Raw genomic sequence first — 48593 nt, 5'->3', positions numbered from 1 at the left:
GTGGGCTTACAGTGTTCTTTCTGGCGAAGCAGTGGTCACAGGCGCAGTACTGGAATAAAGCGCACAACCTTGTTCGCTGGTGGCCATCTATCATGGAGCAAGCAGAGCGGATGACGGGTGGTTCTGCTTTTAAGGTTAAGTTGAGTCATGGTGCGAAGGCGAAGTTTGAACAGGTAAAACTGTGAGAGGTTACCAGCCTCTGGTTCAGAGGCTGGTTAAGAGTCTAAGTAGAAGACCTTGGCAAATAACCGCATAGAGTTTTCGCCAGAATGGGTAAGACAATCTATCGTGTATTTAACAGTCTAAGCAGCAGGAGGGACCACTTAATCGAGTCATAGGCCAGCGCATTGAGAACTGGCTTGGTGCCATGAACATCACCCATATCAGATCTTAATTTCTGCATTACATAGGCTGCCTGGTTGAGCGAGCCTTCAAGATTTTTCAAGAAAGGCTTATAAGCTGGTTCTTCCCAGCTAAGGGATTCTAACTCTGTTTGTAGTTTATCTTTTGCTGCTATGGCATTCAGAGATTTTGTTATCCTTGTTTGAAATGAGTCATCGTTAGGGTTTCCAAGGCTAAACTCTCTATATATTGAGCTGGTCACTGAATCTAAGGCTCCACATGCCGCTGATAAAGAGCCACTCAGGTCGCCGTCCCTTAAACGGGCTGCAGCTTTTGTAATATCATCGTGAGCCTTTTCGGGCATATCCATTAACTCACTGGCATCAAATACATCTATTGGTAATAGTGTTGAACCAGAGTACTTCCATCCTATCCTTGAGAAAATTTGATCTAGTCTGTCAGTTAACTCTGGCTTTTTGGATAGCATTTCTTCACAGCAAATAGTCGCAATCCGAGCTTGGCGCTTGTGATCAAGGAGACTGATTTGCTTATCAATCGCTGTCAATAACTGGGATTTGCTAGCGCTACCTGTCCCGGATTTTTGTTCCATATGCGCCAGACTTGAGATATCAAGATCTGCATAACCGGTGATTTCCTTAATTTCTGCAAAAGTAAAATTGGTTAACAAGGATCTAACTGGTCCCCAGGGTATTGGCTTCACGTTGGACTGTCCTGTATGTATTACTACTTCCGACCACTGCTTTCAAAAAACAGGTCTATGAAAATACTGAATGAAATCATGGTATTCATTAATGCCCCAAATGCGTCAACACCACCTCAATATGAGCAGGCTTAAACATCTGCCCTTTCCGTTTTGACCAGTTCTGGATTTTTGCCAATACGTCGTCGGGTCTTAACCGGCCTTCATGCTGATTAACCCAGAAAACCGGGGTCAGGTCTTTCTTTGTGCATTATGTCAACCAAAGTTTCCCCAGTTAAGCAAAAAGCACGCTACCGCCCGTAGATTTTACCGCCGTCTTTTATTGACGTTGGGGAGCATGGTTCCAGGTAGCTCAGCAATGGTGATTTTGTAAGTTGGAAGATTGTACTAACTCTTGCCGGTAGGCGGCCAGTAGTAAAACCACGGTAGTACTATAAGTAGTATTCTCTGGTGGGTTTTTCCGGTGCTGGTGGGCGTGGGCTAGGGGATTAGCGTGGTAGATGAGACTGAAAATCGACCAATTAAGGTGATACCGATAGGCGAGATTTAGGAGAAACTTTAATATGTCGATGTCGTGTAAAAACTGCCGTAACCGATTGTTCTATAAGGAAAAGAAAATAACCCACCAAAAACACAAAAGTGGGAAACTTTTTAGAGAAGAAACCAGAGTGTGGGGCGTTTGTCGGCAAATGTCGGCGTTTATGTGGTTGCGGTAAAAAGCAATAGGTGGGTTTTTACAGGGGGTAACTTGCTGAAATAGCGAAAGAAAACGAAATAAAGAGAATTTTGATAGAGTAGGGGTGTAATCACAAAAGTGGCGGAGGGACAGGGATTCGAACCCTGGGTAGGCTATTAACCTACGCTGGTTTTCAAGACCAGTGCATTCAACCGCTCTGCCATCCCTCCACAGGACTTTATTCTGCTGCTGGCTGTGTAAGCCGCGTAAGAATAGAAGCAGAAGTGGCGGAGGGACAGGGATTCGAACCCTGGGTGGGCTATAAACCCACGTCGGTTTTCAAGACCGGTGCATTCAACCGCTCTGCCATCCCTCCGCGACGTGGCAAATAGTACCTGAAATCAGAATTCTGTCAACGGCTTGATTATCAGTAATTCTTTTCTATGATGCCAGTAGGCGGAGGGGTATATATGACCGATGGTTTGAATATTGGTGAAATGTCAGTAAATGTTAAAACTATAGCCCCAGTAAATGGGTCTGATATACTCCTTTGTATTACATCTATATAGAGGAATGATAATAATGGATCGCAAACCCGTCATGACTGCTGCTGCTTCTACCGGCCTGGGTGCTGGCATTGAAATCAACAAGGTTTTACGTAACACCTACATGCTGTTGGGGATGACTTTACTGTTCAGTGCTCTGACTGCAAGTGTTGCAATGGCATTGCAGATCAGCCAGATGACTGCGTTGGTTCTCTCTCTGGTGGGTTTTGGCCTGTTGTTTGTTGTTAATAAGACTGCTGATTCTGCCAAGGGTATTGTGGCTGTATTTGCCTTTACCGGTGTGCTGGGTGCTGCTTTGGGCCCAATGCTGAATCATTATCTGGGTATGGCCAATGGCCCATCCCTGATTATGCAGGCTCTGGGTGGAACGGCTCTGGTGTTCTTTTCCCTGTCTGCCTATGTATTGACTACCCGCAAAGACTTCTCCTTTATGGGTGGTTTTTTGATGGTTGGCCTGATTGTCGCTGTGGTTGGCAGTATCGCGCTGATGTTCTTCAACGTCCCGGCTGCCAGCATGGCTCTCTCTGCGTTGATCGTGCTGCTGATGTCCGGATTTATTCTGTTTGATACCAGCCGCATTATCCATGGTGGCGAGACTAACTATATTCGTGCCACTGTGTCGCTGTACCTGGATATCTATAACCTGTTCACTGCATTGCTTCATCTTCTGGGCATGAGTGACGATTAATTCCGGGCTGTCTGGTCTGGTTTCGGCCCTGCCCATTGTGGTGGGGCTTTTTTATGGGCTCCACATTCCTTTTTTAATGTCTGTCACTATAAAGCAGTGATTTATTCTGCCCACCGAGAGTTGATGATATGAAGTTTACACTGGCCGTATATGGCGCTCCGGCCAACAGTCAGGCTCCCCAGAGTGGACTGCATTTTGCCCGGGCTGTGATGGCCCAGGGGCATGAGATTGTGCGGCTGTTTTTTTATCAGGATGGTGTGAATACCGCGACGGCGATCGCCCAGCCGCCCCAGGATGAGGCCAATCTGCCCAATGAGTGGCAGGCTTTTATACAAGAGCACAAGTTGGATGCGGTCGTTTGTATCGCAGCGGCATTGCGAAGGGGGGTGGTTGATCAGGCAGAAGCCGGGCGCTACCAGCTGCCGGGGCATAATCTTCGCCCGGGTTATGAACTCTCTGGCCTTGGTCAGCTACTGGACGGTGCTCTTGTGGCGGATCGAATTATTACCTTTGGAGCCTGATATGAGCCAGACGGTCTGCATTATTTCTACCCGTGCACCCTACAGTGGTCAGGCTGCCAGAGAGGCGCTGGATGCTGCATTGGTTTGTGCTTCTTATGATATTCCCACCAGCCTTCTGCTGATGGGCGATGGGGTTTTTCAGTTACTGAAAGGGCAGGAGGCCAGCGATATTCCCCGTAAGAACCTTTCAGCCATGCTGCAGGTACTGCCTCTGTATGGCATAGAGACCATCCATGTGGATCAGGCTTCACTGGATGAGCGTGGTCTTAATATCGACGACCTTCATGATGCCATCACCATTCTGAGTCAGGGGGAGTTGCCTCTGTTTATCCAGCAACATTCAAGGGCTCTTAATTTCTGATGAAAACACTGCATACCGTAAATAAGCCCGGGCAGCCTATGGCGCTTTGTATTCGAGCTGTTGCCGATGGGGATTCTGTACTGCTGATTGAAGACGGCGTTTATGAGTTGCTGTCATCGGGCAAGACGATCGATACGCTACCGGATAACTGTTCGTTGTTGGTACTGGATGTAGATGCCAGGGCTCGAGGTGTTTCTGTGCCAGAGCACATTAAAGCCATTGGTTATGATGATTTTGTGACTCTGTCTGTTGATCATGACAAAGTGTTGTCTTGGTTCTAAGTGATATTATCCAATCATATATTATGAAGTAAATGACCTCATTATAGATCTGAAATAAATGTTAATCAGTTGGATGGGGGAAATTCCGGCTTCATTAGCCAATGCCGGCAGGCTGGCCCAACTACTGAACTTTTTTCAGTAAACAGTTTATTATCTTTACGGATGATCTCTTCGATGTTGACAGTTTCTGAGGTACACCGTTTGAAAGCACCTGTTGCTCCCAAAATTCCACACTCCATTGTCCAACATGGCCTGACTCGTATTGATGAGTATCACTGGTTGAGAGATGAACACTGGCAGAAAATAGTGGCCGGGAATCTGGATTTTAAAAATCCGGGTATTCTGGAGTATCTGAAAGCAGAAAGTGCCTATAAAGATGCCCAAATGAAGGATAGTAAGGCCGTTCAGGAGCGTCTTTATCAGGAGATTTTGTCTCGCATTAAGGAAGACTATCAATCCTGGCCGGTTAAAAAAGGTGATTTTCTTTATTACTACCGGGAAGAGAAGGGCAAAAACTATCCGATTCTCTGCCGTCGAAAGGCCTCTATGGATGCACCTGAAGAGGTTTATATAGATGTTAACCGGGAGGCAGATGGTAAGGATCTTTATATGTTTGGTCCTTCCGTCACCAACCGAGCCAACACTTTTCTGGCTTATGGCTATAACCTGACCGGTTCCATGGAGCGAACCATTCGAGTCAGAAACCTGCAGACCGGACTGGATAGTGATTGGTCCTACCATAACAGTACCGGCTCTATACTCTGGATCGATGATGAACACCTGCTGGTGGTTGAGCGTGATGAGCAGGCCCGGGGAAAAAATGTTTACCAGATTAATATTCACCAGGGGCCTGAACAGAAAGTTCTGGTTTTCTCCAAGCCGGATGAGTTTGACGGGATGTTCCTGTCCCTGGCTGAAACCACAGACCATGAATATGCCATGGTTTACCTGAACAGCGGCTCCAGTCAGGTTGTTTATGTTTCCCCCCGGTCATTGGTAGATTTCCGCCTTTTCGCCCAGGGTACTGATGATGTGGTTTTTAACCTGGATCACTTCAGAAATGACTTTTATATTCTCACCAACCTTGAAGGTGCCAATAATTTCCAGCTGTTTAAAACGCCGGTGAGTCAGTGGGATCAGCAACAGTGGCAATTGATTCAGGCCGAGAGTGACAGCATCAGCCTTACCGATATTCATTTCTACAACCATTATCTGATTATCGAGCAGAAAAATAACGAGAGAGCCCTTGATGAGCTGGTGGTTCAGGATATGGACTCAGGGCAAAGGAAAGGCGTATCCATGCCTGATGAAGCCTATGAGCTGGATTTTTCCGGTGACTGGGATCATAACGCTACCAATGTTCGCCTGGATTATTCCTCCCCGATAAGACCCAGTACCGTTCTTGAACTTGATCTGGCAACAGTTCAAACGACAGCGGTATATACCCGTGAGACGCCCAACTTTGACCCGGAGAAATACCAGGTCAAACGTGAGTATGCCAATGCCCGGGATGGTGAACGGATACCGGTCACCATCATTCATCGAAAAGGCCTTGTGCCGGATGGTTCTCACCGTGCCCTGATATACGGCTATGGTTCATACGGCTATGGTATGACAGCGGGTTTTTCTTCAAAGCTGTTCAGCCTGGTGGATCGTGGTTTTGTTTACGCCACCGCCCATATTCGAGGTGGTGATGAAAAGGGATACCAGTGGTATCTCGATGGCAAAATGCGCCATAAAATGAATACGTTTACTGATTTTATTGATGCTACGGAATATCTGGTCGGGCAGGGTTATACCAGCAAAGGGCAAGTGACCATCAATGGTGGCAGTGCCGGTGGACTGCTAATGGGGGCTGTGACCAACCTGCGTCCAGACCTGTTTGGTTGTGTGATTTCCGATGTCCCTTTTGTGGATGTCATTAACACCATCAGTGATGCCTCTCTGCCACTGACTCCGCCAGAATGGGAAGAGTGGGGGAATCCGGTTGCCAGTGCCGATGATTTTTCCTATATCATGCAGTACTCACCTTACGACAATGTTCAGGCTATTGATTATCCGCCAATGCTGTTTAATTCCGGTATATCGGATGAGCAGGTGACTTACTGGGAACCCGCCAAGATGGTAGCCCGGTTAAGAGCATTGAAAACCGATGATAATCTGCTGCTATTGAATATGAATATGCATGCAGGTCATGCGGGCGCCAGTAAGCGCTATGAGTGGATTGATGAAGAGGCGTTTAACTATGCCTTTATTTTGAAATGTTTTGTTTTGCAATAGTCATAACACTGACAGGTTCTGGTGAATGGCATAAGGGAAGTGGCATTTAAAAAGATACCAGCCTTTGATTGCCACGGAGGCACAAAGACACGGAGAAGAGCTTTTTATTTAAAAGCTTCGCTTTCTCTGTGTCTCCGTGCCTCCGTGGCAAAAACGGTATCTTTTGGTTTGCTGCTTCCCTAAGATCAGGTTTTTTCTTGATGATATAAATTACGGGGCTGTTTTCTGAGCAGTCCTTCCTGATAAAAAACTGAATAATGGGAGCCTCCTTATGGGTATGGAAATCACGGCAATCGCCTTTGTGGTACTGATTGCCGTTCTTATTACGACCGGTGTGCGTATGGTGCCACAGGGTTATAACTACACGGTGGAACGTTTTGGTAAATACACCAAGACGCTGACCCCCGGCTTGCACGTCATTGTTCCCGTTATTGATGCTGTCGGGAAAAAAATAAATATGATGGAGCAGGTGCTGGATATTCCACCCCAGGAAATCATCAGTTCAGACAATGCCCAGGTAACCACGGATGCGGTTTGTTTTTATCTGGTTCAGGATGCCGTGAAAGCATCTTACGAAGTGAATGATCTGGACAGAGCCATGAAAAATCTGGTGATGACCAATATTCGTGCGGTATTGGGATCCATGGAGCTGGATGAAATGCTGTCCAACCGTGACCGGATTAACAGCCAGTTACTCATCAAAGTTGATGAAGCTACTGACCCCTGGGGGCTGAAAGTCACCCGGATTGAGTTGCTGGATATTGCGCCCCGGGCTGATCTTGTGGAGGCAATGGCCAGACAGATGAAGGCTGAGCGGGAAAAACGGGCTCAGATTCTCGAGGCGGAAGGTGCCCGTGAAGCGGCTATTAAGGTAGCGGAAGGGGAAAAACAGGCACAGATTCTTAAAGCCGAGGGTGGGTTGGAAGCGGCTAAACGGGAAGCAGAGGCGAGAGAACGATTAGCGGAAGCGGAAGCGAAAGCCACCGAGTCGGTCTCCAAAGCGATTGCTGAAGGCGATCATCGTGCCATTAACTATTTTGTTGCCCAGAAGTATATTGAAGCATTAAAAGGCGTTGCTTCTGCAGAAAACAGCAAAGTCATCATGATGCCTCTGGAAGCGAGCAGTGTTATTGGCTCGCTGGCGGGCATTAAGGAACTGATGGGCGAAGCAACCGGGAAGAAGGGAAGCTAATGGATATAGCGTTTACACTTCAGCCATGGCACTGGCTGATTCTTTTTTTCCTGCTTCTGGGTGCTGAAGCACTGGGGGCAGGGGGCTTTCTGTTGGGCAGTGCCATTGCAGCTGGCTCGGTATCGCTGATCCTCTGGTTCTTCCCGGAAATGACATGGCCGGTTCAACTGGTTGTTTTCGGTGTGGGCAGTCTGATTTTTACTCTGGCCTACTGGAAATTATTCCGCAAGGTGAATGATGAAAATGACAGTCCGGAGTTGAATAACAGAGCACGCCAGCTGATCGGTCGAACCATTTCTCTGGATCAGGATTTACCCTCAGGCCAGAGTAGACTGCAGATCGGCGATACCCTGTGGCGGGTAGAGGTTGATCGCAGTGTGAGTCAGGGAGGTAAGGTTGTTGTCACTGATTGTTGCGGCATGGTACTGCTGGTCAGGGAGCAGGTGTAGGTATTCGGCCTGAGTTTTCTCAGGTCTGTTTTATCTTAACCGCTTACTTTTGAATATTTTTTTCCGGAAAATTCCAGGGGGTTAAATACAGTATTGATAATCCAGGATTATGTACCATAATCTCGCACTATGGATAAGAGAATATTCAAGATTGGTGAAGCAGCTTGCTTATTAGGTACTGGAAATAATCACTGTCTTTAGTGCCAGACTATACGGAAGCCCCAGTAAAAATCATAAGAAAATGCTTGAGACTCTTAATGATGTTGTTGGCACACAAAATTGAATTGCGGCCAACCGCCAGTCAAGCCGAGTATCTTGATCGAGCTTGTGGTTCCCGTCGTCATGCGTTTAACCAGCTTCTGGCTCATTTCAGCCAGAAGGATGTTAAGTGGTCAAAGAAAGCGGCAAATGAGAGATACAAAGCGCTAAGAATCGAGTTCCCCTGGTATGCAGAAGTCAGTCAGCGTGTTACCCGTAATACAGTGGATGATTTGCACAATGCCTTCACGCACTTCTTTCGACGATTGAAAAAGGGGGAGACGTCGGGATACCCAACATTTAAAAAACGAGGGTTGAACGACCGTTTTTCCTTACGGGAAAAACCGAAGTTTGACGTAGAAGGCAGAACGCTCCGTATTGAAAAGCTGAAAACAAAAATTAAAATGCGTGAAAAGCTGCGCTTCTCTGGTACCCCATGCCAGGTCACTATCAGCAAGCGTGCTGGAAAATACTTCGCCTCCCTATTGGTTGATACTCAGGATTACGATCCAAAACATCAGGAAGAGGAATCCGTAGGTGTAGACTTTGGCATCAAGGATTTAGCTGTAGGCTCTAATGGCAAGACCTTTGCCGCTAACCAGAAGTTGAAGCTCTCCCTGGAACTTCTGGCTCGCAAGCAGCGAAGGCTAAGTCGAAAAACGAAGGGCAGTAACCGCTGTGCGAAAGCCAAGCAAGCGGTTGCCAAACTTCACTACCGTATCAGTAATCAGCGGTTAGCTGTTTTACACGAAGTCAGTGACTACCTGACATCCCGTTTCAAAGTCATCACTATCGAAGACCTGAATGTAAAAGGTATGACGACGAATCATAAACTGGCCAGAGCCGTGAGCGACGCTGGTTTTGGAATGCTGCGTCAGTTTATCGAATACAAGGCTGAGTTGAGGGGCTGTACCGTTGTTGTTGCTGATCGATGGTTGCCATCCACCAAGGAATGCTCCTATTGTGGTTTCAAAAATAATGAGGTAGTCCTTGGCGTTGAGTGGTGGGTGTGTCCTGTGTGTAAAACACTTCATAACCGTGATTTCAACGCGAGCGTAAATTTGGATAACTATGGTCGAGACACGTTACAGCTCGACCCAAAACCCTACACAAGAGTGGCGTCAGACATACCTCGGTGTGCAGCCGTGTTGACGGTGTAGATAAACTAAGATAATCCTGATTCTCTTGGTTTTTTAGTAGCGGTGACATCTTGCTGAAGCATTAGTCTTATTGAGATGAAACTATTTAAAAAGAAGGTTAAGAGAGGAGTCCTTCCATTGTTTGCCCTTTTTAACAGTACTACAGTTTCTGCATGCAAAAAACCAATTCAGAAAATAGCGGCATCCAACGGGAAAGAGAATCGTCTTTCGCCACCAAACACAGGGAGTGATGGATCTGATCCCAAAAAACCAGGGTTTGATTTTTATAAACAAGGCATCTTTTTTGAACGAGCTTCAAAATCAAGTGTGATATTAGGTCTTACTGTTCCATTTCTTGCTGCAAGTGGCTATTGCGATACCATTAGAGTTTCCCGTCTTTCTTATAGAACCGTAGCAAAGATAACCATAAGGCAATTCCCGATACAATTTTTGGTCAAAGCTGGGCAGGTATGGATTTCTCAAGCATCAAACGACGTTGTCAGTAGTTGGAGCCCGAGGACTACAACAATGAATCAGACCATCACACTAGGAGTTTCGGGGATGTTATGCCAGACCTTATTATATAATAACATCATTCGTTCAGTTGAAGAGGCAGTACAGGAACGAAGTGGGATCTTTCAGGAACGAAAAAAAAGCGTTGTGAGTTGGGATTCAATTAAAAACAATTTACGGCGGAGTTATGCTGGTGGTACAGCCAGTCTGCTAAGAGAGTGTGGCAGTATCGGCGCCGGGACTGTTGTTCTTGCGCCATTATTAAGAGCTAAATATGAAAATCTTGGGATGAATGGACGGATATCTAAACCGGTTGCGGGTATCTCTGCAGGGATTTGTGCGGCTGCATTAACGCAACCCTTGCATGTTATTGCCTGGTTAAAATCGCAGTCTTTTCTTCAGACTGAAGCCGCAAGTCTAAAGACGGAAAAAACGTTAGCTCCGAAATCTTATAGAAAGATTATCAGGGAGGTTAAGTTTAGAGAGATGTTTTCAGGTTTAACTTCAAGGGTAAAAATTATTCCCGCTGTCGTCGTCGTATTATATATAAACGAGGTAAACCAACCTCTTCCCAAGCGGTATGAGTGAATTATTGTTCCAGAACTTTCAACGTATCGGTATTGACGAGGCGCTGGCTCACCAAGTCAGTGTCTCCCTTGGTACGGACTACAATGCGAACAAAAAGATGAACTATACCTTCGGTGGTTTTCTGGTGACCATTTTCACGGTGTTGGGCATCAATCCCACTTACATTGAGCCAGCCACTGCTACTATACTGGCAGCCTCCAGAGCGGCAACGATTATCAGGGGGAACGGAATTCATTGAGGGACTGGCTCCTGGTCAGGGGTTTATATCCAAATAAAATAGATTCTGTAATGGCGACAGACTTGAGACTCCTTTACAGTTTCTTTATGCTTGCCTCCCTTAAATGGGACGATTGTAATTTGTCGTCTGTTTACCTTACTCGATGTTGTAATTTCCTGTGCTCCCTGATAGGGCTGTCACCGGATCGTTGTTTTTCTCACCTTGCAGGATGTTTCAATGCAACCCAGTAATACAGGCGAGTCGACACAATCAAAAAATATGATTGTTCAGTGGCTTTTTGTGACACTGATGATCTACCTACTGCTGGTCGCGGTGGGAATGATAGGGTCTGGCTTTAAGTGGGCTTCCGGTGGTGCTGAAGGTGCACGTCAGTTATTTGCTTTTGCTACTAATCCAGTCATGGGCCTGGTGGCGGGTGCACTGGCAACAGCGGTTGTGCAATCATCCAGTACCGTGACTACTGTTATTGTCGGACTTGTTGCTGGTGGGCTGCCAGTTGCTACCGCCATTCCCATGATTATGGGTGCCAATATTGGCACGACTGTTACCAATACGTTGGTCAGTATGGGGCATATCGGTAAGAAAAAAGAGTTCCGTCGTGCATTTTCGGCGGCGACGGTTCATGATTTTTTCAACCTGATGGCCGTCATGATCTTTCTTCCCCTTGAAATTATGACGGGCTTTCTGGCCAGCACTTCCGAGTATCTGGCCAATTTTCTGGTGGGTGGTGATTCGCTCAGTATCAAGGGATTGAACTTTGTAAAAGTGATGACCGCCCCGGTTGTGGATCTGTTTAAAGGGGTATTTGGTTCTCTGCCTGACCTCTGGGGCGGTATCTGTCTGGCACTGACAGGTCTTGCCTTTATTTTTATTTCCATTATTTTCCTGGGAAAACTGCTGAAGCATCTGATGGTTGGTAGAGCTAAACAGCTCTTGCACAAGGCTATTGGCCGGGGGCCAGCAACCGGTATTTTTTCCGGTATGATGATGACCGTTGCGGTCCAGTCTTCTTCGACCTGTACCAGTTTGATTGTTCCCCTGGCTGGTAATGGTATTTTCAAATTAAGGGAGATTTATCCATTTACCCTGGGCTCGAATATCGGTACTACGATTACCGCGTTACTGGCGGCTACTGCCGTTCAAGGCTCCATGGGGTTCTTTGCCCTGCAGATCGCTCTGGTGCATTTATTGTTTAATGTTTCAGCGGTGCTTTTGATTTACAATATTTCTTTCCTTCGCGTTATACCACCAACACTGGCCCGTCGTTTTGCCCAGGTGGCGAGTCGGAATAAATGGATGGTGCTGGTCTATGTGGTGGGGGTCTTTTTTGTTATACCCGCTATTCTGATCGCTATTACTGCCTGAAGAGTGCCTGAGGAGGACATTATGACGACGCTTAAGGAATATAAGGTACATCGCAAGGAACTCAAGGCCCAGATCAAAGAGGTTAAGGCAACACTTAAACGTCTTGAGAAGGAGTTGGAAGAAGAGCGGCAGGATATGCAGCATGAAGAAGTGGATCATCTTGATGAATACTTCGATCAGGCGGAGCCCCATCTGGTCGACGTCAAAAAGCTGGGTGTATCTGCCATCGACGATTTCAAAAAATCAGTATCGAAGCTGATGAACTCGATTACAGGCTCCCATAAGGAGTGACCCACTTTATCTCTGGCCCGGTTGTGCAACTGCTGTCAGCAGCTGACTGCCAGTGGCCGGGGGAGGATGCTGTCTTGTGATGTTTCCTTTCATATTGTTTATAAAACAGCTGCCCGGTCATTATTCGTGCTTTGGAAATCAATAATTAACCGGGAAAGTCTTCACCATAAGGAAGATCATTATGAGCAGGATTCGCCAGCTGGCCGGGATAGCCTGCGTTGGATGGTAGACCATTGCTCAATAATTCGTCATAGTTAAGTCCTATTATATCTAATCTATCTAATGTCGTCCTGAACTCAGACTCCTTACATTCCCTGGTATGGAGATCGAAAACATAATTTAATGGGATTACGTGTGTCTCGTCTCGAACAGAAATGAAAAGACAATTATTGGGGACATCGTACTGTTTAATGTACACGTCTGTTGATTCATCAAATGCGTTAGGCCGATCGATTGAGAACTGTCTTACTGCTATGTCAGCATTTAACTGCTTCAGCAAAATTTTGAAGCACTCTCTAGTATTCTCACCTGACACAATGGTTTTGGCCTTATAAAAATATGATGAGGTTTTTTTGTAGCAACCAATTCCCGGATCCTTGGCTACGACCCTTATCATACAGTCGTTATTTTTATTCGAATGAGTTGTTGCGACTTCACTGTAACCGGCATTTTCAAACTCGGTTTTGAGCCAGCTAGAAAGAGTCTTTGCTTTTATTGTAATAGACTGCTCGCAGTCCATTTGACTGAGAGGGTAGGGGCAGTCGGCTCTTTTGGATAATTCTTGAAATGAGCCACTGGTTCTACACAGATCGTTAGAACACCATGACTGCAAAGAGTTTATTTTATCTGTTAAGGAATCTATGTCTAAATAATGTGTAGTGTTACGTGCCAACTCTAATTGTTCCTGGCTTGCTCCGGATGGTGTGTTCAGGCACTTTTCCAGGCAACCTGTGTGGTATATCGTGTTTACATTTACGACACTGATGCTTGTGTTTTTTGATTTATCGGAAAGAGGAACGTGACAATATGGGCAACAGTTCCGGGCTGTTGCCATAACGGTTTCACCCCCTTCCTTCGTTTTGATCTGATGACCGGAAAAAGTTGCACTACCCCCGGCTCGAATCGCTTGTGTGCCTGTATTGTCGGTAGCCAGCGTGCTCCAGCCAGCACTTGACATACCTGATGACCGTTCCATGATTTCTCCAATGTACTGTCAGAAGCTACTGCATTGTAGGTCTGAAACGGAAAAAGAACAGGGTAAGATGGTTGGCTATTCTGCCGGTAATGATACTTTCTGGATTCTGATGGTGGTTTAACGAATGATTACCTTGTGCTCGTACTTTAAGCGGATTGAAAAAGCCAGCAACTATTTGCTGGCTTTGTTTTTTACGGCATCGATCATGCCCGGCAGCCCCTGACGCTTGCCCAGAGTCACTTCAAACCAGTTTTCTTTGGTGTGGCGTGGGAATTCGTAGCGCAGATAATAACCATCCTTGTATACCGACAGGTCAAAACTTCTTGCCATAACGCCGGCGGCAAGAAGGATAAGGAAAATAGCAGAGAGTAATTTATACATGAGCATGCCCCCGAAAAAATATCATCCATGAAATAATTCACGTTCAGTCTAGCATGCTGCAGGACTCATTGTACTCTGCTGAGGCCGGGGCAGCATGACTTCCTGTCATTCAGATCACATGTTTTAAAACCAGGAATGACAGCATACCCAGGATAACAGTCATTAATGTGTTTCTTGTGATCAGTGCAAGAATGACCACGATAATGCCGGCAATCAGGTATTGGTTATCCATGGACAGGCTGAACTGGTTATCTCTGATAAACACAATCGGTGTGGCAATTGCCGTCAATACCGCCGGTGCAGAGAAACTCAAAAACTGCTGTACATTCTGACTGAGTTTTAGTGGCAGCCAGGGTTCCATCAGGAAGAAACGACTCCCAAAAACCAGTGCAGCTACGGTTAACAGGATGACCCAGATATCCATCAATGTTCTCCTTTGCCGGTTGCCCTGGTATAGGCAAATCCTGCCAGCATGGCCAGAGGTGCAGAAATCAGCAGTCCGGCCTGGATATGCATGACTTCACATATCACCGAAGCGACCATTGCCGTGAGCACACAGACCAGTACAGAGGCATTCCTGACGGTGGGGATCACAAGGGCGATAAAGGTGGCGGCAATGGCGAAATCAAGCCCCAGGGCATCCAGGTTCTCAATGCTCTCACCGGCGATAATGCCGCCCAGTGTGGCCAGGTTCCAGCCAAAATAGAAGCAGAGCCCGCCACCCAGTGCGTACCAGCGGTCAAAGCGCTTTAGCTGGCCCGGATTGGCAATGGCAAACAGCTCATCGGTTAACAGAAAACCCAGTGCCAGACGCCATCTGAGGGGCAGGGGGCTAATGTTATTGCGCATGACCATGGAATACAGGAAATGGCGGGAGGTGATCAGCAGGACAGAAATAAGGATGCTGCCGAATCCGACCCCGGCCTGAATCATACCCATAATGGCCAGCTGAACAGCACCGGCAAATATGATGGCTGACAAGCCCTGGCTTTGCAGAGGGTCAAAACCAGCCTCAATGGCCAGGGAACCGGTGAGAAGCCCCCAGGGCAGCACCGCGACCGTTAATGGAATGCTCGCAGCAGCGCCTTTGAAAAAGGCCCGCACCTTTTCATTACTATTGGAATACTGAACAACTTCAGCCTGACACATAACAATACATATCCTTTACGATTCATCTCCTTCTGGAAGATGCAGATATAAAATCGCTCTGACTGCTGTTTAGACAGGCGGCAAACAGAATAGTTTATGAAGGATGAAAATAGACTATTTTGATGGGCTTATATCGTGATACAGCGACCACTTTTTTATTTTTGTTCACCGGAGCAGTAGGATTGTACAAATAATATTGCCCAATATACCAGCTAATAGGCGACCCGTTGCGATTATTGATTCAGGTGCCAGCCACTTCCAGACAAAAAGACCGGGAAGTCTTGCCATACAGGGCAGGTAGAAATTGAGCTTAGGGAGACTGGGATAAAACAGTGCAACGAAACAGGGGAGGCAGCAAGGTTGATCCTCAGGCCTCGAAAGCTCCCGGCAGCACATCCAGAATCTGGGCAATAACAACAGAAGGGGTACCAGAGGAAGCAATAGGAAAAACCTGTGTCATCACTTGTGACAAAGGCCGCTCCGTCTGTTTTAAAGACCCATCTAATGATAAAAAGTTTATTGTAAATCGATTTGAATAAGCTTTACTGCTTGAATAATTATCGGCTTAATTATTGAGGCTCTAATTATTATGATAATTAGATCTATCGTCCTTTTTATGGTTTTGGCAACGGCCTTCACGATGACCCGTGCAAACGAAAATCTATTAAAAATGCATAGCAAAACGTACGTCGTATCACCCGATGATATGCCCACCCGATCCTGCCATGCTGCAACCTTGACAGAAATTGCTCCGGGGCGGCTCATGGCTGCCTGGTTTGGAGGTAGTCAGGAAGGACAGAATGATGTACGAATCTGGGGGGCGCAATATCAGCAGGGACAGTGGAGCACACCTGTTCTATTAACTGACCTATCGTCTGGTAGCGGTGAGGAAGCGCACTGGAATCCTGTGCTTTTTAATACCGGAAAAGAGCTTCAGCTGCATTTTAAAGTGGGCAAGTCACCCAGGTTGTGGCATGGGTTTTATATGACTTCTTCTGATGAGGGCAGGCACTGGTCGTCTGTTCAGCCTCATCACGAAGGTTTTCTTGGGCCTGTCCGAAACAAACCTGTGATCTTGCCTGATGAGCGCATAATTTATCCTTCCAGCACTGAGCATCAAGGGTGGAGGGTACATTTTGAGTTACAGCAGTCTCAGGGGCCTCTGCGTGTTGATGTTGATGACCCGCAAATGCTTGGAGCCATCCAGCCGGCGATTCTGACGCACCCGGATGGCAGGATTCAGGCGCTCTGCCGAACGCACTCTGGTCTTATTGCAGAGACCTGGTCTGTGGATAATGGCCTTAGCTGGTCAGAGATGGAGCCAACCGGATTGCCTAACCCGAACTCGGGTATCGATGCCATTACACTTCGCAGTGGTAAACACCTGTTAGTCTACAATCCGGTGATTGCCGGACGCACACCTCTGGCGGTAGCCCTGAGTGATGATGGTATTGACTGGCGTCAGGTTATGATACTTGAAGATGGTGATGGCGAATTCTCTTACCCGGCTGCGATAGAGGATTCAGAAGGCACTATTCATATTGTTTATACATGGCAGAGAAAAGCCATTCGCCACGTGCAGATTATCGTTATTGCTGAATAGGAGCTACTTTGATAAATGAGGTATCAATGATTGATACTCAAAACAAGAATCCGTTGATTAAGGAAGTGTTATGACCAGTCGCCCGGAGTTACTATCTGCACCGTCCTATATTGCTCATGGTGAGCTTGTTTATCAGAGCTTTGCCACATTAACGGGCAAAGCTCTGCTGCCGCAAGTACCTGGTCAGGAGATTATCAGTGCTATTGATCAGGCACCTTTTGCACTGGTGTCCCATGGTATTGGCGATGATCCGATATTTAATTATGGTAATCAGGTTGCATTGACGTTGTTTGAAATGGAGTGGGAGGACTTTATCGCCTTACCTTCCAGAAAGTCTGCAGAACCATTGAAACGGGATGAACGCCAGAGATTGTTACAGGAAGTCTCTGCAAAGGGTTATATCGATCATTACTCAGGAGTCCGTATTTCCTCAACGGGGCAACGTTTCACCATTAACAATGCCATTGTCTGGAACCTTATTGATAAGGATGGGAGCCTCCATGGACAGGCTGCCATGTTTCCTCGTTGGACTTTTTTATAGTAGACAGATCTCCGGTCTTAAGTCTGGTCACAGTCATTGGCGAAAAGTTAAATCTGTACTTACACTTAGTAGCTCGTTTTGTCTGGAGTTTATCTTGTGAAAAAGTTGTTTCTGACCGTGGGTATTTTTCTTTTCTCTGCCTCTGCATTTTCTGCCCTTGCTCCTGAGTTCCAGAATATCCGTGATATTGAAGATATGCTCAGATTCCTCAAAGAGGGCCAGAATATAGAGGTTGCTGCGACAATAAATAGTATTGATCTGGACCTTAATGTTATCCATTACGGTGAAAGCTGCAAAGTATTCTTTGTCAGAAAAGAGTCCGAGCACCCGAAGGGTTGGGCAGGTCCTGCTGAACCACTGGTTAAATGCCATATTGAGTGTGATCCTCAGAACCCCTGATAATACTCAGGCTGACCGATATTTTGGTTGTGTTTCGCAAATAGTTTTTATGCTATTTCATGAGGATTTGTCATATTCAGACTAAGCTCTTAGGGAATTATCTGACCGGTATTTCCTGAGGTTTTTCCATGGATCTGAATGAGATACGTTCCCGCCTGACAAATTTAACAACAGCCCACCTTGCCGATGCTGATAAAAAATTGAGAGTCGTCAGCCCGGCAATTCGACCAGTTCAGTCTGGCCTGAAGCTGGTAGGCTGTGCTTTTACTGTTAACTGTCACAATGATTTTCTCACGGTTATCAAATCGATTCATGATGCCAAAGCGGGTGATGTCATTGTTATTGAAACACAGGGCAGTCGACTGGCTGTTGCCGGAGAGTTATTTGTAGCTGAGGCCATGCGTAAGGGGATTGCTGGCTTTGTCATTGATGGTGCTTTTCGTGACACTGCAGCGGTAAGGAAAACAAAATTTCCGGTTTATGCGCACACGATTACTCCCATGTCTGGAACCGCAAAAAGAGCATTTCATACCCAGGTGGCTATTGAGTGTGGTGGCATAACCGTCCATCCCGGTGACCTTGTTTTTGGTGATGATGACGGTCTTCTGGTTTTATCACTGGAAGAAGCGGCACACCTCATGCCTGTTGCTGAAGATATCAAAGCCAAAGAAGAGCTTGTCCTTGCCAGAGTTCAGGCGGGTGAAGGGTTGCATAATCTGACAAATTTTGAAGAGCACTGGCAGAAAATTGAGGCGGGTGAAAAAAGTGAGCTGACCTTTTTGGTGGATTAGCAAAACAGTCGTAAACCCTCGCCTTTATGCCTTTAGGCTTTTAGGCCCTCGGGTCCTCGGGTCCTCGGGTATGATAAGGCGGGGAGTGTCACATTCTGTTCATATAAGCAGACGCAGGGAATTACTGGTTAAATGTTGCTCAAAACCTTGCCGGATATTATATTGGTTTTCTTTATTTATCAGTTCTTCCCGGGCAGCGTCGCTTTTTCTTCTTTATTTTTGACGATTGCTTTGATTTCAACGGGAAGAAATATTGCGCACAGGGATATGCACAATCGATATGCACTGACAATAAAAACAGCGTCAGCTTCTCGATTTTATCGTTCTTCTACTTATTCTATGTCCTCTTTATTGAGCCTGTCAGGGGTACTGGGGATATCTCTTGTTTTGACCGGGTGCGGTAAAAGTAAGCCCGGGATAATGCCGGGAGAAATCCCCGTAATGTCTGAAAACGAAGTTGTCCAGAAAGCTTATGAGCGTTGCGTGCAGGATACTCAGGAGGCGTTGTTCAAAGATAACTCCGTCACTTCTGATGAAATTCTTGCCATCATGTATTCTGGTGCATTGCAGACCTGCGAGTCTGCGGTAGTGATTACCTGTGACAAAGGCCTGAAAACTGATTCCTGCAAGATTATTCTGGATATCTACAAGTCATAACCATCACTGGAAACAACGCTGCTCAGAACGTTTTATACCTGAATCTTGCTCCAGCGCCTTGAATGCCAGACGGCAAGGAAGCTTATCGAGGTAATCATTCGCTGTAACGTTGGCACGGCCCATACTGCCGTCAATCCAAGACCAAGAATGGGGCCTATAAGCCAGCACAGCGGTAACAGAATGAGCCATTGGGCGACAAATCGGATGCACAGCACCGTCCGGTTTGCCCCGGCACCCAACAGTGCCTGAACAAATACCAGTGAGGGGGCATCCAGAACCAGGCCAATACCGGTTAGCTGCAGTGGTATGGCTCCCATGGCCAGCAGTGATGGGTCATGTAGAAACAGTGAAAGCACAGTCTTGGGGAAAAAGATCAAAGGTATGCTGAGTACCAGCAAAACCGCACTGGCGCTATACATAACTTCCTGCCCCCAGCGCCAGGCGACCTCAGGCTCCCGTGCCCCCAGACTCTGACTGACCAGAGTGTTAGCCGCCATGCCCAGGCCTACCCCCGGTAATATCAGCATCAGTGAGATATTCAGCAAAACGTGAGCAATGGCCATTTCACGGATGCCCAGTTGGGCGACAATGGCAAAGAGTATCATCATGCCCAGGGCAAACAACGTTTGTTGCAGGGAGTCGGGAATAGCAAGAAACACCAGACGCTTTAACGCAGCCCCGTTTTTCCAGCGGGTCAGGAAACCATATTTCCTGGCTCTTTTATTCAAAATCCAGAGATTGAGAAAAGCCCCGAGGTACATGGAAATGAATGTACCAAGAGCAGCACCCTTCACACCAAGAGCAGGCAACCCCAGTTTTCCGTAAATTAACAGATAGCTGAGAATGACGTTGCAGAGATGAGTGAAGACCAGCAGTTTAAGAAAGCCCTTGGGCTCACCTATGCCATTCCAGAAACCGCGAAATGACAGATTCATCGCTGCAGCTGTCAACGCCATAACCCGAATCTGGAAGTAACTGGTGGCTTCACCTTTAAAATTCGGGGAGTTCTGGCTAAAGAGTTCCAGTAACAAAGGGGCGGCAAACATCAACATAAGACTGAGTGGCAAAGCGAAGCAAAAAGCAATGATTAACCCATGGTTGGTGGGCATTGCGCATTCATCCAAACGGCCAGCGCCAACACGACGGGCCACCTGTGCCTGGATGGCGGCAGAAAGTCCGGTCATCATGGAGAGGGCAACAAAATTGGCATAGCTTCCAACGCCTACGGCCGCCAGAGCACTTTCGCCCAGGGGGCCCACCAGAGCGGCATCCACCAGATTGATCATGCTCTGGGAAAGCATGGCCAGCATGATGGGGAAGCCGAGCTGAAAAATTGTGGCAAGCCTTTGCTTCAAACTGACTCCGTTATTCTAAACAGTTGTGAACCGGATAAATCGTCATGAGTCAGAAATGCCCTGTCCCCGGAACCTTGTTCATGGTTGGTTTATGGCAGGATATTTCTCTAATAAATAGCAGGAAACTATCTCGATTGTATGCACTTTTATAAGGGATGTCTGTTGCTTTGTATGCAATGTTAGAAAAAATAAGGCCTATGATCTAAGTGCTAATTTGGTACATGGATTTTACGGAAAAGGAAAAATTATTGACTAGAATGTTATGTAAACAGATACAGCATGAATTTTCTCTGAAGTGACAGGGGGATTGATAATCGGTTTTTTTAGAGAGCTAAAATCAGGAATAATGCGATGAGTTATCCAGCTGGGTTTAGTTTAAATGGTTCTGTTCATGACCGTAATGTGACGTCTTCTATTAAAATGCCTACATCAACGGGTGATCAGGGTCTTTTCCAGGGAAGGCCAACAAAAAAACGATCAGAGTATCGGAATATTGAGGGTGACGCAGTAAATCTTCTTAATGGTGATAAAAAACAAAGCACTGGGGATGGTGATGCAGAACGTCTGAGAAGGGGGAAAATACAAGAGAAGAATGTAACTCTGGTTGAGGGAAGTTCAAAGAAGGATTGTCAGGTGCACTTTGATCAGCAGCCAACTTCTATCATGAATAAAGTTACAGTACTGGAAAGTTCTATAAAGGAGTGCGAGATTTTTTTTGGTGATCTGAATGAAAAAGGAAAAGAAAGGTTCGACGCTAGTGGAAATGTCAGGCGAACAATAAGTCAAATTCGTTCATTTGTCGGAAGGTTTAAAGAAGATAAACTGCCAGATGTGTTTCCAATTTTTATCCCTGAGCGAATTGTGGGTAAAGAATTGTTAGATAAGTTACAAGCCCTGGAGATAAAGTTTTATGATGTTTATCAAAAAAAGTCATCTGTTTCTTTAGACTGCAGGTTTGTAGAGTCTTTAGCCAGATTCATAGGCAAAGAGGAATGCATAGAAGTTTATGCAGGGAATGGCTGGCTTTCCCATGAATTAAAAGGCAAAGGGGTGGCTATTGAGGCATCTGATAATTTTAGTGTGGGATATTATAAGGATGGAACCGATGCCTCTTTTTACAGGAGAGAGGTGGTAGTTTCTTGTGCAATTGATTCTGTGGAAAGATTCTCAATAAAATTATCCAAAGGACAAAAAGGTATTGTTTTACTGGGTTTTCCTGAGGGAAAGTTTAAATCACTACATCATGTATTGACGACCCCTCTTCGTCATCGAAATATCAGAGTTATTGGGATTGGCATCGGTTATAACATTAATAATCCTGAATGGAAAAAAACTCCAGAAGGATTAAACGTAAGAAATATAACAAACGAAGTGTGTTATACCTCCTGTACTCGTAATGAGCCTGTTCTTGAGTACACTGCCGCCGACAATAGTTGCGTATGATTGTGTTTAAAAAACAGGTGGTCGAAATATGGAGGAGACCAAAAAAAAAGGGCCTTTATAGCCCCTTAAAAAATCAGCTTGTAAGGTTTGGGCGAAGCCAGCGTTCAGCTTCCTCCATTGACCAGTCTTTACGCTCGGCGTAAGAGGCCAGCTGATCTTTATCGATTTTACCAAGGCCAAAATACTTTGCCTCCGGATGAGCGAAGTACCAGCCACTGACACTGGCTGCGGGCATCATGGCAAAATGCTCGGTGAGTGAGACTCCAGAATTTTCTTCACCTTGCAGCAGGGTAAACAGTGCGGATTTCTCAGTGTGATCAGGGCAGGCAGGGTAGCCGGGTGCCGGACGAATACCGGTGTATTTCTCTTTGATCAGCTCTTCATTGGAGAGTTGCTCATTACCCGCATAACCCCAGTACTCTTTCCTGACTTTCTTATGCATGCATTCGGCAAAAGCTTCTGCCAGACGGTCAGCCAGTGCTTTCACCATAATGCTGTTGTAGTCATCACCGGCAGCTTCGTAACTTTTAGCCAGTTCATCAGCACCAATGCCTGCAGTCACTATAAAGCCACCGATGTAATCAGCCAGACCCGATGATTCCGGTGCGACGAAATCAGAAAGGCTGTAGTTAGGCTTATCTTCCGGTTTGGGTGCCTGCTGACGGAGATGGTGCAGCTGTACTTTGACTTCAGTTCGAGCCTCATCGGTGTATATCACGAGATCATCATGATTCACCTGATTGGCAGGCCAGAAACCTATCGTCGCCCGGGCGCTGATCAGTTTCTCATTAATCAGCTTATCAAGCATTTGTCGTGCATCGTCATAGAGGCTGGTGGCTGCTTCACCCACTACATTATCCGACAAAATAGCAGGGAATTTACCCGCCAGATCCCAGGTGATAAAGAATGGTGTCCAGTCGATATAGTCAGCCAGCTCTGTCAGTGGGTAATCTTCAAAAACTTTTACACCGGTAAAAGCCGGTTTCGGTGGCTCGTAGCTTTTCCAGTTGGGTTTGAAGGCATTATCCACGGCTTCGTCATAGGTCAACAGTGCCCGCTTATTGCTCCGTTTTTCATGACGTATGCGAATTTTTTCATACTCTGAGCGAGTTTCTTCTACCAGCGCTGGCTTGAGGGTGTCACTCATCAGACGAGTCGAGATACCCACACTGCGAGAAGCATCCGTGACGTAAATGGCAACATCATTCTGGAACCTGGGCTCAATTTTAACCGCCGTATGGGCTCTGGAAGTGGTCGCGCCGCCAATCATTAACGGTAAGTTGATCCCCTGACGCTGCATCTCACTGGCCACATGCACCATTTCATCCAGAGAAGGGGTGATCAGGCCGCTGAGGCCGATAATATCCACCTGTTCTTCAATGGCCGTTTTCAGGATTTTCTCACAGGGCACCATAACGCCCAGGTCAATGATTTCAAAGTTATTACAGGCTAATACGACACCGACAATGTTTTTACCGATGTCGTGTACATCACCTTTGACAGTGGCCATCAGGATTTTGCCATTGGATCGGGCTTTTCCGCCTTTTTCTTCATCGATAAACGGCACCAGATGGGCAACGGCCTGTTTCATCACCCGGGCGCTTTTCACCACCTGGGGAAGAAACATTTTACCGGCACTGAACAGGTCGCCCACCACGTTCATGCCGTCCATCAGGGGACCTTCAATGACTTCAATAGGACGACTGGCTTCCAGGCGTGCCGTTTCGGCATCGTCCACGATGTAGGTGGTAATCCCTTTCACCAGCGCGTGTTCCAACCGTTTATTGACGGGCCATTCCCGCCAGGCAAGATCCTCGACTTTTTTCTCGCCGGTGGCTGCGCCACGAAACTGATCGGCAACGGCCAGCAGGGCTTCTGTCCCTTCACTGGTGCGATTAAGAATGACATCTTCAACCTTGTTTCTCAGGTCTTTGGGGATTTCTTCATAGATTTCCAGCTGACCGGCATTAACAATTCCCATGGTCAGCCCGGCCTTGATGGCGTGGTAAAGGAAGACCGCGTGGATCGCTTCCCGAACCGGGTTATTCCCCCGGAAAGAGAAGGAGACATTACTGACACCACCAGAAGTTATGGCATGAGGCAGGTTTTCCCGAATGTACGTCACCGCATTGATAAAATCGACAGCGTAGTTATTGTGCTCATCAATACCAGTAGCCACGGCAAAAATATTGGGGTCAAAAATAATATCCTGAGGTGGAAATCCAAGGTCGTTGACCAGGATGTCGTAAGAACGCTGACAGATTTCAATCTTACGGGCTTCGGTATCGGCCTGACCCTCCTCATCAAAGGCCATCACCACCACAGCGGCACCGTAATTTCTACAGAGCTTTGCCTGCTGGCGGAAGTTAGCTTCACCTTCTTTCAGGCTGATGGAGTTGACGATGCCTTTGCCCTGTATGCATTTCAGGCCTGCCTCAATCACCTCCCATTTGGAAGAGTCCACCATCACCGGCACTCTGGAAATATCCGGTTCTGAAGCCACCAGCTTCAAAAAGGTGGTCATGGCGCTTTTGGCATCGAGCATGCCTTCGTCCATATTGATGTCGATGACCTGAGCGCCATTTTCCACCTGGTCCCGGGCCACATCCAGGGCGGTATCGTAATCCCCATCGATAACCAGGCGCTTGAATCGGGCAGAACCGGTGACATTACAGCGTTCACCCACATTCACAAACAGGGAGTTCTTATCAATGTTAAAAGGTTCAAGACCACTCAGGCGACAGGCAACGGGTATCTGGGGAATCGAGCGTCGCGTGATGCTGGCAACCCGTTCAGCAATGGCTTTGATGTGAGCAGGGGAGGTTCCGCAGCAGCCTCCGATGATATTGATCAGACCTGACTGGGCAAATTCTGCCACAATTTCGGCCATCTCTTCCGGTGTTTGGTCGTACTCACCAAAAGCATTGGGAAGTCCGGCATTGGGGTGAGCACTGATCCAGGTGCCAGCGCAATTGGAGAGTTCTTCAAGCCAGGGCCTTAGTTCAGTCGCACCCAGGGCACAGTTCAAACCCACCGAAAGTGGTTCCGCATGTTCGATAGCATTCCAGAAGGCTTCCGTCGTCTGTCCAGATAATGTCCGCCCAGAGGCATCGGTAATGGTGCCGGAAATCATGATGGGCAGAGAGAAGCCCAGCTGATCGAACAGATCCTTGACGGCATAGATAGCCGCTTTGGCATTCAGCGTATCAAAGATGGTTTCAATCAACAGGATATCGCAACCTCCTTCGATCAGCGCCAGGGCTGCCTGCTGATAAGCCGTCACCAGTTCATTAAAACTGGTATTGCGATAGCCGGGGTTGTTCACATCCGGTGAGATAGAGGCGGTACGGTTGGTTGGGCCGATCACACCGGCAACAAAGCGTGGTTTGTCCGGATTGGCCCTGGTGAATTCATCAGCCACTTCCCGGGCCAGCCGGGCAGCTTCCCGGTTGATTTCCGGCACCAGATCTTCCATCTGGTAATCGGCCATGGCAATGGTGGTGGCATTAAAGGTGTTGGTTTCCAGGATATCGGCACCCGCTGCCAGGTAATCCCGGTGAATCTGCTGGATAATATCCGGACGGGTCAGTACCAGCAGGTCGTTGTTGCCTTTAACATCACAGCTATGGTTGGCAAAGCGTTCGCCACGATAATCCTGTTCGCCCAGTTTATAGCCCTGGATCATAGTGCCCATGGCACCATCAAGAATCAGAATTTGTTTTTTCAGCAGTTGTTGCAGCTGTTCTTTTAGAGATCGGGACAGGGTTTTTTGTTGTTTTGGCGTAGCTTGCAGCATGGATAGCGTACCAGTAATTATTAGTTCTGGTGGGGAATGGTATCAGAAAGGCTGAGGGTTGTACCCCGGACAATACTGCTGGATTCAAGTATTTAGAAGTGGCTGATTTTAAAATGAAACCTATTAATCATTAAGTGGTCTAACTATCAATATATAGTTTCATGACATGAGGTAAAGGCGTGCACACAGTAGATTATCTTCAATCGACGGTGCCCGGTGGTTCTGAAAAAAAGGCAGCTTCAGAAAAAGCTGCTTCAGGTGGAGTGGTTAGACAAATCTCTGGTAGATGTGAGACGGAATGGGTAACACCTCATAATGGTGTAGCAAGTTCTGTAATTGCTGTGCGAGATGTGGGGAAGTCCGATCCGGTTAGAAATCTGTCGAGATCTGCAGGCACGGTATCAGAGAGTCCTGAGGAAAGTTATTATTCGAGCGGTCAAAATAGAGTTCTTTATGGCTCTGTCAATCAGGCTGCGGAAATGCCGATTGTTGCAAATAGTGATAATTACAAAAAATCTTTGAATAAGGTAAGACAACAAATAATTAATTTTATCAAGTATTATAATGGCGAGCCCATTGATCAACATGGGAAGAGAAAGTTTGCCGTACTGATTCTTTATAAACATTTATTAGATGGGATTGTAGAAGGTGTAGCATCCAGGAAAAATACTAAAGTGGAAGAGACTATTGATGAGCTGTTATCTCATTGTAAAAAAAGAAAATCATTTGATGATTTGTTTTCTATATGGAAATTGTCAGGTAAGAGTAAGCTGGGATGGTATAGTTGTGCTCGGAGTGTTAAAACAAATGATATTGATGGTCTTATTGAAAAGTTGCTTCCTGCTATTGAAGAACTAGAGGAAAAAAATAAATCCATTATTTCCCCGTATTGTAAAATTTTAAGTAATAAAGGGTTTGGTGTGTTTTCAGATGAATTGTTGAAGGATGATAGTATATATATTTCTATCAGAAGTGTTGTGGTTGCCAGGAATAAAGTAGATGAGATTATTCGAGACTATCAGCTATTAAAATCTCAAAAAAGAAATGTGAGAAAAGTTCTCTTGTATGAAAAATTAATATCTGACACTAAAGCTACTTTTATTGATGATCTTGATTATTTTCTTTCGCATTTTTATCTAGTGTTTTCGTTAGATGATATTTCTGTTAGTGGGTCTTTGGCGCATAATAGTCAACTGTTCGATCATGAAGTTCAATATGATTTGTCTCCGTTAGAATGTAGGATGCTGGTTGCTTATCAATTGTACAGAGAGGATGAATGTGGCTTGGTAGATGTAAAAACCTTTGAGATTATCGAGTTATACAACAAGCAGCTTAAGGAAGATCTTGCAAATCATCTTATTAATAATAATGACTTTAGAATGGTTTCAGTGTTTTTGATAAAAAATTTAAGCAGGTATATTAGTAATAAAAATAATCAAATGACTGCATATGATGTGTTTGGGAAGGGGGTATCAAAAAGAAGGGGGAGGCAGGCACCCGTTACTAAGGCTAATAGTTTGTCAGATCGGCCATTGGACATGCTCATGAGTATGATTGATAACGAACAACATTGTTTAGTTGACTTCATTGGCATGGGTTTGGTCGGTGGCGCGTTTTTGCAGAATTATAAAAAAGGTAATAGAAATCATCATAAAATACTTAACAAGATTGGCGATGCAATGCTTGCCAGTGCTAAACAAGATAATGATATTCATGTTGCTAATTACAACGCAATCTGTATTTCGGAGATAAATGAAGATTCTGCTGACTTTGATAATAAAATTAAAGATTCATCGAAGTATTCATTGGTTGCCTTGTTGATTTTGATTGCAAATAATCTTGGTTTATCCAAATGGCCCTTTGAAACGATTAATCCAGATCAGGCGGTGGAATATCTGTCTTTTCTTGTTGGCAGTAAAAGTGAGCTTGATTTGATCAGGCCGATTATGGAGGGGCATTATGAGGCGTCAATATTTGTTGGGGGGAGAACTCAATTTTCGAAAGTTTGGGCAGCACGGTCAGCACTGTATTTTTTCCTTGTTGGTGAGGTTTCAAAAGGGGACGAACTTTTGAAATGCTGTGAAATTGATAAGCCCAATCTATACTTGGCTCTGGCAATGATAGCAAAGAACCAGTATGAAGCTGCAATCCGTATATTGGAAAGTGATAGCAAATGTTCCAGTATTAAATTGCTTGATGCACGTATAAAAGCATTACTGGCTGTTCTGCATGAGAAATTGGCAGATTCTACTGTGCAAGGGGATGAAAATGCACAACGGCTTGAAAATTCGATAACCTACTTAAAAAAGGTGGTCTCCTCCCGTCCAGAATTACAAAAGAACCTGGCGAGAGTTTTGGGGAAAAAAGGTGAAGATGAGCAAGCGTTAAAGGCGTGGTTGAAATATAAGGGTTTTCTGGAAAAAAGTGTTCAGAAAGGTAGCATGCAACGAGCAACTGCTTTTACTTATGCTACTGAAATAATTCTTGTAAATGAAAAGATTGATTTTTTACAAAATAGGATAGAGTCTTCTTCTGATAAACCATCAGTACCTACGGACGAGTTATTCCTCGACGGTAATACAAAACTTAAAGGAACGATACAAGGTTCGAAAAAAAATGGAAGTCAATCTTCTGTGGCGACACCATTGAAAACTTTTGAAAATGCTTCAGAATTGTCAATTCTGGTTGAAGATACGTTATCTGGCACTTCAGCCAGGGGATTTCCTGTTAAATATTCGGCAGGGTTCAAGAAAACCGGATGTGTCGATTCAGATTCAGAATCTGGCAGTTTTCCGTTGGGTCAGGCAGAGTCCGAGCTGGTTTATAGCAAAGAGGTTCCTTATCTTGATAATGATGGTGCGGATACCGACGGGGATGATCAATCTCCATGGCGAGTGGTCAACAAGAAAGGTCGGCCCCACCATGAATATTCAACAAAAGTAAAAAACAGCAGTATTCCTCACATACTTTCAGATGAGGTAGTTGATGAGTATATGATGAAGACAAGTATGATCAGGTTTGATCTGAATGATAGATTTCTGAATCTTGGTCTTGGATATAGAGAAGATGACTTTCATAATTTAATGATATTTATTGATCAGCAAATACAGTCGTGCGAAAACCCTGTAGTTCAATCTCATTTTATTCAAAACAAAGAATGGCTTCTTCGGATGAAAGTTTTTGATAATGGAATGATGATTATTGAGTCGAGAAATACAGGTTATCCGGTTATTGAACTTAAAGTAAAAGCAAGCCTTGAAATTCTTGAAATTACCGAAAAGCAAATAGCAAACTTATATGGCAGGTTGTTGGGTGTAAAACTACCAGATGGCTGGTTTAGTGAGCCGGATAAATTGAAAACTGAACATTTTATAGCTCTTATCAATCACGCACCACTCCGATTCAGGGTTCAGCTCGGCGCCCAATTTTCAATGGCTGCTCATGTTATGGAAGATTTCTATGATTGGCATAATTTAGAAGGCTACAGTGCTGACCTGATGGATCGACTTTGTGGGATGAGACCGAAACGGTTTCATGAGCAGTCCAAAAAATTTTATTATTTCAGAAATTTTGTAAACCCAGAACATAATTCCGATATTATCTGACTGCTCACACTGAATACGTCCCTTTTCAGGAAACGGTCGTTTTTATTATTGAAACCTGCTCTATAGCAACCCCATTCTCCCGGCAGAACTGCGACAACTCTTCCTGCGGATTACGGTCATACTGAACGTCATAAACAATACGATGAATGCCAGCGGCCAGCAGGTTCTTGGTGCATTGGTCGCAGGGGCTGTGGGTGACATAGGCGGTAGCCCCTTCAATAGGCGTTCCCAGTCTGGCAGCCCAGATTACGGCATTTAGCTCCGCATGAATTTCATGCCTCAGTGACCATTGATGGTGATCTTCATAGTCAGCTTCATTGCAGTTGATATAGCCGGAAGGAGTGCCATTCACACCAGTAGAAAGCACCCGCCCACCTTTAACTAGCAGGCAACCTACCTGTAGGCGCACACATTTTGATAATTTGGCCAGAGAGTGGGCCATCTCCATGTAAATGGTATCGCTCATATATATCAGGCACCTGAAGCAATTTCAAAACGTAAGAAGCCTGGTTCAGTAGCGAGCCAGACCGTTTTGATAGTAACAGATTCAGGCAGCCTGTGGAGCCGGAGTTGTTGCATTACTGGTTTTCATCAGGCACAGACCGGAAATGGCCACAGCCACCAGAGTAATGACCGACAGAGACAGCGTACCGGCTTCTGGCAATAAGCCAATCAGTGCGCTGATCAGTGTGGCCAGCAACATTTCAATAAAGAATATAAGACCAGAGGCAGTACCAATATTCTCTTTCATGTGCTCAGTAGCTCTGGCCTGACACAGTGGCATGAACAAACCCAGACCCAACTCATAAATAGCAATGCCGGCCACGTAGCCAGTGATGGATTGACCTTCGCTTAATAAACCACTGCCCAGGGAAACCATGGATCCAATCAGTAACAAAGTGCCAGCTATTAGGGTACTTTGACTGCGACTCATCTTTGCCGTCAGCCTTGGACCCAGAGAAGCACTGAGCAGGTAGCTGGCGATGGCCACTGCAAAGAGATAGCCATAGGTGGCAGGGGATAAGCCCAGTTGTCCGATAATGACAAATGAACCACCCGCAACAAAAACAAAGGCGCCGGCAAAGGCTGAGCCTGCGGCAACGGTGAAGCGCAGGTAGCGAATATCAGACAGTACGGCTTTATAGCCGGCGATAACCGATCCTTGAGTGGTGGCTTCTGACGTGGTTTTTTTATGTTTTTCAGGCAGGAAGACCAGTGCCAGCATGGCCACTATCGCCATAACCGCCATGGCGATAAAGCTATACTTCCAGCCGGCGTACTCCTGAAGATAGCCACCGACAATGGGAGCAGCCATTGGTGCAATAGTTAAGCAGCCACCAATGTAGGCCAGCATTTTGACCTCCATTTGATCCTGATAATAATCTCTGGCGAGCATACGGGCAACGGCGGTACCGAAACAGCCAAAGATGGCCTGGGCAAACCGGGCCGCAATAAACACATGAATGCTGTCGGTTAACAGCGTGACGCCTGTGGCCGCCAGATAGAGCGAGTAGCCAATGATCAGGGTTTTTTTGCGCCCCAGACGGTCAGCCAGAGGGCCAACAATTAGCATGGACAGGGAAAAGCCCAGCATGAACAGGCCAACGCTCCACTGAGCGATGGCCGATGTTGTTCCGAAATAATCGGTAATGGCCGGGAGCGATGGCGTGAAAATATCAATGGACACAGGTCCTACCACCGCAAATAGCGTCAGGATAATCAATACAAAAGCGGGGTATTTATCAGGATTCAGGTGCCGCATGGTGATCCATTCTTAAGGAAAAGAGTGAAGTGAAAAGTGCGATGAAAAACAGACAGAGAGAATGCGATATGCACGCTATCTGAACAATCCGTGTTTGTGCCGATTTTCTTTCAAAAAAACGCTGCATGTATCACATTCATCTGAAAACATAAGGATAGAGCTGTAGGGGCATAGTGCTATTGCTGAATAACCGATTATTATCCGATCTTGCAATAAACGAATATGTTAATATCCCATTCAGATAATTCATGGAGTGAATGGCTTGGATTTTCTTAAATTAACCGTACGATTTTTTCATCATCAGTTTCTCAAATTGAGCTGGCTGGCTGTACTGCTGTTATTATTTGGGCATTTTGTTCTGTCCTGGTCTCTGATGTGGCTGGCTGGGGAAACCGCATTGCTGTCTCCGGCCCAATGGCTTTATTTCTATGTCACCACATCGACCACGGTTGGCTATGGGGATCTGAGCCCTGGCAGTGAGCTGGGCCGGGTATTGGCCTCGTTGTTTATTTTGCCGGGTGGCGTTATGGTTCTCGCGGCCGTATTCGGGAAGCTGTCGTCTTTTTTTATTACCGTATGGAGAAGGGGTATGCAGGGTAGCGGGGATTTCTCGGCACTGGAAAATCATGTGGTCATTTTTGGCTGGCACCGTCATCGTACAGAGAAAATGGTGGACCTTATTTTTGGGGATACCCGTCGGGATAACCGGAAAGTATTGCTGTGTATTTCAGAAGAGATTGATAACCCGTTTCCGGACAAGGTGCTGTTCGTTCGTGGCGAAAACCTGAATGATCCGGCATTGATCCAGCGGACGGGTGTTGAACGTGCCGGGCGGGTGATTGTGTTTCGTGATTCCGATGATCAGACACTGGCCACTTGTCTCACCATTGTGACCAAAACAAAAGCACATATTGTCGCCTGGTTTGAAAATGACCAGATGGTAAATTTGCTTCGTTCCCACTGTCCGCAAATTGAATGCCATAGCAATATTTCCATGGAACTGCTGGTGCGCTCTGCCCAGGATCCTGGCTCATCCCGTATTCAGCAGCAGCTGTTATCTACCCTGGTCGGGCCGACGCAATACAGTGTTCGTGTACCTGAAAACTTTCCCGGCACCACCTTTGGCCGGTTACTGGAATTTTTCAAAACCAGTCATGAAGCTATTGCCTTGGGGGTTGCTGACTCAGCCACGGGTAATGACCTTCGATTAAATCCAGCCAGTAACGATAACGTGGAGGCGGGTCAGGTTATCTATTATATGTCTGCCCAGCGTATTCATCGGGATGAAATTCGGTGGGATAAACTGTAGTCCCGGGCTTCGGAAAACTAATCCTGCGGACCTTCCGGGGATAGCAGAACCTCAGCGCCTATCAGTGGAAGTAATCTGGCAATAGCCTCTCTATAAAGCTCATTATCCACTGTTTTTACGTACTCAGCCTTTCGTTGTTGCCAGTCAAGGGTTCGGATCAGGCCGGGTATGACAAAAGATGGATTGATATCAAGGCCTGAAACCTCCACATTGGCAGGCCGGCTCTTTTCCTGGGAACTGACAGGAAGGCAAATGACCTGCCCGATTACTTCATTGTATGCGCGGGAAGAAAGCACCAGGGCTGGCCTGCGTTTACCAAGCTCACTCCCCTTTGACGGGAAAAAATTCAGCAGAATAATATCTCCCCGATCCGGAATATAATCAGCCATTAAAAGTTATCCTCTGAGGGTAGGGTATCTTCCAGCCAGTCACCCAGATCACCTTCTTTTATCACCTCTTTCATACTGGCGATCAGCTCTTCTTCGGTATAGGGAAATATCGATTTTCGGGTCTTTGGCCTGATAATCAGCCCGTCAGAGCTGATTTCAACCTCTACCCCCATACCTTCCTCGAAACCGGGAATGTCCCTCATTGGGCCACTAAGGCGCAGGGCAAGGCCATTGCCCCATTTTTTGATCGTTGATTCTGTTCTCATTGCCTGTTCCTTACATGGCGAATGATCAAAGTATATACTATGTAGATACATCAGCAAGACAAAGCTTGAGTCGTCAGTAGAAAACTGGATTAAGGAATGAACTATCCCTGAATTATTTTACCGGCTACGACAGGAATTTTGATCACTAATGATGACTGTCATACAACCGCTTTCAGTAGAGGTCTGATTAATCTTTCGACTCAACTCATCCAGCTTCTGCCGTTTCATCTCCCCCCACTCATTAGCCTGCCCCCCATAACCTCCTTCTTCGGTGCTTTCGGTGCTATCGTCCTGGGGGAAGCCCCCTCTGAGGTGGTCGTTTTTGAGGCGGCAGACCTCAATCAAACAAGGGGAGCTTGAGGTTGTTGAGTTTCCACGGGCAGCATTCAGCATTAGAAAGTGGAATTGGTATTATACAAATGTTTGAGCCTCCCGGGCAGAATCGCTATCTGAATCACTGCTCCGGTATCTGTTGTTTACCGCGCATTTTACTCCGTGCAGGGCATAACCCAGAATACCGGTACCGATAGCGACCACACTCAGGATTCCCAAGCCAATACCAATGGTAGCCGGCGTTAATGAAATGCCATTATCTGTAGACGGTGGTTTATCCGTGGTTGGCTCCTGTGGGCTTTGCCTTTTATCGGTTGTTGCGGAGGCCGTTTCAGAAGGTGATGTGGGTGGTTCGAGGTGACACCTGACATCATCTTCCCGGGCAGAGGGAGAGAATATGTTAACGTCAGATGAGGGCATAACTCTGTGAGAACAAGGGCCAAGGTCCGTTGCAACGTGGTCCCGACCATAAAAGTCAGCGCATATACTATTGATATCCTCCTGATTAACGTGTGAAAGATCCTTAACAAATGCCCTGGTTTCCGGTAGAACGGTGTTTTCTAAAAAGCATTGACTGGCGTCGCCGGGAAAGTGTGAGGACGCTAAAACCTCCCCATCCTGCATTACTTCGACAGAGGCTTTCTGATGACAAATTCCTGTGGCACTAAAGGCCAGGTTATCTCCCTTATAAAGATCAAATCCCTGCTGATAAACCGGTTCGGCAGAGGTTGTATTAAAAGAGCAAAGCGGGCTGGCTATCTGGCCATCAGGACAACTCATAAGATGGATATCGCCTGTCTGTGTTATATCTGCGGGTAATGCGGAGACGCCATTACACCGCTGCAAAACATCGTCAGGGCTGCCGGCCTCAGCACAGTCCCTGTTTTTACTGGTTTCCAGGTGAAAAGTATTCCGGGCGTTTTCTGTTATCAGATTGGCAACTTGCAGAGCCAGCTCTCTTCTCAGTGTTTCAGGAAGAGGGTGGCTGACTTCAAATTGGGATCTCCCTGGGTTAATCAGATCATCCTTAAGCACTAACACCCTGACCGAATACTCCTCTTGTTCAACTTTTACGGTGATAACAACGCTTCGATGCTGCTGGCAAATATACCGGTGTTCTGCATCATCTTCATCCAGCTCAGCCTCATGTTTTGGCATTTCATCATGCCATTGATAGGACTGGTTATAGAACTTGCTCTGGCTGTTAGCCCCTATTGAATACAGATAATCGCCACAATAGGACAGCCGGACGAGGTTACCGAACTGATAAGCGATAGTATTGGCCGCCATGGGCAGACAGTCTGGCTGACCCAATGTCACCTGGCTCCCGAACCACATGGTCAACGCCCCTTTGTACACGAGACTGTAGCGGTTGTTTATGATCAGATTGCCTGCCCGGGTGGCATTATTGATAGCGTTATTGCCACAGTACTTTGCTGCCCGTGTAGCCAGTGCAATGGTCCGCTGCCATATTGGCTTATCCGTAATGGTGGATTGGTGTTTCTGTTCTCTGCGACTGCTTTGCTCTTTATGTTTGGTATCAGCAACAGGAGAATCAGGTTTATTCAAAATTACGATATTCTGTCCCTTATAATGCCCACTGCTATTAGCCCCGTTCCAGTCAGCTATTAGTTGATAGAGCAACCCCGGGGCCTCACCGATACCATAACTGTCGATTAGTAGTTACCATTTCTATAAAACGTGCATTGATATATTGTGAGAACGAGAGCCATCAGGGACTTAGTCTTTCTATTGGTCGATTAGTTCCCATAGTAAGAAGGTTTCTTTGAATTTTTAACAGGTAAAGCAGGATTCTGTCCTATACTCGGCGGTGAAAATAATTTCGATATTGTTCCTCTTTACGCTTTGTCAGGGCGATTTGTCAGAGAGAGGAGCATAAGAAATAGAAAACAGCATTGAAATGCTGTTGTACTCTGGCTGACTCCGAGCACGCCTTTTTTCAATTACCTGCCCTGCAAGTCCTGTTGATACGCCCGCTGTTCTGAATCCTTCACCATGGTTTCTTTTTTGATTGAGGATACCGTCGTGGGTGACAAACCTGTCGACCTGCTACGCCACCAAGTCCCTGTTCTGATGATCGCTCCGGGTCTGCGTGATGCCGTCGGGGGAACGGTCACCAAAGTCATGTCGCAGCCTGATGTTGTACCCACCGCTATCAGCCTGCTCGGTACACCCTACGCACAACACTGCTGGGGCAGAGATATTCTCGCTTTGGATGAAAATGATCCTGGCTTTGCCATTATCAAGCCATCGGGTAATGATCCTCTGGTAGCCCTGATCGAGGGTGACAAAGTATTAATTAAAGAAACAGAGATGGAGCCTGAATTATACGCTTATCGTCTGGGTCCAAACCCTTCATCATGGAAAGTAGGCGAGCCTGTGGTTCTGGCAGGAATGTACGAGCAACTATCTGCATTCTTGCAGACAGCCCTGCGCAGCCTGAACAATAAATCCGTGGGTGACAAACCCGGCCTCAACAGGCTCAATGCTGAGTAAAACCAGCCGCATCTTAGTGTCCTTAGAACAGGGTGTCTGGTAAGAATAGCCCTGTTCCTGTGTTTGTTTTGGTTCTTATCTGTGGCGAGGTCATTCATGATAATGAGCCGGGTTATCGGATATCGAGGTCTCGGGGGGCGCCGGAAAACACGCTCGCAGGCATTCGACTTGCGGCTAATCGCGGACTGCAATGGGTTGAGGTGGATGTAACAGGTTCTTTTGAAATTTTAACAGGTAAAGCAGGATTCTATCCTATACTGCGGTGGTGAAAATAATTTCGACATCGTTCCTCTTTATTACGCTTTGTCAGAGAGAGGAGCATAAGAAATAGAAAGCAGTATTAAAATGCTGTTTTACCCTGGTTGATTCTGAGCACACTGTTTTTCCAATTACCTGCCCTGCAAGTCCTGTTGATACACCTGCTGCTCTGAATCCTTCGCCATGGTTTATTTTTTGATTGAGGATACCCGTTGTGAGTGACAAACCCACTACCCGGAGCCGGGAATATAAGGCTTTGGCTCTGGTTATTGTTGTTCTTTTCCCCTTGCTGAGCATCATGGTGGTCAGTGGCTATGGCTTTATGGTCTGGTTCTCCCAACTGATGATGGGGCCTCCGGGTCATGGGTAAACCTTTGTAGCGCTCGCTGCTTCTGCCTCTTTAGCCACGATTGTCACTCTCAGCATTTATCCTATGATTCGTAACTTCATTCTCTATGTTCTCCGGTTTCTGAGAGAGCTTTGGCAAACCTTATCCAGACCGGCCCGGTATATCAGTCTGGGTGTCATTACCACTGTTTCGTTTTTGATGGGCATTATTTTCTGGGGTGGCTTTAATACCGCCCTGGAGTTCACCAATACCGAAGCCTTCTGCATTTCCTGCCATGAAATGCGGGATAATGTTTACCAGGAATTGCAAGGGACAGTGCACTGGAGCAACCATTCCGGCGTCAGGGCTACCTGTCCAGACTGCCATGTACCCCACAACTGGACCAATAAAATTGCCCGGAAAATGCAGGCATCCAAAGAAGTGTGGGCAATGATCTTCGGGACTATCGATACCCGGGAAAAGTTTGAGGCAAGGCGGATAGATCTGGCCTCTAATGAGTGGGCCCGCTTTTCGGCCAACAAATCCCTGGAATGTAAAAACTGCCATAGCTACGACAGCATGAAATGGGAGGATATGTCACCGCTGGCCCAGAAACAGATGAAAGGGGCGGCGGCCAGAGATCAGAGCTGCATTGATTGTCATAAGGGTATTGCCCATCACCTGCCGGTCACGGATGGTCGTACGCACCAGTTACTGTCTGTTGTCAGCATCAGTATTCCTGAGGTTGGGAAAAACTATTTCGTCGTGCTTCAGAAGCCACTGTATATGGATGCCACCACCAAAGAGGAAGCCGGGGAACTGAATATTGCTACTGAAATTACCGTGACCGAAAAGAGCGAAGGTCGGGTTAAATTCCGGTTAGCAGGCTGGCGGAAACGCATTGGTGCCGGTCGGATAATTAATGAAGACTTTGGCATCAATATTAAAGAGGCTGAACTGACCAAAGCCGCGGCCAAATCAGACGACGTAGTCAAGGTTCTGGAAGAGAAAGAGGATGATCTGACTGGACTGACCTGGCAAAAAGTAACCGTAGACCTGTGGACCGATGCCAGCGAGCTGACCGACTCGGCTACCGGGTTATGGGATTTTGCCGCTACCACCTATCGTGAGTCCTGCAGCCAGTGTCACAGTCAGCCGGATGTGGCGCATTTCGACGCCAATACCTGGCCCGGGATGTTTAATGGCATGATTGCCTTTGTCAATATGGATGATGATACCCAGAATCTGGTGTTGAAATACCTTCAGTTCCATTCATCGACTTATGCGGAGCCCCATGGCTCTGATGCCGAAAAGAAACCCGGTGAACCCATCGGGGCAGAGCAAACAAAAGCGGATGAGTCTACCATTGCTGGTGAAATTGCTGATAGCTCGTCTGATTCGGTCTGGTAACAGGAAGCAATCTGAGGAGGTGAACAATGAAAGCTTCATTGGCTGTTTTACAGGTATTTTTATTGACAGTATTGATAGGGCCGCTCCCGGATACAGCACTTGCCAATAGTCAGGAAGGGCCGGCCATTACCCAGACCAAAGAATTTTTTGGCACACCTATCTCTGCAACCTATGGCTACCACGACTTTGCCGATCAGGCCAGTGAAAGCTATCTGCCTTTTCAGGCATTTTTTAATGACTCCATGGGCAGGATTGCCAAAATCTGCGGTGGGTCAGAGCGGGATACCGTATTTATCATTGAGAAAGAAAACGCCGTAATAAGCGCCATGTTATTCGGGCTGATCGCTGCCGGCAGCCAGCAGATTCTATTGTTGCAATACCAGTGCGTGGATCTAAGCCTGTCGTCAGGACGTTATTTCGCATCCTTTGCGGTGATCAAAAATATTTTTGTCAGTGTCAGTACTAACCAGGAGATGGGGCAGTAGCGCGGCTATAAGTAACCCTAACCCTGTGTTCTGCGCCAGGAGTAAACTTTTATGACCATCAAAAGGCGACGTTTTCTTCAGGGAGCGCTGGCGGGTTCTACGGCTGCATTATTACCCTTTTCTCCCCTCAGGGCTGCCGATTCGGCGAAAGATGCCGGTGATTTGCCTCTGGACGACGGCTGGCGGGTAACCGGCTCTCATTTTGGTGCCTTCCGGGCTTATCGCAGCAATGGTATTGTCACCGAGGTTCGGCCCTTTGAACTGGACAATAATCCCTCGGATATGCTGAAGGGAATCCGGGGCTCCATTTACAGTTCTTCCCGAATTCGCTATCCCATGGTGCGGCTGGATTTTCTGAAAAATGGCCATAAATCCGATCGTTCCAATCTGGGGAATAATCAGTACGTCCGGGTCACCTGGCAGGAAGCCTATAACCTGTTAATTCGTGAGTTGAACCGAGTTCAAACCACCTATGGCCCCTGGGCTCTGTTTGCCGGACAGACCGGCTGGCGGGCTACCGGGCAGTTTCATTCCTGCACCAATCATATGCAGAGAGCCATGGCCCTGCACGGTAATTTCGTCCGAAAAATAGGGGATTATTCGACGGGTGCCGGCCAGGTGATCCTGCCCTATATACTGGGATCCACGGAAGTGTATTCTCAGGGTACGTCCTGGGAACTGATTCTGGAAAATGCCGACACTATTATCTTATGGGCCAATGACCCACTGAAGAATCTCCAGGTGGGCTGGGCCTGTGAAACCCACGACGGCATTGGTTACCTGAAACAGTTGAAAGGTAAAGTTCAGAACAAAAAAATCCGGGTGATCAGCATTGATCCGGCCGTGACGAAAACCGCCGCCTTTCTTGGCGCCGAGACGTTCTATGTCAACCCTCTGGCCGATGTAGCCATGATGCTGGCCGTTGCCCATGAGATGATTGTCCGCAAGCTCTACGATGCTGAGTTTATTCGTGGTTACACCCTGGGCTTCAAAGAATTTAAAGCCTATGTTAACGGCGACACGGATAATACGCCGAAAACCCCGGAATGGGCTGAACCGATCTGTGGTGTCAGCCCGAAAAAAATACGAGAGCTGGCGGGTATTATGACCAGCGGGCGGACACAGATCCTGATGGGCTGGAGTATTCAGCGGCAGCAGCATGGTGAGCAGCCCTATTGGATGGCAGCAGTGCTGGCGGCCATGATCGGGCAAATTGGGCTGCCCGGTGGCGGGATCAGTTATGGTCATCATTATTCCTCCATTGGCACGCCGTCTTCCGGCGGTTCCGGGCCTAATTCCTTTCCGCTGAATCCACCGGAAGGTGTGGATCCGATTTTTGATAATGATGACTTTGCCGGTTATTCAAAGGTTATTCCGGTAGCACGATGGATTGATGCGATTCTGGAACCGGGCAAAGTGATCAATTATAACGGTGGCGAGATTACGTTGCCGGATCTGAAAATGGTGGTGATCTCTGGAAATAATCCCTGGCATCACCACCAGGACAAAAATCGCATGAAGAAGGCATTCCATAAGCTGGAGTGTGTGGTGACTGTGGATTACACCTGGACGGCAACCTGTCGTTTTTCCGATATTATATTTCCGGCCTGCACCCAGTTCGAACGACACGATATGGACTTGTATGGCTCCTATGCCGCCCGGGGTGTGCTGGCCATGCAGAAGCTGTCGGAACCGCTATTTGAGTCTCGCTCGGACTGGGAAATATGGCGGGAGTTCAGTGCCCGTATTGGACGACATCAAGAGTACACCATGGGCCGGGATGAGTTTACCTGGCTTAATTTTTTGTACGATGGTTGTCGTAGTAAAAACAAAGGCAAGTTTGAAATGCCGGATTTCACCACCTTCTGGCAGCAGGGGTTTGTGGATTTTGGCAAAGGCAAGCCCTGGGTGCGCCATGCCGAGTTCCGGGATGATCCGGAAATTAATCCGCTGGGCACGCCTTCCGGGTTGATTGAGATCTATAGCCGGAAAATTGCCCGGTATCAGTATGAGAACTGTAAGGGGCATCCGGCCTGGTTGGAAAAAGCAGAACGCAGTCATGGTGGTCCGGGTTCTGATCGTTTTCCCCTGGCGCTGCAATCCTGCCATCCGGACCAGCGCTTGCACTCCCAATTATGTGATTCTACCGACTATCGTGAAACCTATTCGGTCAAGGGTCGTGAACCGGTGTATATGAACCCGGGCGATGCGAAAAAGCGGGGGATTAAGGAAGGTGACCTGGTGAGGGTATTCAATGACCGGGGGCAGTTGATCGCCGGAGCCAGAGTCTCGGATCGTTATTACCCCGGTGTCGTGCGAATTCATGAAGGTGCCTGGTATGCACCTGTGGATGCTGAGATTGGCTCCATCGATACCTATGGTGATCCCAATACCCTGACTCTGGATATCGGCACTTCCGATCTGGCCCAGTGTTGCTCGGCATTTACCTGCATTGTCGAGATTGAAAAATGGCGGGGTAAGGCACCGAAGGTTACAGCGTTTGGTGGACCGACGGTGGTGAGTGTGTGATTCAGTATCCTTGCCCCTGTCAGATGGAGGTGTTTATTGTAACAAGCACAAATCTTTCACTATCTGACGGCTTAATTACTGAGATATGCCAGAGATCTTTCATTGTTGGGAGATTGTCCGGGGTCAAATAACGTATGACTATAGGGAAACGTTTCGGGACGTCTACTTTGTCTAACTCTTCCAATATTAAGTGATCACTGCCTTTGAGTATGCCGAGACTGATTTTTACAAGCTCGGGACGCGAGCGTAAACTGACATTTAACACGCGATTGATGGATAAGGAGCGAAGTGCATTCATGTTACGTAATCATCCACTGCCTCATAAGTGAAAATACTTTCATAAAGTTCGACATTACCGGTAGTCTTTTGCTGGTCTAAAAACTTATCATGGTCTGAACACTGGCTAAATAAATTTCCAATAATGATATTACGAAAAAAATTTTCACCGTGATGGTTGCAGCCACCCTTCTGGCCGGTTGCAAGAGTGATAAAGAAGCCGATACGGAGGCACCTGTTCCTCCCGCGCCACCGCCAGTCGAAGAGCAGCCCATCCAGCCTGAGCCACCGGCCAACCCGGGGGCGATTGGCTTTATTGACGATCTGCCGTGGCAGAATGACCTGAGTGGTAGCCTCCAGGGCCGGATTCAGTTTGCCCAGGCGTTGACGATTAACGCCAATAATAACGCTGACCAGGAGTTGCCTGATCTGACCCGGGATCGTGAAGCCATGGTGATGTTTATTGCATCGTCAGCTCCGGCTTCGGACGCTTTCATTAAATTGATCGCTTACATGGACGGGAATTTGCTGGGTGAGCGTTATCTGCTGCCACCGCACCTGCTGCCAAAGACTGATCAGAACAATACTGACGACCGGGCAGAAGTGATTTACGCCAGTAATGCCTGGAATACAAAACTGCCCTGGGACTGGATGCAGCCCGGCCTTTCTCTTGAGTTTATTGACCAGAAGGGTGATAAAGGTACTCTGTCGTCCGATCAGATAGACTTCGGTGTTCCCTCCGAGCTGGTGCTGCAGAATATTCGCATCGGGATGCTTATGGAGCCCAATGACACTCATCTAATGGAGCAGCAATCGGCTCTGCTTGGCGTTGACTATTTCCAGAAAGTCCCTGTTGCCAGTCTGGTGGTGGCTAACTATCTGCCGGTGTACTGGGATCAAATTGTCCTGCCCGATGGCACCTGGTATGAACCGGGCGGCACCAGTGAGACGGAAGGTGATGTTTACTCCGGAGATATGCGTGAACGTATCGGTAAAGAACTGATATCAATAGGTATCAATAATGCCAACTTCGGAATCCCCGACTCCCAGGGCGGTGCCCAATGGCAACCTGCCTATTTCAATCAGCGGGTGGTTCATAAAAGTCAGGGGTTTTACACCAACGGTGAGATACAACATGGACTCAGTGGCGGCAACGGCATGCTGACACTGTACAGCACCACCGGTAATGAGTTCAGTCATGAAGGTGGTCACTCTCATGGTATGGGGCATTATCCGGGTGGCGGCCAGTGGAACACTCATAACCAGGTCAGCGGCTGGGGCTACGACAGCTTTCAGAACCGGATGATCGGCAATATGCGCTGGACTGTAGAGCCCTCCGATAATGTCTATGACGGTTATATTACCAAACCCTTTAAAGAGCTATATAAATACAACACCGACGCCATGAGTGGTGGTCACAGTTCTTCACCCATCTCAAAATATACCCTGCATACGGGTTACACCCTGAAGCGCATTCAGGCTAATTTCGCAACCATGGCCAACCTGTCATCAGAGTCCAGTACCGGGTATGTCAAGTGGAACCCTGACACTCAGTCCATGGAAGAATTGACAGACAGTAACCGTCTAAAGCCGGTTATGATTGGAAAACCGGTGTATACAATGGTGGGTTTCTATGACCCACAGAAGACCTTGAAGTCTTATATATACCCGGCCATGAAGGGTAATTACGGTACGGTTTACCAGCACAATGCACCGGAACCGGGTGATTGCTGGATGAATGTGGATTATGCTGATGGCTCTCTGGATTCCATTGGTCTCAATGGTCTCCGGTATGGCTCCAGCACCAGCAACAAGTTCCACATTAATCTGGCACAAAGTCGGAACCCGGAGGTGGTATCGCTGTATTGTCCAGCCGAAGATATTGAGCCGCTTTATCAGGACTGGCTGATAGACGACTACTTCCAGATAACTGAATTTAAAGCCTGGGGTGCCGACAAGGGGAACTCCAAAGCCGGGGATATGTACGCCTACAGCAGGAACAGCACCACGGAATACTATCGTCAGTTAAAGGATGGTAGCTACGGGTACTTCCCGGCCACTGGTGAGTCCAATGACTACTGGTTTTTTGAAGGCACTGACCTGACACTGCTGCCAGTGTTCAAAGACACTCTGAATCCTGACGACCTTGGAGAAACACTGCTCACCAGTCGACCATTGAATCCTTCAGCCGAGAACCCACCGCCAACGATTACTATTGGCCGGGATAAAGGCTATTCGGAAGTGATCGACCAGCTGTCCCTGTTTGTTGACAACGCTGATATTCCGAAGGTAGTCGCCAGTTTGGAGGCATTTGAAGCCTCTATCCTTCTTTCATACGGCACCGGTAGTATTATTGACGTTGTTGGATCGGGTTCCGGACAGGCAGGTGAGATTTATCGGTTAAAGAATGCCAGCACCCTGACCCATGATTATTTCCTGCTCAAGCACCAGGGCTTTGATCTGCCTCCCAATAATCAGCAAAGCAACAACCAGTGGAAGTATCTGGGTTCAGCAGAAGACCATGTCAATGTTGCACCCATTCCGGCCAGCTTCGAACGCCATGATAATGACCTGAGTATGGATGAGCGAGTGGCCAGTTACTATGGTATTGACCAGTTGCTGGGCTGGGAGGATCGGGAAACCACCACCGAAGACCGGCAGGTGTTTGTCTATGCCAATGCCAGTCTCGATTCCCGGGATTACTTTATGCAGCGCACGGCGGCACAGAGTGATGCATTCCCGGAGAACCAGACCAGCAGTGAATCCTGGATCTACATCACCAGTAACCAGACGCTTGAGCCCATCATGCCGGGTAATATAACACTGGCAGCGTTTGATCAGCTGATGCTTGACTGGTATCGGCAGGATGCCCTCAGAAGCTGGGATGACGAGAAAGCTTCCGGTGGTGTCAAAGGTGAAATATTTTTCTATAACAAGGGTGGTAAGCGTTACTACCAGTTAAAGAAAAATGGTTACGGTTACTTTCCTGACGCCATTGATAATAATGACTGGGATTATCTTGGTTCATTCAACCCAGAGTAAAAATGGTAGTTTTTGAATCTGTGATGTATTGATAGTGATTAAAAACAGCACCTGCAGGTGCTGTTTTTTTTTGTTTGCCCAGCGAAGCGGGCAAACCCGTCAGGCTGAAAGAAGCCTAACCACCCCGACTGGGGGGAAGGTAATCTGAATGGCATCAAAAGTAGGCGCTTTAGGCGAGGACGTTGCTGGCCAGCAGCAAGGTCTGAAGGAAGCCATAGGAAGTCAGAGGTACACAGCACAAGTAAGCCTGATTCGGCAGGTCGGGAGCGGTAATCGTGCGAAATAGCGCGCTATTCTCCTCACAAAAACCGGATTTTTATCCTCAGTTTTCTGCTGTCCTCGCTACGGGCGCTATTCTCGGACAGCTTCCTGGAACGCCTGTGAGCGTTTGGGAATAACCTGATCACAGAGAAAGGAATACGTAATCTGAACGACGCGGGGCAGTAAGTTGTGAGAGTTCACTACAGCCTGTACGGTCGCCTGCTCTGTACAATGTTTGGTTCGACCATGGCAGGCGGAATAGTTCGTAATTGCTCAAAATTAACAGGAATAGCTACTGTCCTGATCCGTAAAAATGGCTGCGGGTCTCGAAATAGCGATATGCAGAAAGAGGAGGGCGCCAGGCCTGAGAGACAAGGCACCATCACAGAGAGTTAGCGGGATCTGATCAGGTCGAAAGCAGCTCCTCGAGCTTTCTCGTCACATGATCAGGTGACGTGGTTTTTCGTGCAATTAGTGCATACATGGACGGCACCACAAACAATGTCATCAGGCTGGATACGGTGACACCGGCAAAGACCACTACACCAATTGAAAACCGGAACTCAGAACCAGCACCTGTCGCCATTAGCAGTGGAATTGCACCAACGACGGTGGTCAATGCAGTCATCAGAATAGGCCGCAGTCGCAGGGCTGAGGCTTCCAGTACCGCTTGCTCAAAGGCTACCCCCTGATCACGCAGCTGATTGATAAACTCGACAATCAAAATACCATTCTTGGCGGACAATCCGATAAGCATGATCATGGCCAGCTGGCTGAAGATATTGAGTGTTTCTCCTGTTACCACCAGTCCAAACAGGGCGCCAGAAATACCCAGGGGTACGGTCAGCATAACAATCAGCGGGTGCACAAAGCTCTCAAACTGGGCGGCCAGTACCAGGTAAACGATCAGCATGGCCATGGCAAAAACAAAGACGATGGCACTCTGGTTTGACCGGTAATCCAGTGATTCCCCTTTGTAGTTGACGATGGCTTCCGGCGGCAGAAGGTCAACCACCTGCTGGTCGAGAAAGCTCAGGGCGTCACCAATGGAATAGTTGCCTTCAAGGCCGGCAGAAAGGGTAATAGCCCGATTACGGTTATAGTGTTTGAGCGTGGCGGCTTTGCCAACCTCTTGCACGGTGACCAGGTTGTCCATGCGAATCAGGGCACCTGTCGTATGAGAACGGACGTATAATGATGCCAGATCGAGGGCACTGGTAAAGGCTTCCTCTTTGGCCCGCAGGAACACATCATACTCTTCACCCCGTTCCATAAAGGTGGTATCGGTGACACCGCCCAGCATGGTTTCCAGCGTGGCGCCGATCTCTTCTGCGGAGACACCCAGCTCCTGTGCCCGTTCACGATTAATGGTGATTTCCAGCTGCGGCTGGTTCTGGTTGAAGTCGATGTCCACATCACTGAGGCCGGGGTTTTCTCTTGCCTTTTCAGCAATAATGTCTGCCCACTCCACCAGTTGCTCGAAAGAACCACCACCCAGCACAAACTGAACAGGGGCTTGAGAGCGTCCACCGATGGTCGAGCGCATCACGGGAATGGCCCGGACATTGGGAATGTTGGCGGTTAACTGGCGAACCTGATTCATTACCTCGGCGGCACTGACGTCACGGTCGCTCCAATCTTCCAGCGTGCCAATTAGAATGCCGGAGTTGCTGCCACTGTTACCACCCCAGCCGGGAGAGCGCACAAACAGGTATTTCAAAACGCCCTGGCCCAGATGCGGGAGCAGTTTTTCTTCCAGTTGCAGCATGCTGTCTTCCATGCTGTCAAAGTTGGCGCCTTCTGGCCCCCGGACCATAACAATAAACTCACCCCGATCTTCCGATGGCGTGAAAGATTGTGGAATCATCGGGTAGAGCAGGGCGGTAGTGCCAAGGGATGCGCCAAGTAATAGCAGGCCTGCCCAGCGGAAACGCAGCAGTTTTGCCAGTGCTTTCCGGTAGCCATCGGTCAGTCTCTGGTGGGTCTTTTCGATCACCAGGCTGGCTTTTGAGGGCTTGATATTCAGCTTTAATAGCTGCGAGCTCATCATCGGTGAGAGCGTCAGGGCAATCAGGCTGGAGAAGACCACGGCGCCAATCAGCGTCATGGCGTATTCGGAAAACAGCCTGCCTACGGAACCTTCCATAAAGACAATGGGCACAAAGGTCATGACCAGTACGACAGTGGTCGCCACCACAGCAAAACTGACCTCGCGGGCACCTTTCCAGGCGGCGACCAGTGGTGGTTCACCCCGTTCCAGATGCTGGTGGATGTTTTCCAAAACAATAATGGCATCGTCCACCACCAGGCCAATGGCCAGTACCAGGGCCAGTAAGGTCAGTAGATTGATGGAGTAGCCCATCAGCTGAATAACAATAAAGGCACTGATCAGTGAGATTGGCACGGTCACTGCGGGGATCAATGTTGCCCGGGCATTGCCCAGAAAGATGTAAAGCACCAGGACCACCAGGGCAATGGTCATGCCCAGGGTGTAATACACCTCGTCAATGGCGGACTGGATATAAATTGACGAGTCCCGGGTGGTGGTCATAAAGGTGCCTTCCGGCAGGAACGGCGTGAACGCTGCTACTTCATTTTTAACATTCTGAATGACTTCCAGCGGGTTGGCCTGAGACAGTGGCACAATACCAAGGCTCAGTACATTACGGCCATTGGCTTTGGCCAGAGTTTCGACCTCTTTGGCTTCTGTGCGGATGGAGGCGATGTCTTCCAGGTAAACTTTGTTATTACCGTCCTGGCGGATTAACAGACGGCGAAAGTCGTTAACGGTGTTGTATTCCCGGTTAACCCGAACGGGCAGTGTTCTGAGCGTGTCAGTTAACTCACCGGCGGGGAGTTCGACGTTGTCTCTGCGCAGGGCGCTGCGCACATCGCTGGTGGTGATCTGACGGGCGGCCATGGCCTGGGCATCCAGCTCAATGCGCATAACATATTCACGGGAACCCATCACATCCACGGAGCTGACACCATCCACCAGAGAGAGCCGGTCCTGAAGGGTTCGCTCGGCATAGTCGGTCAGCTCAATCAGTGACATGGTGTCGCTTTGCAGGCTGATATTGATAATGGTTTCACCACTGCCGTCGTTTTTCCAGACAATGGGTGACTCCGCTTCATCCGGCAGTCGCCAGATCACCCGGGACATGGCTTCACGGACATCATTGGCAGCGTTTTCCATTTCCCGGTCGGGGGAAAACTCAATAGTGATTCTGGAGTTACCATTGCGGCTGGTGCTATCGATAAAACGCACCCCTTCAATACCGCCGAGCTGGTCCTCTATAACATTGGTGATCTTGCTTTCGATGACCTCTGCAGAAGCACCATTATAAGAGGTGGACACCATCACGGAGGGGGGCGTAATGTCTGGCAGTTCACGAACCGGAAGCAGGTTAAAGCTGATCACACCGAAGGTGATTAGCAATAAACTGACGACCGTGGCAAATATCGGGCGTTTGATGGATAAATCAGACAGTATCATGGTCAGAGCATTACCTTATCAGCATCAGAAACGGTTGAATTCCCGGGTGTGGAAGTCAGTGTCTGCTGGTCTTCAGCCATGACGTCCACTGAGCGACCATCGCTGACCTTGACGACGCCTTCATTAACCACCATTTCACCGGCACTGAGACCTGATAACACGACAATGAATCTATCCATGGTCTGACCGGTGGTGATCTGTCGGCGCTCAACCTTACTCTCTTCATCAATGACATAAACAAAGCGACGGTTGCCGTCAAAAAGGATGCTGCGGGACGGGATCACCAGTTGCTGTTCTCCCGGGCGTTCGACGGTGGTTCGCATCAGCATGCCCGGGCGGAGATTCATCGCCGGGTTCTGCAATATGGCCCGAACCTGAAAGGTCAGACTGGTCGGATCAATGCGCGGGCTGATGCTGTCAATGGTGCCGGTGAAGGTTTTACCGGGCCAGGCATCGGTGCTGGCGGTGACTCTGGCACCTTGATGAACATAGCGGAGACTGCTTTCCGGAAGATCAAAGGTCAGCTTCATGGCGCTGAGGTCATCCAG

General features: G+C 47.5%; 44 protein-coding genes and 2 tRNA genes. 29 read left to right on the top strand and 17 right to left on the bottom strand.

Annotated elements, in window-relative coordinates; genetic code table 11:
- The coding region (locus RM811_RS19530) for a hypothetical protein (protein WP_402527534.1) at window positions 1-185 on the top strand (185 nt) is incomplete at its 5' end.
- A 98-nt stretch (window positions 186-283) separates the two neighbouring features.
- Here RM811_RS19530 and RM811_RS19525 read toward each other — a convergent pair.
- The 3 genes from RM811_RS19525 to RM811_RS19515 all read right to left on the bottom strand — a co-directional run bounded on the left by RM811_RS19525 (window position 284) and on the right by RM811_RS19515 (window position 2115).
- Window positions 284-1063, bottom strand: coding sequence for a hypothetical protein (locus RM811_RS19525; protein ID WP_402527533.1), 780 nt, complete (start codon window positions 1061-1063; stop codon window positions 284-286).
- 815 nt (window positions 1064-1878) lie between these two features.
- A tRNA-Ser gene (locus RM811_RS19520) sits at window positions 1879-1969 on the bottom strand.
- A gap of 55 nt (window positions 1970-2024) precedes the next feature.
- A tRNA-Ser gene (locus RM811_RS19515) sits at window positions 2025-2115 on the bottom strand.
- Between the two features lie 206 nt (window positions 2116-2321).
- On the opposite strand from RM811_RS19515, the gene RM811_RS19510 reads away from it, so the two are divergent.
- The 12 genes from RM811_RS19510 (at window position 2322) to RM811_RS19455 (ending at window position 12469) form a co-directional block, all read left to right on the top strand.
- Entirely contained in the window at window positions 2322-2993 is a 672-nt protein-coding gene (locus tag RM811_RS19510; RefSeq protein WP_402527532.1) for a Bax inhibitor-1/YccA family protein, read from the top strand.
- 128 nt (window positions 2994-3121) lie between these two features.
- Window positions 3122-3514, top strand: coding sequence for a sulfurtransferase complex subunit TusD (tusD, locus tag RM811_RS19505; protein ID WP_402527531.1), 393 nt, complete (start codon window positions 3122-3124; stop codon window positions 3512-3514).
- 1 nt (window position 3515) lies between these two features.
- Window positions 3516-3875, top strand: coding sequence for a sulfurtransferase complex subunit TusC (gene tusC / locus RM811_RS19500; RefSeq protein ID WP_402527529.1), 360 nt, complete (start codon window positions 3516-3518; stop codon window positions 3873-3875).
- Entirely contained in the window at window positions 3875-4156 is a 282-nt protein-coding gene (gene tusB / locus RM811_RS19495; RefSeq protein WP_402527528.1) for a sulfurtransferase complex subunit TusB, read from the top strand. The genes tusC and tusB overlap by 1 nt, the downstream gene beginning before the upstream one ends.
- Before the next feature lie 174 nt (window positions 4157-4330).
- Window positions 4331-6436: a S9 family peptidase gene (locus tag RM811_RS19490; protein WP_402527527.1), complete on the top strand. Its 2106-nt coding sequence runs from the start codon at window positions 4331-4333 to the stop codon at window positions 6434-6436.
- A 271-nt stretch (window positions 6437-6707) separates the two neighbouring features.
- On the top strand, window positions 6708-7628 hold the full coding sequence (locus RM811_RS19485; protein ID WP_402527525.1) for an SPFH domain-containing protein: 921 nt from the start codon (window positions 6708-6710) through the stop codon (window positions 7626-7628).
- On the top strand, window positions 7628-8077 hold the full coding sequence (locus tag RM811_RS19480) for an NfeD family protein (protein WP_402527524.1): 450 nt from the start codon (window positions 7628-7630) through the stop codon (window positions 8075-8077). Before RM811_RS19485 ends, RM811_RS19480 begins: the two co-directional genes overlap by 1 nt.
- 257 nt (window positions 8078-8334) lie before the next feature.
- Window positions 8335-9495: an RNA-guided endonuclease InsQ/TnpB family protein gene (locus RM811_RS19475; protein WP_402527522.1), complete on the top strand. Its 1161-nt coding sequence runs from the start codon at window positions 8335-8337 to the stop codon at window positions 9493-9495.
- Window positions 9496-9570: 75 nt separating this feature from the next.
- Window positions 9571-10575, top strand: coding sequence for a hypothetical protein (locus RM811_RS19470; protein ID WP_402527520.1), 1005 nt, complete (start codon window positions 9571-9573; stop codon window positions 10573-10575).
- The gene (locus RM811_RS19465; RefSeq protein ID WP_402527518.1) at window positions 10568-10813 is read left to right on the top strand and encodes a hypothetical protein; all 246 of its coding nucleotides are present in this window, start codon (window positions 10568-10570) and stop codon (window positions 10811-10813) included. The genes RM811_RS19470 and RM811_RS19465 overlap by 8 nt, the downstream gene beginning before the upstream one ends.
- 216 nt (window positions 10814-11029) lie before the next feature.
- A complete protein-coding gene (locus RM811_RS19460) occupies window positions 11030-12178 on the top strand; it encodes a Na/Pi symporter (protein WP_402527517.1) in 1149 nt (382 codons plus the stop codon).
- Between the two features lie 21 nt (window positions 12179-12199).
- Window positions 12200-12469 (top strand): hypothetical protein, encoded by a 270-nt coding sequence (locus RM811_RS19455; protein WP_402527515.1) that lies wholly within the window; start codon window positions 12200-12202, stop codon window positions 12467-12469.
- Between the two features lie 145 nt (window positions 12470-12614).
- Here the strand turns inward: RM811_RS19455 and RM811_RS19450 are convergent, their stop codons facing one another.
- The gene (locus tag RM811_RS19450) at window positions 12615-13664 is read right to left on the bottom strand and encodes a hypothetical protein (protein WP_402527514.1); all 1050 of its coding nucleotides are present in this window, start codon (window positions 13662-13664) and stop codon (window positions 12615-12617) included.
- Here RM811_RS19450 and RM811_RS19445 point away from each other — a divergent pair.
- Window positions 13663-13785 (top strand): hypothetical protein, encoded by a 123-nt coding sequence (locus RM811_RS19445; RefSeq protein WP_402527513.1) that lies wholly within the window; start codon window positions 13663-13665, stop codon window positions 13783-13785. The two genes, RM811_RS19450 and RM811_RS19445, sit on opposite strands and share 2 nt — an antisense overlap.
- Window positions 13786-13835: 50 nt before the next feature.
- On the opposite strand, the gene RM811_RS19440 is transcribed toward RM811_RS19445, so the two are convergent.
- The 3 genes from RM811_RS19440 to RM811_RS19430 form a co-directional block, all read right to left on the bottom strand.
- Window positions 13836-14045, bottom strand: coding sequence for a hypothetical protein (locus tag RM811_RS19440; RefSeq protein ID WP_402527512.1), 210 nt, complete (start codon window positions 14043-14045; stop codon window positions 13836-13838).
- A gap of 109 nt (window positions 14046-14154) precedes the next feature.
- On the bottom strand, window positions 14155-14469 hold the full coding sequence (locus RM811_RS19435; RefSeq protein ID WP_402527511.1) for an AzlD domain-containing protein: 315 nt from the start codon (window positions 14467-14469) through the stop codon (window positions 14155-14157).
- Window positions 14469-15194, bottom strand: a complete 726-nt coding sequence (locus RM811_RS19430) for an AzlC family ABC transporter permease (protein WP_402527509.1) — start codon at window positions 15192-15194, stop codon at window positions 14469-14471. Before RM811_RS19430 ends, RM811_RS19435 begins: the two co-directional genes overlap by 1 nt.
- A 763-nt stretch (window positions 15195-15957) precedes the next feature.
- Between RM811_RS19430 and RM811_RS19425 the strand changes: the two genes are divergently transcribed.
- The 5 genes from RM811_RS19425 to RM811_RS19405 all read left to right on the top strand — a co-directional run bounded on the left by RM811_RS19425 (window position 15958) and on the right by RM811_RS19405 (window position 19185).
- On the top strand, window positions 15958-16797 hold the full coding sequence (locus tag RM811_RS19425) for an exo-alpha-sialidase (protein ID WP_402527508.1): 840 nt from the start codon (window positions 15958-15960) through the stop codon (window positions 16795-16797).
- A gap of 70 nt (window positions 16798-16867) precedes the next feature.
- Complete coding sequence (locus RM811_RS19420) at window positions 16868-17338, top strand: MEKHLA domain-containing protein (protein WP_402527507.1); 471 nt, start codon at window positions 16868-16870, stop codon at window positions 17336-17338.
- A gap of 96 nt (window positions 17339-17434) precedes the next feature.
- A complete protein-coding gene (locus tag RM811_RS19415; protein ID WP_402527505.1) occupies window positions 17435-17737 on the top strand; it encodes a hypothetical protein in 303 nt (100 codons plus the stop codon).
- Window positions 17738-17865: 128 nt separating this feature from the next.
- Entirely contained in the window at window positions 17866-18528 is a 663-nt protein-coding gene (locus tag RM811_RS19410) for an RraA family protein (RefSeq protein WP_402527504.1), read from the top strand.
- 132 nt (window positions 18529-18660) lie between these two features.
- Complete coding sequence (locus RM811_RS19405; protein WP_402527503.1) at window positions 18661-19185, top strand: hypothetical protein; 525 nt, start codon at window positions 18661-18663, stop codon at window positions 19183-19185.
- A 32-nt stretch (window positions 19186-19217) separates the two neighbouring features.
- Here the strand turns inward: RM811_RS19405 and RM811_RS19400 are convergent, their stop codons facing one another.
- Window positions 19218-20540 (bottom strand): MATE family efflux transporter, encoded by a 1323-nt coding sequence (locus RM811_RS19400; protein ID WP_402527501.1) that lies wholly within the window; start codon window positions 20538-20540, stop codon window positions 19218-19220.
- Between the two features lie 351 nt (window positions 20541-20891).
- On the opposite strand from RM811_RS19400, the gene RM811_RS19395 reads away from it, so the two are divergent.
- The gene (locus RM811_RS19395; RefSeq protein WP_402527500.1) at window positions 20892-21983 is read left to right on the top strand and encodes a hypothetical protein; all 1092 of its coding nucleotides are present in this window, start codon (window positions 20892-20894) and stop codon (window positions 21981-21983) included.
- A 73-nt stretch (window positions 21984-22056) separates the two neighbouring features.
- Here the strand turns inward: RM811_RS19395 and metH are convergent, their stop codons facing one another.
- Window positions 22057-25779, bottom strand: a complete 3723-nt coding sequence (metH, locus tag RM811_RS19390) for a methionine synthase (RefSeq protein WP_402527499.1) — start codon at window positions 25777-25779, stop codon at window positions 22057-22059.
- 179 nt (window positions 25780-25958) lie between these two features.
- On the opposite strand from metH, the gene RM811_RS19385 reads away from it, so the two are divergent.
- Window positions 25959-29384, top strand: a complete 3426-nt coding sequence (locus tag RM811_RS19385) for a tetratricopeptide repeat protein (protein WP_402527497.1) — start codon at window positions 25959-25961, stop codon at window positions 29382-29384.
- A 25-nt stretch (window positions 29385-29409) separates the two neighbouring features.
- On the opposite strand, the gene RM811_RS19380 is transcribed toward RM811_RS19385, so the two are convergent.
- Together RM811_RS19380 and RM811_RS19375 are read right to left on the bottom strand one after the other, a co-directional pair.
- Entirely contained in the window at window positions 29410-29850 is a 441-nt protein-coding gene (locus RM811_RS19380; RefSeq protein WP_402527495.1) for a deaminase, read from the bottom strand.
- A gap of 81 nt (window positions 29851-29931) precedes the next feature.
- Window positions 29932-31146, bottom strand: a complete 1215-nt coding sequence (locus RM811_RS19375; RefSeq protein WP_402527494.1) for a multidrug effflux MFS transporter — start codon at window positions 31144-31146, stop codon at window positions 29932-29934.
- A 262-nt stretch (window positions 31147-31408) separates the two neighbouring features.
- Between RM811_RS19375 and RM811_RS19370 the strand changes: the two genes are divergently transcribed.
- Window positions 31409-32455 carry a potassium channel family protein gene (locus tag RM811_RS19370; protein WP_402527492.1) on the top strand — a complete coding sequence of 349 codons (1047 nt, stop codon included), beginning with the start codon at window positions 31409-31411 and terminating at the stop codon, window positions 32453-32455.
- Window positions 32456-32472: 17 nt separating this feature from the next.
- Here RM811_RS19370 and RM811_RS19365 read toward each other — a convergent pair whose 3' ends face one another.
- From RM811_RS19365 to RM811_RS19350, 4 genes are all read right to left on the bottom strand, one after another.
- Window positions 32473-32844: a type II toxin-antitoxin system PemK/MazF family toxin gene (locus tag RM811_RS19365; protein WP_402527491.1), complete on the bottom strand. Its 372-nt coding sequence runs from the start codon at window positions 32842-32844 to the stop codon at window positions 32473-32475.
- The gene (locus tag RM811_RS19360) at window positions 32844-33110 is read right to left on the bottom strand and encodes a hypothetical protein (protein WP_402527489.1); all 267 of its coding nucleotides are present in this window, start codon (window positions 33108-33110) and stop codon (window positions 32844-32846) included. The genes RM811_RS19365 and RM811_RS19360 overlap by 1 nt, the downstream gene beginning before the upstream one ends.
- A 117-nt stretch (window positions 33111-33227) precedes the next feature.
- Complete coding sequence (locus tag RM811_RS19355) at window positions 33228-33455, bottom strand: hypothetical protein (protein ID WP_402527487.1); 228 nt, start codon at window positions 33453-33455, stop codon at window positions 33228-33230.
- Window positions 33456-33521: 66 nt separating this feature from the next.
- Window positions 33522-35012 (bottom strand): hypothetical protein, encoded by a 1491-nt coding sequence (locus tag RM811_RS19350; protein ID WP_402527485.1) that lies wholly within the window; start codon window positions 35010-35012, stop codon window positions 33522-33524.
- A 447-nt stretch (window positions 35013-35459) separates the two neighbouring features.
- Here RM811_RS19350 and RM811_RS19345 point away from each other — a divergent pair, with 447 nt between their 5' ends.
- From RM811_RS19345 to RM811_RS19315, 7 genes are all read left to right on the top strand, one after another.
- A complete protein-coding gene (locus RM811_RS19345) occupies window positions 35460-35960 on the top strand; it encodes a hypothetical protein (RefSeq protein ID WP_402527483.1) in 501 nt (166 codons plus the stop codon).
- A gap of 472 nt (window positions 35961-36432) precedes the next feature.
- Entirely contained in the window at window positions 36433-36588 is a 156-nt protein-coding gene (locus RM811_RS19340) for a periplasmic nitrate reductase, NapE protein (RefSeq protein WP_402527481.1), read from the top strand.
- Between the two features lie 63 nt (window positions 36589-36651).
- Complete coding sequence (gene torC, locus RM811_RS19335; protein ID WP_402527479.1) at window positions 36652-37956, top strand: pentaheme c-type cytochrome TorC; 1305 nt, start codon at window positions 36652-36654, stop codon at window positions 37954-37956.
- 26 nt (window positions 37957-37982) lie between these two features.
- Entirely contained in the window at window positions 37983-38441 is a 459-nt protein-coding gene (locus RM811_RS19330; protein ID WP_402527478.1) for a hypothetical protein, read from the top strand.
- 51 nt (window positions 38442-38492) lie between these two features.
- Entirely contained in the window at window positions 38493-40970 is a 2478-nt protein-coding gene (gene torA, locus RM811_RS19325) for a trimethylamine-N-oxide reductase TorA (protein ID WP_402527477.1), read from the top strand.
- Window positions 40971-41420: 450 nt separating this feature from the next.
- The gene (locus RM811_RS19320; RefSeq protein WP_402527475.1) at window positions 41421-44288 is read left to right on the top strand and encodes a M66 family metalloprotease; all 2868 of its coding nucleotides are present in this window, start codon (window positions 41421-41423) and stop codon (window positions 44286-44288) included.
- Between the two features lie 148 nt (window positions 44289-44436).
- The gene (locus RM811_RS19315) at window positions 44437-44574 is read left to right on the top strand and encodes a hypothetical protein (protein ID WP_402527473.1); all 138 of its coding nucleotides are present in this window, start codon (window positions 44437-44439) and stop codon (window positions 44572-44574) included.
- Window positions 44575-44955: 381 nt separating this feature from the next.
- Here the strand turns inward: RM811_RS19315 and RM811_RS19310 are convergent, their stop codons facing one another.
- Window positions 44956-48045, bottom strand: coding sequence for an efflux RND transporter permease subunit (locus tag RM811_RS19310; protein ID WP_402527472.1), 3090 nt, complete (start codon window positions 48043-48045; stop codon window positions 44956-44958).
- A 2-nt stretch (window positions 48046-48047) separates the two neighbouring features.
- The coding region (locus RM811_RS19305; protein ID WP_402527470.1) for an efflux RND transporter periplasmic adaptor subunit at window positions 48048-48593 on the bottom strand (546 nt) is incomplete at its 5' end.

Source organism: Endozoicomonas sp., from assembly GCF_031844845.1.
Lineage (GTDB): Bacteria > Pseudomonadota > Gammaproteobacteria > Pseudomonadales > Endozoicomonadaceae > Endozoicomonas.
The sequence above is the reverse complement of the archived record's forward strand: the minus strand, read 5'-3'. Positions and strand labels throughout refer to the sequence as shown.

What these genes read in the sequence shown, in the direction of transcription:
- RM811_RS19510 (WP_402527532.1), top strand. Translation starts at nt 2,322, where the DNA reads ATGGATCGCAAACCCGTCATGACTGCTGCTGCTTCTACCGGCCTGGGT.
- tusD (WP_402527531.1), top strand. Translation starts at nt 3,122, where the DNA reads ATGAAGTTTACACTGGCCGTATATGGCGCTCCGGCCAACAGTCAGGCT.
- tusC (WP_402527529.1), top strand. Translation starts at nt 3,516, where the DNA reads ATGAGCCAGACGGTCTGCATTATTTCTACCCGTGCACCCTACAGTGGT.
- tusB (WP_402527528.1), top strand. Translation starts at nt 3,875, where the DNA reads ATGAAAACACTGCATACCGTAAATAAGCCCGGGCAGCCTATGGCGCTT.
- RM811_RS19490 (WP_402527527.1), top strand. Translation starts at nt 4,331, where the DNA reads ATGTTGACAGTTTCTGAGGTACACCGTTTGAAAGCACCTGTTGCTCCC.
- RM811_RS19485 (WP_402527525.1), top strand. Translation starts at nt 6,708, where the DNA reads ATGGGTATGGAAATCACGGCAATCGCCTTTGTGGTACTGATTGCCGTT.
- RM811_RS19480 (WP_402527524.1), top strand. Translation starts at nt 7,628, where the DNA reads ATGGATATAGCGTTTACACTTCAGCCATGGCACTGGCTGATTCTTTTT.
- RM811_RS19475 (WP_402527522.1), top strand. Translation starts at nt 8,335, where the DNA reads ATGATGTTGTTGGCACACAAAATTGAATTGCGGCCAACCGCCAGTCAA.
- RM811_RS19470 (WP_402527520.1), top strand. Translation starts at nt 9,571, where the DNA reads ATGAAACTATTTAAAAAGAAGGTTAAGAGAGGAGTCCTTCCATTGTTT.
- RM811_RS19465 (WP_402527518.1), top strand. Translation starts at nt 10,568, where the DNA reads ATGAGTGAATTATTGTTCCAGAACTTTCAACGTATCGGTATTGACGAG.
- RM811_RS19460 (WP_402527517.1), top strand. Translation starts at nt 11,030, where the DNA reads ATGCAACCCAGTAATACAGGCGAGTCGACACAATCAAAAAATATGATT.
- RM811_RS19455 (WP_402527515.1), top strand. Translation starts at nt 12,200, where the DNA reads ATGACGACGCTTAAGGAATATAAGGTACATCGCAAGGAACTCAAGGCC.
- RM811_RS19445 (WP_402527513.1), top strand. Translation starts at nt 13,663, where the DNA reads ATGATTTCTCCAATGTACTGTCAGAAGCTACTGCATTGTAGGTCTGAA.
- RM811_RS19450 (WP_402527514.1), bottom strand. Translation starts at nt 13,664, where the DNA reads ATGGAACGGTCATCAGGTATGTCAAGTGCTGGCTGGAGCACGCTGGCT.
- RM811_RS19440 (WP_402527512.1), bottom strand. Translation starts at nt 14,045, where the DNA reads ATGTATAAATTACTCTCTGCTATTTTCCTTATCCTTCTTGCCGCCGGC.
- RM811_RS19435 (WP_402527511.1), bottom strand. Translation starts at nt 14,469, where the DNA reads ATGGATATCTGGGTCATCCTGTTAACCGTAGCTGCACTGGTTTTTGGG.
- RM811_RS19430 (WP_402527509.1), bottom strand. Translation starts at nt 15,194, where the DNA reads ATGTGTCAGGCTGAAGTTGTTCAGTATTCCAATAGTAATGAAAAGGTG.
- RM811_RS19425 (WP_402527508.1), top strand. Translation starts at nt 15,958, where the DNA reads ATGGCTGCCTGGTTTGGAGGTAGTCAGGAAGGACAGAATGATGTACGA.
- RM811_RS19420 (WP_402527507.1), top strand. Translation starts at nt 16,868, where the DNA reads ATGACCAGTCGCCCGGAGTTACTATCTGCACCGTCCTATATTGCTCAT.
- RM811_RS19410 (WP_402527504.1), top strand. Translation starts at nt 17,866, where the DNA reads ATGGATCTGAATGAGATACGTTCCCGCCTGACAAATTTAACAACAGCC.
- RM811_RS19405 (WP_402527503.1), top strand. Translation starts at nt 18,661, where the DNA reads ATGTTGCTCAAAACCTTGCCGGATATTATATTGGTTTTCTTTATTTAT.
- RM811_RS19395 (WP_402527500.1), top strand. Translation starts at nt 20,892, where the DNA reads ATGAGTTATCCAGCTGGGTTTAGTTTAAATGGTTCTGTTCATGACCGT.
- metH (WP_402527499.1), bottom strand. Translation starts at nt 25,779, where the DNA reads ATGCTGCAAGCTACGCCAAAACAACAAAAAACCCTGTCCCGATCTCTA.
- RM811_RS19380 (WP_402527495.1), bottom strand. Translation starts at nt 29,850, where the DNA reads ATGAGCGATACCATTTACATGGAGATGGCCCACTCTCTGGCCAAATTA.
- RM811_RS19375 (WP_402527494.1), bottom strand. Translation starts at nt 31,146, where the DNA reads ATGCGGCACCTGAATCCTGATAAATACCCCGCTTTTGTATTGATTATC.
- RM811_RS19365 (WP_402527491.1), bottom strand. Translation starts at nt 32,844, where the DNA reads ATGGCTGATTATATTCCGGATCGGGGAGATATTATTCTGCTGAATTTT.
- RM811_RS19360 (WP_402527489.1), bottom strand. Translation starts at nt 33,110, where the DNA reads ATGAGAACAGAATCAACGATCAAAAAATGGGGCAATGGCCTTGCCCTG.
- RM811_RS19345 (WP_402527483.1), top strand. Translation starts at nt 35,460, where the DNA reads ATGGTTTCTTTTTTGATTGAGGATACCGTCGTGGGTGACAAACCTGTC.
- torC (WP_402527479.1), top strand. Translation starts at nt 36,652, where the DNA reads ATGATTCGTAACTTCATTCTCTATGTTCTCCGGTTTCTGAGAGAGCTT.
- RM811_RS19330 (WP_402527478.1), top strand. Translation starts at nt 37,983, where the DNA reads ATGAAAGCTTCATTGGCTGTTTTACAGGTATTTTTATTGACAGTATTG.
- torA (WP_402527477.1), top strand. Translation starts at nt 38,493, where the DNA reads ATGACCATCAAAAGGCGACGTTTTCTTCAGGGAGCGCTGGCGGGTTCT.
- RM811_RS19320 (WP_402527475.1), top strand. Translation starts at nt 41,421, where the DNA reads ATGGTTGCAGCCACCCTTCTGGCCGGTTGCAAGAGTGATAAAGAAGCC.
- RM811_RS19315 (WP_402527473.1), top strand. Translation starts at nt 44,437, where the DNA reads ATGGCATCAAAAGTAGGCGCTTTAGGCGAGGACGTTGCTGGCCAGCAG.
- RM811_RS19310 (WP_402527472.1), bottom strand. Translation starts at nt 48,045, where the DNA reads ATGATACTGTCTGATTTATCCATCAAACGCCCGATATTTGCCACGGTC.